Genomic DNA, 56,076 nt, shown 5'->3' with positions numbered 1-56,076 from the left:
TGATGTGGTGGTGGACGGGCAGACGTTGCTTCGCGACGTGCCTGTGTCGTACCTGTTGTTCCTCGAGAAGCAGCTGACCGACCTGCACACCTTCGTGAAGAAGCTGCCCCTGCTGGATGCGGCCGAGGACTGGAACTTCGACGAGTCCGCCGACTACTGGCGCACTGAGCAGGTTCGGACCATCCGCACCAAGAAGGTGCCGCGCAACCACGTCAAGGCCGAGGCCACGGAGAAGCACCCGGCGCAGGTCGAGGTGTACTACGAGGACATTCCGGTGGGTTACTGGACCACGGTGAAGTTCTCCGGTGCGCTGCCTGCCCGTCGAGTCAACGAGCTCGTCGACCGGGTGGAGAAGCTTCAGCACGCGGTGAAGTTCGCCCGCGAGGAAGCCAACAACATGGAGATCACCGACGAGCGCGTTGGTGCGGTGGTCTTCGACTACCTGTTCCGATAGCGTCCACAGACTCCCCCGCTGGAGCGCGGGGGTGCGCTCCCATTGGGAGCGTGAAAGCTGAAACTGAAACGTCAGCCTGAACCACCCGGTCACCAGTGCAGGTTCGAATCCTGTCCCCGGCATCATCACGCCGGGGTAGCCCAATCGGTAGAGGCAGCCGGGATCAAGCTCAGACTCTCGCTCCAGAATCAGCATTTCCGCCGAACGCCAGATCACCCGAGAACGGACAAGACTCGCCGAGGTGCAGGTTCGAATCCTGCTGGCCGCTCTGCTCGTGCGGCCGTAGCTCAACGGAAGAGCGCGGCGACCTAAGGACTGATCCGTCTCTTAAACGTCGCTGGTGTGCGCAAATGGGCGGCAAAACGGGGCCCTGGACTGGACATGTCCGGGGCCCCACCCGCGTTCAGGTGCCGCGCAGGGCGTTCAGGACGTGCGGCCAGGCAGCTGCTCCCAGGGCCGCGTCGTCGGCGTCGGTGCCGCCGTAGCAGAGGTACGTCGACGGGCTTGCGGGTTCTTCTCCCGGGAGGCGGGGGCGGTGGCCTGCGGCGGGCCGTTCGACCAGCACGGTGGGGAGTCCGGTGGCGAGCCTGCGGTCTCGCAGTGTTCTCGCGGCGGGAAGTGACGGCCAGGTTTGGTCGTCTCCGCCGGCGACGAGGACCAGTTCGGCCTTGGTGTTCTCGGCTGGGATGGCCGCGGCCTCGTAGTGGTCGGGGTAGAGCTCTCGGCTGTGTTCGTACCAGCCTCGAAGGGATACGAGGCCGTCCTCACGTGGTTTCGGCTCCCAGATCTTGTCGCGTGGTACGAACGGGAGCGGCTCGCCTCGCCAGGTCCACGACGAGCGCCACGGGTGGCTTTGGCCGTCCGTTCCCGCGCCGAGGTTCGCCCAGGTCACGGAAGGTGGCGACAGGGCCACCACGGCGGCGATGCGCTGGTCCAGGACGGACAGCCACAGTGCGGCTTCGGCGCCCTTGGACAGGCCCAGCGCGGAGAGTCTCTCGCCGCCTTCGGCCTGGAGGAGGTCGAGGCCCGCGCTGAACGTTTCCAGCGGGACCTCGCAGATTCCTGGCGGCTGGCCCTCTCCGCCGTACCAGCGAAGTCCCAACGCCGTCAGGCCGGCGCGGGCCAGGAGCCTGCACCGGTCGAGCGTGCCGGGGCCGTAGGAGCCGTGCAGGACCAGCACTCCCGCACGGCTTCCGGTTGCCGGGCGCACGAGCACGCCCTGCACGACACCGGTGATCTCCTGCTCGACGATGTCCAAGAACTCAGTGGGCGATGACTTCGCCGGACTTCGTGGTCCGGCTCGGCAGCATGGCCGCCACGACGATCGTGGCCGCGGCCAGGACGGTGGCGATCACGAACGCCAGCTTCATGCCGCTCAGCTGTGCCAACGCCGCGCTGGTGCCGTCTGCGACCAGTTGGCTGGAGCGGGCGGACATCACGGTCACGACCAGGGCGGTGCCCAGGGCTGCCGCCACCTGCTGGAGGGTGCCGAGGATCGAGCTGCCGTGCGGGTACATCTTCGGCGGGAGGGCGCCCATGCCGAGGGTGAAGATCGGGGTGAACGTCGCTGCCAGGCTGATCATCAGGAGTGCGTGCAGGGCGAGTACCTGCCAGTACGGCATGGTCATCGAGACCTGGGTGAAGCCGGCGAGGGAGAGCACGATGCCGATCGAGCCCGGCAGGACCAGCGGGCGGCTGCCGAGGCGGTCGTACAGGCGGCCGACGGTCGGGCCCAGCAGGCCCATGGCCAGGCCGCCCGGCATGAGGAGCAGGCCGGTCTGCAGCGGGGTGAGGCCTCGCAGGTTCTGCAGGTAGAGCGGGAGCAGGATCATCGAGCCCATCATCGCCAGGAACGCGATGCACATCAGGGCCAGCGCCAGTGCGAAGGTGCGGTGCGTGAGGGTGCGCAGGTCCATGAGGGGCGCGCCGGTTCGCTGCAGTTTGAGCTGGCGGAGCACGAAGAACGCGATGAGGGCGGCGCCCGCGATGACGATGCCGATGCTCGGGCCCAGGTTGGATTCGCCCTCGCCGAAGAGGCTCAGGCCGTAGACGAGGCCGCCGAAGCCGAGGGTCGCCATGGCCGCGCTGGCCCAGTCGAGGGTGCTGACCTGGGGCTCACCGATGTTGTCGAGGTGACGCAGGCCGAAGTAGGTCACGGCGCCGGCGATCGGGAGGACGGCGACGAACAGCAGGCGCCAGGAGCCCAGTTGCAGGATCACGCCGGAGATGGCCGGGCCGAGGGCCGGGGCCACTGAGATCGCGAGCGTCACGTTGCCCATCACGCGGCCTCGGTCCTGTTCTGGCACGACGGTCATCAGCGTGGTCATCAGCAGCGGCATCATCACGGCCGTGCCCGCGGCCTGCACGATGCGGCCCAGCAGCAGGATCGTGAACGACGGCGCGGCGGCGGAGATGGCGGTGCCGGCCAGGAAGACGCCCATCGCGATCGCGTAGCCCTGGCGGGTGGTGACGCGCTGCAGGAACCAGCCGGTGACCGGGATCACGGCGGCCATGGTGAGCATGAACGCGGTGGAGACCCACTGCGCGGCCTGTTCGGTGACGTTCATCGACTCCATCAGGCGCGGAATCGCGTTGATCATGAGCGTTTCGTTCAGGATCACGACGAACGTGGCCAGCACCAGCAGGCGCACCACCAGGGGTGTCTTGCCCGCTTGTGCGGTCGGCCGGTCTTGGATCGCAGCAGGCATGTCAGGCCCTCACTAGGTTGCTGGCATCAGGTTCTTCGCGACACCGGAGGAGACCCGCAACGCTGTAGGAACTCATCGGTACACCCGAGTCTTCCTCATCGCCGCCCCGGTCTCACCCGGTTTCTCGTTCGTCTACTCATGCGTCGAACGGCCAGACCGCGAATCGACATGCCGGTCCGTAGGTTTTTCTGGATGGGGTCGAGGCTGGGTGAGTTGATCGACGAGTACGACGTTCCTGGTGCTCAGGTGGCCGTGCTGGCGCGTGGGGAGATACGGGACGAGGCCGCGGGTGTGCTGAGCGCGCGCACTCGGGTCGAAGTGACGAACGACTCCGTGTTCAAGGTCGGTTCGATCACCAAGATCTGGACGGCCACGCTCGTGCAGCAGCTCGTGGACGACGGGTTGCTGGATCTCGACAGTCCTGTTCGCCGCTACGTGCCGGGGTTCACCGCTTCGCTCACGGCTCGTCACCTCCTCACGCACACAGGCGGGATCGACGCCAACCACTTCTTCGACACCGGACGCAACGACGACGCGATCGAGAGGTTCGTCGACGCCATCGCCGAAGAGGAGCATCCCGTTCCGCCCGGTACTGCTTTTTCGTACTCCAACAGCGGGTTCGTGGTGCTGGGCAGGCTGGTGGAGGTGTTGCGCGGCCGGCTGTTCCACGACGTGTTGCGCGAGCGGCTGGTGACGCCGCTGGGGTTGCGAACCGTTGTCACCGACGCGGACGAGGCGATCCTGCACCGGGCCGCGGTCGGGCACCGTGAGGACGGGTCGCCGGTCACCGAGTGGGCGGTCGCCTACGGCACGGCGCCGAGCGGGTCGCACTTCGCGATGAGTGCGCGTGAGCTGCTGGAGTTCGCGCGGCTGCACCTCGACGACCCGAAGCTCGCGGTGTTGCGGGAGACCCAGGTCGAGTCCGTGCCGGACCTCGGGATCGGGGTCGTCGGCTGGGGGCTCGGGTGGATGCTCCACCGGGACGGCATGGTCGGACACACCGGGGTTTCGAAGGGACAGAAGGCTTTTCTTCGACTGGCGCCAGACAAAGGGGTCGCGGTGGCCGTGCTGACCAACAGCGTGCGAAGCGAACCGTTGGCGCACAGGATCTTCTCCGAGCTCCTGCACGACGAGGCGCCTCGGACCACGGTCTGAGGGCGGGGTCGGACCGCGGGCCGATCACAGGCGGTCGCGGCGCTGGCAGCGTCAACGACCATGAGGTTTCCGAACGGGTGGGTTGGTGGCACGACTCTCGTACTGGGGCCGGTGCTGTTGCTGGTGGGCACGCTGTTGCGGTCGCCGTTCAACTTCTTCTTCCCCGACCAGTTGCGGGCGGTGGCCGAGCATCCGGAGTTGATGCGGGCGGCGTACACGGCATTTCTGGCGGGGAACGTCGTGATGTGGGCGGCGGTCGCCTGCCTGGTGCAGCGGATCGGCACCAAGAACCCCAGGTGGGCTGCTTGGGGCGGGATGTTGGTGACGGTCGGGTTGTTCGAGCGGACCTTTCACGCCGGGGTGGATCAGGCGGCGTTCAGCGCCACCGGGCAGCTGGGCGTCGAGGGCGCGACGGACCTGGTGGCGAAGGGATACGGAGAGCTGCACCTGTTCAGCTTCCTGTCCTTCACGATCATGTTCGGCTGGTTCGTGCTGGCCTACGGCGCGTACCGGTCCGGAACGCTCGGCAGGACCAGGTCGGTGGCGCTGGCGACCATGGGGTTGTTGCCGCTCGGGGTTCTGAAGGGCACCGAGGTGCTGTCGATCGTCGGAACGGCCGGGCTGTGCATTGCGTTGGCGCCGCTGGGGATTCTGGTGCTGCGCGAGCAGCCGCGGCCGACGCGGAAGAACGTGCTGACGGCGGTGCCGGTGGCGCTCGGGCTAGGGGCGCTCGCGGTCCTGAGCACGCTCGGATGAGGCGAACGGCACCGCGAACCAGAGACCGGTGAAGACGACGAACGCCAGCACCCCGACCACGATCGCGGGCCAGCCGCCCAGGATCACCTCGGCGAGCAGCAGGACGGTGCCGGTCATCGCCAGGGCCAGAAAGGCCAGGCCCACCAGGGCGGACGTGTTGCCGTAGCGGACGACGTCCTCGCGGCGGCCCTGGCGGAACAGGACGCGGTGCCACGCGGCGGGAGCGGTGAGGAAGGCGACGGCCACCGCCGCGCACAGCACTGTGACGAGGTGGGTGACGCGGATGTAGCCACCCACGTTGGTGTACTTGTCGGTGAAGGCGATGGAGAGCAGGAAACCGAACAGGATCTGCACGCCGGCCTGGGCCACGCGGAGCTCCTGGAGCAGCTCGTTCACGTTGCGGGCGAGTCTGCGCTGGTGAGATTCCTCGGCTTCGCTCACCCCAGCCGCATACCCGCCTCCGAGCAGTTGAAACGTCGGAAAATGGCGGAGCCGGCAACAGATTCGCCCACGAGTCCACTGTGGACTGTCAGTTCACCGAACGGCAGGTGCGGTCCTTGTTGCTGCACAACGAACACACGCACACCGAGCCCGGCGAAACAGGCACCGCCGGGCCACGACTGGCGTGCGTGAACGTCGGCTTCTAGATCCGGTTGATCACGGAGAAGTCGGTGACGAACGCGACCGGGTCGCCCGCGGTGTTGCGGCCGACCCAGGTCGGGTAGACGCCGTCGCCCCAGCCGGTCGAGAACGCGACGACGTTCAGGCCGGTGCGGGCGTCGGTCACGTTGGCGGGGCCGCGGCCGCCACCCACCGCGCCGAGCGCGTCGATCAGGGCGCAGTTGCCCAACGCGTCGTCGCCCGCCAGGCGGTCCAGCGCCGAGGCGGCGGCGATGTCGAAGAACGCGCCGGTGCTCGACTTCACCTCGTAGCCGAACTCGGGCATCACCGGCAGCATCGGCACGTGCTCGCCCGGCACGACCGCCGGCCGCCACGAGTAGGCCGGCTCGTCCTTCACGGTCACCCTGGCGGCCGCGACGCGGTAGCCCTGCCGCAGGTCGGGCTGACCGTCTTCGTCGATGTACGAGACCAGCGAGACCGACACCGGGTACGTGCCCGGCTCGACCTCGTCGGTGAACGACTCGGCGTCCTCCGGCCACACGACGAACGGATCCGCCGCCACGAGTCTGCCCGTCGGCAGGGCCAGCTCACCCACCTGCTGAACGGCGATGACCTGCTGTTCGCCGCCGCCGGTCGGCATGCCGACCGGTCCGTCGACGAAGAACCGTTCGAACCCGGACCTGATCAGTGCAACCGCCCCCATGAGCTAGGCCACCTCCAGGGGCATGTTGACAGAAGGGTCTGACACCCGATCGGGGCACCGGGGGTGTTCGCGTTCAGTGAAGTCTGCGATACCGCAAGGAATCCGCTGCCACGCTGGTCAGCATGGGGACGATCGAAGTGGTGCTCGGCGACATCACGCAACAAAGAGTTGACGTCATCGTCACGGCGGCCAACGAGTCGTTGCTCGGCGGGGGTGGTGTCGACGGCGCGATCCACCGCGCGGCCGGGCCGAGGCTCGCGGAGGCGGGGTCCAGGCTGGCTCCGTGCGAACCGGGCAAGGCCGTCGCCACGCCCGCCTTCGACCTCACGCCGGTCAAGCACGTGATCCACACGGTGGGGCCGGTCTGGGAGGACGGCGAACAGGGTGAGGACCTGGTGCTCACGAGCTGCTATCTCAGCTCGCTCCTGCTCGCGGAGGAGCTCGAGGCCGAGAGCATCGCCTTCCCCGCGATCGCGACCGGCGTCTACGGGTTCCCCGTCGACCGGGCGGCGGAGATCGCCGCACTGACGATCCGCTCGCTGGCGATCATCGACACGATCCGGTTCGTGGCGTTCGACCAGGAGACCTTCGACGCGCTCACCAGGCACATGGCCAAGCCGGTCGAGGAGTGATGCCCGACCGGCGAACGTGACGAACGTCGCCACCAGGTCGCCGTCCTGGACGCCTTCACGGTCACTCTCGGTGAAGATCACGGCAGGTCAGTGCCGTAACCTGAAGGGCGTGTCCGTTCCCTCCGCACTGAAGATCGGCCCGTTCGCCGTCGACCCGCCCGTTGTGCTGGCCCCCATGGCCGGCATCACCAACGTGGCGTTCCGGCAGCTGTGCCGTCAGTACGGGGCCGGGCTCTACGTCTGCGAGATGATCACCGCCCGCGCCCTTGTGGAACGCGACGCGATGACCATGCACATGATCACGTTCGACGAGGGGGAGAGCCCCCGGTCGATGCAGCTCTACGGCGTGGATCCGCGCAACGTCGGCGAGGCCACGAAGATGATCGTGGACGAGAACCTCGCCGACCACATGGACATGAACTTCGGCTGTCCGGTGCCCAAGGTGACGCGCAAGGGCGGTGGCGCGGCGCTGCCGTACAAGCGCGAGCTGTTCCGGCAGATCGTGCGGGCCGCGGTGCGCAACGCCGGGGACATGCCGGTGACCGTGAAGTTCCGCATCGGCATCGACGACGACCACCTGACGTACCTCGACGCGGGACGTATCGCGCAGGACGAGGGCGCACAGGCCGTGGCACTGCACGCGCGCACGGCGTCGCAGCGGTACTCCGGCAAGGCCGACTGGACGGCCATCGCGCGGCTCAAGGAGGCCGTGACCAGCATTCCGGTGCTGGGCAACGGCGACATCTTCAGCGCTCAGGACGCACTCGACATGGTCGCTGAGACGGGGTGCGACGGCGTGGTCGTCGGGCGTGGCTGCCTTGGCAGGCCGTGGCTGTTCCGGGACCTGCAGGCGGCCTTCCGGGGCGAACCGATCCCCGATGGTCCGAGCCTCGGCGAGGTCGCGGACGTGCTGCGCAGGCACGCCGAGTTGCTCGCGGCGCACGACGGCGAGCACAAGGGGCTGCGCGACCTGCGCAAGCACATGGCCTGGTACTGGCACGGCTTCCCGGTCGGCGGCGACACGCGGCGGGCGTTCGCGATGGTGTCGAGCCTGCAGGAGCTGGACGACCTCATCGGCACGCTCGACCGGACGGTGCCGTTCCCCGAGAACGCCGAGGGGCCGCGCGGCAGGCAGGGCTCGTCGGCGAAGGTCGTGCTGCCCGAGGGCTGGCTGGACGACCCGGAGGACGCCACGGTGCCCTCCGGTGCGGACGTGATGCACTCCGGTGGCTGAACGCGTCGCGGTCCTCCTGGCCTCGCTCGCGCTGGTCGCGGGCTGCGGCGGTCCGGTCGCGGGCTCCGCGAAGCCGGTCCGGCTGTCCGACGGCGACCGCGCCAAGTTCAAGGAGTACTACTCCCAGGTCAACAAGGCCGGTGACGAGAGCGCGTCCAAACAGGCACAGCTCCTGAAGGACACGCAGCACCCGGACTTCAAGCAGAAGACGTGCGACCTGCGCGGCGCGACGATCAAGGTCGAGCCCACCTGGACCACGCTGCGGATGGACGCCGACTGGGCGCCACCGGGCGAGAAGGCTCATCCGCGTGGGGACGTGTACGTCGTCGCCGTCACGATCACGCTGCGACAGGAGGATCAGGCCATCGGCAGCCAGATCGGGTCACTGCACGTCGTGCTCCTGGACGACGAGGTGTACGGGTTCGCGCCCTGTCTTGGTGGCTGAACGGGTTGTTGATCTTCCAAGCTCACTGGATCGGAGCAGCTGACGGTCAACCGGACGGGGGAAATCCCGCCCCCACGTGTCCTTCTTGCTCAAGCGCCGCCTACTTGGGGACGACACCTGCCAAGTAAGGAGGTGACCGCGATGACCGCGCTGCGACCCGAAACCGCAGAGACCCAGCAGGCCGACGCACCAGTCGACAGGCAGGGTCCTGGCCTTGTGGGGCTGCACGAGTCCATCGCGACGTTGCTCGCCTCCCGCGGCCAGTGGCGCCAGGCGTACCTGCACCTGCGTTCCGCGCTCGAACTCGTCCACGCGGACCAGGTCGAGGAGCCGCACGTTCCGGAACAGCTGCGCCGCGAGGTCGAACTGCTGCGCCGGGAGCACGCCGAGGCACGCGAGCAGAGCCTGCGCGACAGCCTCACCGACTCCTACAACCGCCGTTACCTCGACCAACGGCTGATGGACCTGCTGACCGAGCACGGAGCGTGTCGGCACGGGCTCGCCATCGCGTTGATCGACCTCGACTGGTTCAAGCAGGTCAACGACACCTTCGGCCATCTCCTCGGTGACCGGGTGCTGCAACGAGTGGTCGAGATGCTGCAGCAGGGCCTGCCGGAGGGCGCCTTCTGCGCCCGCTACGGCGGCGAGGAGTTCGTGCTCGTGCTGCCCCGCGTCGACGCCTCCAGCGCCCTGGAGATCGTCGAGAAGGCCCGGGAACGTGTCGAGCGTCACCCGTGGCAGGAGATCGCGCCAGGGCTGCGCGTGACCGTCAGCGCGGGCCTCGCGTACGAGCCGCCCGCGGACGAGGCGCCGGAACGTCCGGCCGTCAGCGCCGAGCAGCAGTTGCTCCGCGCCGACAGCCTCCTCTACACAGCTAAGCAGTCGGGACGCAACGCGGTGGCGTACCGTGCCGATGGACGGGTTCGCCTCGCAGGTGCTGCCGCTGGCAGGCGTGCGATCACTGAGACACGTGTTCTCGGTTACTACTGAGTGACCTGGCTCACCCGTTCAGGGCAAGCGGATTGCTCGTAATCGCGCACAGATCGCAGCTCTATCACCCGGAGTGGTCGTCAGAAGTCGCCTACATCCGTAGTATCGCGGGCGCAACTGACACGCCGGTGATGCAACCCTTGTGTCCCGGTCGACGTCACTTCGTAATGACGAACCGCTTTTGCTTCTGACCCAGAAGGGAGATTGGGTGCCCGACGACCCCCGACGTGGCGGCCCCTCTTCCCGTGGTGATCAGGATCCCCAGCACGACCAGCCGACCGGCCGTAGACGTCGCTCGATGGAAGGCTCTGGGGGCCTGAGCGTCTCGGAGCTCATCGAGCAGCACAGCAGGACGAACATCCCCCGGCCCGTCCCGCCAGGCTCCTCGACAGAAGAACCCACGACTGGCAGGCGTGCCCTGCCGGACCCACCCGCGCCCACCGGCAGGCGTGCTCTGCCTGATCCCCCGGCGCACCAGCCACCACCGCCTCAGCAGCCTCCACAGGCACCGCGGCAGCAGCCACCCGCAGCTCACCGGCCTGGTGAGCAGACGGGTACGCGCCCGCGGCCTGAGCAGGCCGCCCCGCAGAACTTCACCGGCGACCCGACCGGCAGGCGGCGCAGGGCGGACGTTCCGCCCGAGCCGAACGGCGTTCAGCAGCCCCCGGCGCGCCCGCGTCCCGCTCCTGGTGAGCAGACCGGTCCACGGCCGAGGCCTGCCCAGAACCCGGAACAGAGCGGTGCCTACCGGGTCGAGCAGACCGGCCAGCGACCGAGGCCCGACGCGACGGGCATGCAGCGCCGCCCGGTCCCCGGCGAGCCGCCGAGCGGTCAGATCCGGCGTCCCGTGCCAGGTGAGATGCCGCCCAACGGTGCTCCGCAGCGCAGGCTCGCCCCCGGCGACGCTCCGTCGTCCAACGGCATCCCGCGCCCACCGGTGCCCGACGCCACCTCGAACGGCATGCCCAGGCCGCCGGCTCCCGGCGACCCCAGGCGCATGCCTCCCGGTGACGCGCCATCCTCGAACGGCATTCCCCGGCGTCCCGCGCCTGGCGTGCCCGAGGCGAACGGCATGCCCGCAGGCACGGTCCGCCGGCCAGGACCCGAGGTCGGCGGAGCACCGCCGCGCAGGCCCGGCCCCGGCGACCCCCCGTCGTCCAACGGCATCCCGCGCCCGCCGGTCCCCGGTGAGATCTCGCAGCCCAACGGCCTCAAGCGCCCGCAGGTACCCGGCGAGCCCAACGGCCTGCAACGGCCCCCCGTGCCAGGCGGGACGCCGGACGGCCCCGCGCCGCGCCGCCTCCTGGCGGGCGAAGCACCGTCGTCCACCGGCATTCCGCGTCCTCCCGTCCCCGGCGAGGGACCGGAGAACACCGGCCGTCGCCCCATGCCCCCGAACGGGGACGTGACCGGCAGGCAGCCGATGCCGCCGCGCGCGGAGTCGAGCGGTCCCCGGCCGATGCCCCCGAGGGCGGAGTCCAGTGGTCCGCGGCCGATTCCCGGTGGCCTCGCCAACCGGCTCGGTGCCGATCCCGTGGACGAGCCCAAGGCCGACGCGCCCGGTCCCGAAGCCACCCAGATCGCCTCGGCGGCGGGTGTGGCCAAGGTCGAGAAGCGCGAAGACATGGACCCGTTGAGCCTCACCACCGAGATGGAGGCCATCGGCGACGACGTGAAGAAGCGTCGCGAGGTCGACCACACTCTCGCGCGGTTCTCCGCGGTGCACGACGAACTGCTCGAGCAGGAGCGCCAGCGCAAGGAACGGCGCGCCAAGCTCATGCCGTGGGTCAAGGACGGCGACGAGGACGACCTCGTCGACGAGGCGACCGAGTTCGCCGAGCCGGTCGTCCTCGGTCAGGAAGCCGGCGAGAAGCGGATCCCTGGTCGCACGCCCCAGCAGCGCAAGCTGATGCGCGCCGGCCGGATCGGCGCGATCGCCGCCGCGGCCGTCGTGTTCGCGTCGACGGGCATCGGCTGGGCCGCGATGCAGTGGGCCGACTCCAGGTTCACGAAGATCGACGCGCTGGGCGGCAACTCGCAGGCCGTGCAACAGGCCGAGAAGCAGCTCGGCGACGAGAACTTCCTGCTGGTCGGCTCGGACACCAGGGCGGGCGCGAAGGCGGGTGACAACGTCGGCACCCAGGCGCAGGAGGGTGGCGCGCGGTCGGACGTGATCATGCTCGCGCACATCCCCGCGGACCGGAAGCGCATGGTCGTCGTGTCGCTGCCGCGTGACGTGCGCGTCGACCGTCCCGCGTGCCGCACCTACAACCCGGACAACGGGCAGTACGCGGGCCCGCTGGCGCCGGAGAAAGAGGTCCTGGCGAACTCCGTCTACAACGACGGTGGGCCCGAGTGCGTCGCCAACCTGATGACCCAGCTGACCGGCCTCAAGATCAACCACTTCGTCAGCATCGACTTCGTCGGCTTCCGCGAGATGTCGACCGCGATCGGCGGCGTGGAGATCTGCTCGCCGATCGCGATCAAGGACGACGAGCTCGGTGTCATCCTCGAGAAGCCGGGCAAGTACACGCTCAAGGGCGACCAGGCGCTGCAGTACGTGCGCGCTCGCAAGGTCCAGGCCCAGGGCGACGGCGGTACGGACTTCGACCGGATCAAGCGGCAGCAGGGTTTCCTGTCGGCGATGTTGCGTCAGGCGCTGTCGAACGAGGTCCTGCTGAGCCCGACCAAGCTCAACAACTTCATCAACGCGCTCACCAAGTCCACCGCCGGTGACAACGTCGGTGTGGCGCAGTTGCTGGAGCTCGCGAACTCCCTGCAGAGCCTCGACGCCGGTCGCGTCTCGTTCGTGACGATGCCGCACTGGACCGACGAGGGCCCGACGAAGTCGAACGACGACAACATCGAGCGACTCAAGGACGACGACGTCAAGGCGCTGTTCCAGACGATCATCGACGGAACGCCGCTGCCGCAGGAGAAGCCCGTCGAGGGCAAGCCCGGCGAGACCAACGCTCCCGCGCAGCAGCCCGGCACGGTGATCGACCCCAAGGACGTCACCATCCAGGTGCTCAACGGGGACCCGACCAACGACGGCGCGGTCGGCAGGACGGCGAACGCGTTGGAGCAGCAGGGATTCAAGATCGCGCAGCGGGGCAACGCACCGGAGAACGCCCCCAAGACGATCATCAAGTTCGCGAAGGGCAACGAGAACAAGGCCGCGACGCTCAAGGCCGCCGTGCCCGGCGCGGACCTGGTCGAGGCACCGGAGATGGGCGGGGCGATCCAGCTGACGATCGGCGCGGGCTTCGACGAGAAGATCCAGTCGCCCAAGGCGGGTACCCAGCAGGGCACTCCGCAGGGTCAGGCAGCTGGTCAGCCTGGCGACGGTCTGTCCATTGTGAACGCGGCACAGGACCCCTGCGCGGCGAAGTGATTCGCCTGGGGTTCACCTGCGGTTCATGCTGGCATGTCGCTGCCGCGATGGTCGGGACGTAGGCTGAGCGCCATGCGCGAGGCCTACCACGACCAGCTTGAACAGCTCGCCGACCAGCTGGCCGACATGACCGGCATGGTCGCCGAGGCGATGCAGAACGCGACCACGGCACTGCTGCAGGCCGACCTCGGCCTGGCCGAGCAGGTCATCAGCGGCGACCAGAAGGTCGACGACGTCCGCTCCAGCATCGAGGAGCAGTCGTACGCACTGCTCGCACTGCAGGCGCCGGTCGCGACCGACCTGCGCACGGTGCTCGCGGTGATCCACGCCGCCGAAAGCGTTGAGCGCATGGGCGACCTGGCACTGCACGTGGCCAAGGCCGCGCGTCGCCGGCACCCGGCGTCGGCGCTGCCCGAGGACGTGCAGCCGTACTTCTCCGAGATGGGCCGGATCGCGGTCAAGCTCGCGAACGAGGCCGCGTCGATCATCCGCGAGAAGGACGTCGACCGTGCGCGCAGCCTCGAGGACGAGGACGACGCGATGGACGACATCCACCGCCACCTGTTCTCCGTGATCATGGACAAGGAGTGGCAGCACGGCGTCCCCGCCGCGGTGGACGTGACGCTGCTCGGTCGCTTCTACGAGCGCTACGGCGACCACGCCGTGTCGGTCGCCAAGCGCACGGTCTTCGTCGTCACCGGCCGGATGCCCGGCTACGGCGACGACGAGAACCTCTAGATCTTCCAGATCCTTCAGGAATCAGCGAAACTGCCCATCGCGCTCTGCCACCAGCTCCGGATCGGCGTAGGCCTCGGAGAACTCGGCGAGCACGGTGGGCAGTTCTTCGTCCCACACCGCCCGCGCCTCGTCGCGCGGCAGATCCCGGGCGTCCACGGTGAAGTAGGCCCACGCCCGCACGATCTCGGGCAGCAGAGCCAGATCCGCGTCGCTCACGTGCAGCTTGGCGGCCACGTTCAGGATCAGCACGGCGGTCAGCGACGCAGGCCCGTAGACAACGGGATCGCGGTTCTGTTCCACAGCGGCGGAAACGACGATCCGTGCGAACGCCCGCGCGGCCTCGACGTCCGCGATCCCGTGCTCTGAAGCCAGGAACGCGTCGACGACCTCGTCCGTCCTTTCCGGACTGACGGCGGGGATCTCGTACTCCTTGGGCACCAGGACGCTCACGCGGGCGTCGGCGAGGGCGATGAGCTGCACCGGGTGCCGCACGTCCTCCTCGCCCATCAGGCCCTCCTCGGCCTCCTCGTCCGGGCCGTCCTCCCAGAACTGCTCGACGTCCGGCCACACGCGGTCGTAGACGTCGGAAGCGCTCAGGGGAGTGATCTCGTCGCGGAACGCCTCGGGCGTGGAGGCGATCATGTCCTCCAGCAGCGCCACGGTGCCCTCGGCCGGCGTCGCGAACAGCTCGATCGCGGTGGCCCCGAGCACCGGCTGCCGCATGAACAGGACGGTCTCGCCGAGACCCGCGCGTTCCTGGGTGATCGCGATGACCTCCACGTCCCCCAACAGGTTCGTGACGAGGAAGGCGTCGCGGAAGTCGGGCACGGTGCCGGCGACGTACCAGGACGGCTCGGCGACACCTCGTGCCGCGACGGTCTCCGCGGCGGCGAACGCGGCGGACCTGCTCTCCTCCGAGCCCACACCGGCCAGGGCGCGCAACGCGGTGAGCGCCGCGGGGTCGTCCATCTTCTGCAGCGCCTCGACCAGCGGGTCGGTGCCGGAGTCGGCGAGCCAGAGCGTCGCGTAGAGCTCGCTCGCCCAGGCGTCCGCGAGCAACCACGACTCCGAACGCAGCGCGGCCGCCGACTCGAGCAACGCCCCGTACGGGGACTGCTGCTCGGGCCTGCGGCCGGGTGCCTTGCCTTGCTTCTTCTTGCGGGGCTTGCTTTGCGGGCTCACGCCAGCAAGATAGCCGAACCCGCGTTCTTAGCCGAACCGGCCGGAGATGTAGTCCTCGGTCGCCTTCTGGCTGGGGTTGGAGAAGATCTTCTCCGTGTCGTCCACCTCGATCAGCTGTCCTGGCTGACCGACACCCAGCAGGTTGAAGAACGCGGTCTGGTCGGACACGCGCGCGGCCTGCTGCATGTTGTGAGTCACGATGACGATCGTGTACTCCTTCTTCAGCTCCGTGATCAGGTCCTCGATCGCCAGCGTGGAGATCGGGTCCAGGGCCGAGCAGGGCTCGTCCATGAGCAGCACGTCGGGCTGCACCGCGATGGCACGCGCGATGCACAGACGCTGCTGCTGACCACCGGAGAGGCCGCCGCCGGGCTTGTCGAGGCGGTCCTTGACCTCGTTCCAGAGGTTGGCGCCGCGCAGCGAGCGCTCCGCGACCTCGTCGAGCTTCTTCTTGTCCTTGACGCCCGAGAGCCGCAGGCCGGCCACCACGTTGTCGCGAATGGACATCGTGGGGAACGGGTTCGGCCGCTGGAACACCATGCCGATGGTGCGGCGCACCTCGACCGGGTCCACAGTGGACGCGTAGATGTCCTCGCCGTCGAGCAGCACCTTGCCCTCGCAACGGGCGCCGGGGGCGACCTCGTGCATGCGGTTCAGAGACCGCAGCACGGTCGACTTGCCGCAGCCGGAGGGGCCGATGAACGCGGTCACGTTCTTCGGCGGCACCGCGAGCGAGACGTTCTCCACGGCGTGGAACTTGCCGTAGAAGAGGTTCAGGTCCTTGATGTCGAGTCGCTTGGCCATGTCCGCCCGCTCACTTCGTCTTCGGCGCCAGCGCCCGCGAGATCACGGTCGCCAGGAGGTTGAACAGGGTGATGAGGACGACGAGCGTGATCGCCGCTCCCCAGATCCGGTCGAAGCCCGCAGCCGTCGGGTTGTTGCGCTCGTTCACCATCATCAACGGCAGCGAGGCCATGGGCCCGTCGAAGATGTTGTAGTTGATGAACGGCGCGTACGCCGCGAGCACCAGCACCGGAGCCGTCTCGCCCATGACGCGGGCGAGGGCCAGCATGATGCCGGTCAGGATGCCGGACAGCGCGGTCGGGATGACGATCTTGACGATCGTCTTCCACTTCGGGATGCCCAGCGCGTAGGAGGCCTCGCGCAGCTCGTCCGGGACGATCTTGAGCATTTCCTCCGTGGTGCGCACGATGACCGGCACCATCAGCAGCACCAGCGCGAGCGACACGGCGAGTGCGCTGCGGCCGAGGCCGAAGGTCGTGATCCAGACCGTGTAGACGAACAGTGCCGCGACGATCGAGGGCACACCGGTGAGGATGTCCACCATGAACGTCGTGGCCTTCGAGAGCTTCGAGCGGCCGCCGTACTCGACGAGGTAGATCGCGATCATGATGCCGATCGGCACGGAGATGACCGCGCAGATCAGGCCCTGGACCAGCGTGCCGTAGATCGCGTGGTACGCGCCGCCGCCCTGCTGCCGGGCCAGCAGGCCCGACATGGACTTCTGCCACCAGTTGCCGTCGAGGATGACCGGGAAGCCGCGCTGGATCACGGTGTAGAGCACCCAGACCAGCGGGATGATCGCGATCAGGAACGCGCCCCACACGAGTGCGGTGGCGAGGCCGTTCTTGATCCGGCGGGACACGCTGACCGACTGGAACGTCGGCGGCGTCGCGAGGCGCTGGGGATCCGCGAGATTCGTGCTCACTCGTACTCCTTGTGGCCGGCGACGATCGAGCGCGCGATGGCGTTCACGACGAAGGTCAGCACGAATAGCACCAGACCGGCGGCGATGTAGGCACCGGCCGAGCGCGCGTCGTTGAACTCGGGCGCGGCCAGCGCGATCTTCGAGGCGAACGTCGAGCCACCGTCGAACAACGACCAGCCGAACGAGCTGGTGGCGGTGCTCAGGATGATCGCGACGGCGATGGTCTCACCGAGAGCGCGGCCGAGGCCGAGCATCGAGGCACTGACGTAACCGGCCTTGCCGAACGGCAGGACGGTCGTGCGCACGACCTCCCACTTGGTCGCGCCGAGCGCGATGGCGCCCTCGACGTGCATCGTGGGCGTGCGGTCGAAGACCTCGCGGCTGACGGCCGTGATGATCGGCAGGATCATCACCGCGACGACGATGCCCGCGGTGAAGATGGTGCCGCCGAGCTGCACGTTCACATTGCCCTTGGCGAAGATCGGGATCCAGCCGAGGTTCTCGATCACCCACTCCGAGAACGGGAAGAGCACGGGGCCGAGCACGAACAGGCCCCAGAGGCCGAACACGATCGAGGGAACAGCGGCGAGCAGGTCGATGACGTACGCGAACGGCCGGGCGAGGTTGCGCGGCGCGTACTGGGTGAGGAACAACGCGATGCCCAGCGCGATCGGCATGGCGATCAGCAGGGCCACGAGTGCGACCACGACCGTGACGAGCGTCAGGTCGAGGATGCCGAACCGCAGGTTCGTCGGGTCGGTGGTGTTCCACTCGCGGCTGGTCAGGAAGTTGACGTTGTCCAGCCCGAGCGACGGGATCGCCTGCAGGATCAGGAACAGGCCGATCGCGCCGATGAGGACGACGATGAAGACACCGGACCCCGTCGCCAGGCCGCGGAAGATGCGGTCACCAGGCCGGACGTGAGGTGCCTTGGTCGTTACTGGAGCTTCCGGTGTCGGGGGAATCGGAGCCTCCGAGGCGGTGGGAGCAGCCGCGACGCCCCGCTCCGCACCGGTGTCACCGGAACGGGCGGGGCGCTTGGCCACGACGGGATCGTTCATCGCGTCTGTGTGTCAGCCGAAGTTTCGCATCAACCTCAGGCGATCGCCTTCACGGCGGTCAGGAGCTTGTCCTGGAACGCCTTCGGCAGCGGCACGTAGCCGGCGTCGGCGAGCTGCGCCTGACCGGTGGTGGCGGCGACCGTGAGGAACGCCTTGACGGCCTTCGCGGTGTCGGCGTCGTAGCCCTTCGAGCACACGATCTCGTAGGTCGCGAGCAGCAGCGGGTACGCGCCGGCGGCCTTGGAGCCGTAGATCGAGTCGAGGTCGAGGATCAGGTTGTTGCCCTCGCCCTTGACCTTGGCCTCGTCGATGGCCTTGCCGGCCGACTCGGCGGTCAGCTCGACAGCGCCCGCGCCGGAGTCGATCTTGGCGACCGAGAGCTTGTTGTCCTGCGCGAACGACCACTCGACGTAGGTGATGGCACCGTCGATGGAGCCGACGGCCTGCGCGACACCGGCGGACTTCTCCTTGCCCTCGCCGACACCACCCTTGAACTGCTTGCCGTCACCCTTGGTCCAGCCGCCGGCGACCTTCAGGTACTTCTGGAAGTTGTCGGTCGTGCCCGACTCGTCCGAGCGGTAGATGACCGAGATGTCCTTGTCCGGCAGGGTCGCGGAGCCGTTGAGCGCCTTGATGGCCGGGTCGTTCCACTTCTTGACCGCACCGGAGAAGATCGCGGCGGTGGTCTTGGGGTCCAGCACGAGGCTGTCCACACCGGACACCTTGTAGCCGACGGCGACGGGGCCGAAGACCAGCGGCAGGTTCCAGGCCGGGTTGGTCTGGCAGCGCTTGGCGGCCGCCTCGGTCTCGGCGCCTTCCTTGAGCGCGGAGTCCGAGCCACCGAAGTCGACCTGGCCGGCGTTGAAGTTCTTCACGCCCGCGCCGGAGCCCGAGGGGTTGTACGCGAGGTCCACACCGGGGCAGGCGGCCTGGTAGGCCTGCACGAACGCGTCGACCGCGTTCTTCTGCGCGGAGGAGCCCTCAGCGTTGAGCTTGGTCTTGCCACCGCACTCGACCGGGACGGAGGCAGCGTTCGACGCGGTGTTGTTGCCACCCGCCGGAGCGTTGTTGTCACTGCCACACGCACCGAGCAGCAGCGCGCTGGCCGCGACGAGGCCGAGAACGGCACCGTGCCGCTGGATCTTCACCTGGGTCCTCCACCTTGCGGAAGCATTAGCGGTTCGCGACGAACCCGCCGCTTGCTACGGAAGGTAGGTAGCCAGAATGGACAGACCACCTAGTCAGGGTGAACGGGAGGTGAACACCGAACGGGAAGTGACGGGTCACACGGCCAAAAGAGTGACCGCGTGACCAGCGCGTATGCGTTTTGTGACGGTACGTTGACTACCGGGCGTACTGGACGTCCGCGTCCCAAAGGGTGAAGCCGAGCTTCGTGTACACCCTGACCGCCGCCGTGTTGTCCGACTCGACGTAGAGCATGACTTCCTTGACGCCCTGTTCGCGCAGGTGACGCAGGCCGGCCAGGGTCAGCACCTTGCCCAGGCCACCGCCCTGGCGGTCCGGGTCGACGCCCACGACGTAGACCTCGCCCAGCTCTGGCGTGTGCACCTTGGTCCAGTGGAAGCCCGCGAGCTCGTCGTCGGCGTCGAACGCGAGCAGGAAGCCCTCGGGGTCGAACCAGGCCTCTTCTTCCTTCGCACGAACGTCCTCGATCGACATCGCGCCCTGCTCGGGGTGCCAGTCGAACGCGCGGTGGTTCACGTAGACGACCGCGGCCTCGTCCTTGCCGGGCACGAACGGCCGGATGGTGATGCCCTCGGGCACCGACGGTTCCGGCAGGTCGTTCTCGACGCGCAGCCGCATCCGCAGCAGCTCGCGCACCTTGCGGAAGCCGAGCTTCTCCGCGAGCTTCTCGGCGTCCGGATGACCGCCGTGCGCCCAGATCCGCAACGACTCCTGCGGGAGCGCTTTCACCAGCGCCTCGCCCACGCCCTGATGGCGGTACGTCGGGTGCACGGCGAGCTCGGCGACCTTGTTGCCGCCGGAGTCACCGATCAGGTCGACGTGCGCGTACCCGGCCAGTTCGCCGTTCAGGTGCGCCAAGAGGTGCCTGCTGCCTGTCGCGCCGGGGCGCATCCGCAGTCGCACGGCCTCGCCGACCGGGGCCACGCCATCGGTGCCCTGGGCAGCCTCCAGCAACCCGGTCACCTCGGCGGCCTGGTCGGCCGTCAGCTCCTCGAACCAGCTCAGTTGCGCCACACAGGCGAACCTACCGCGCGATCAAACGCTCATCCAGGACGCGGGCGGAGTCGTCGATCTCCACCTCGGCGAGGTCGGACGGGCGGCGGGACGATCCGGGACGCGGCGGGCGGACGAACTTGTAGCCCACGTTGCGGACCGTGCCGATCAGCGCCTCGTGCTCGGGGCCGAGCTTGGCGCGCAGCCGTCGCACGTGGACGTCGACCGTGCGGGTGCCGCCGAAGAAGTCGTAGCCCCAGACCTCCTGCAGCAGCTGAGCGCGGGTGAAGACCCGGCCCGCGTGCTGCGCGAGGTACTTGAGCAGCTCGAACTCCTTGTAGGTGAGGTCGAGCGGGCGGCCCTTGAGGCGCGCCGTGTAGGTGGCCTCGTCGATCACGAGGTCGCCGAGCTGGATCGCGCCGTCGCCACCGGGCTGCGTCGTACCGCGGCGCGAGCGGACCAGCCGCAGGCGTGCGTCGACCTCGGCGGGACCGGAGTTCGGCAGCAGGATCTCGTCGACCGACCAGTCCGAGTTGACCGCGACCAGACCGCCCTCGGTGACCACGGCCACCACGGGCACGTCCACACCGGACGAGTCCAGCAGGCGGCACAGCGAACGCGCGCCGACCAGGTCGGTGCGGGCGTCGATCAGCACGATGTCGTGCGGTCCGGCCTCGAGAAGCGCGGAGACCTCTGGGCGCAAGGGACGTACGGCGTGGGGAAGCAGAGCCAGCGCCGGAAGCACTGCCTCCGGGTCCGGGTCTGTCGTCAGCAGAAGCACGTCGATGCTCATCGCGGCGCCCTCCAAATCGGCCGTGGTCGGTCACCTGGACCAGACCAGCGGCGTACGGTGACCGGGCCCCGTTGCCTGCGGATGACGGAGACAATACCGGTGCACCCCGAGAAAGTCCCAGGTCAAGAAGCCGTGCTCACACTTGTTTCCACAAGCGTCACGCCTGTTACATCCATGTCACACGACGGAGTGCGTCTGCACGGCGTCCACTACAAGAGTGAAAGCGACCTCGCTTTCGTTGTGGGACACGGGTTCACGAACAACGTGCGCCGGCCGTACGTCTCCCGTGTGCTTGCCCGAATGGCCAGGAAAGCCGGTGTCGTCGCGTTCGACTTCCGCGGCCACGGACGTTCGGAAGGCCGTTCCACGGTCGGCGCCGACGAGATCCACGACATCGAGACGGCCGTTCTGAAGGCCCGCGAGCTCGGTTACTCGAAGGTCGCCACGGTCGGGTTCTCGATGGGCGCCTCGATCGTGCTGCGGCACGCGGTGCTTGGGGAGACCAGGCCGGACGCCGTCGTCTCCGTCAGCGGACCCGCCCGGTGGTGGTCGCGCGAGACCGCTCCCATGCGCCGAGTGCACTGGTTGCTGGAGCAGCCGCACGGAAAGCTCGCGGCACGGGCGCTCGGGGTTCGGCTCGGCGGCAGCTGGGTACAAGCGCCGGAGAGTCCGCTGGAGGTGGTCGGACGGATCACGCCCACCCCACTGCTGATCGTGCACGGTGACCTGGACCACTATTTCTCCGTGGACCACGCCAGGTCGCTGCACCGCGCGTCCTCAGGACATGCCGAGTTGTGGATCGAACCCGGCATGCGGCACGCCGAATCGGCCGCGACTCCAGACCTGGTAGACCGGATGGCGGCATGGATCGTCGCCAAGATCGAGGACGAGGAATGACTGCAGGGTATTCCGGCCAGAACCCGGCGCGCGCCAAGCCGAAGAGGAAGTCGCGGCGCGGGAAGTTCCTCATCATCGCGGTGATCGTGCTGGGCGTGCTGCTCGTCGCGGCCGACTTCGCGCTCGCGGCGGCCGGTGAGTACCAGATCGCCCAGCGGATGCGGGAGAAGCTCCAGCTCAACGAGGACCCGTCGGTGCGCATCAACGGGTTCCCGTTCATCCTGCAGGCGATCCGCGGTGACTACACGCACGTCCGGATCGATGCGTACGGCGTGCCGATCAAGGACGAGCAGCAGGGCGTCGACCTGCGCGACCTCGACGTCGGCGCCGACCTGCGGCACACCCGCGTCGAACTGGCCGACCTGCTCGCGGGCAACGTCTCCAAGGCGACCATCGACACCGTCGAGGGCAGCGTCCGGATCAAGGCGCCGGACCTGAACCGGCTCGCGAACCAGGTGACGCCGTTCGACAAGCTCTCGATCGAGCCGGACAACCGCGCCGCCACCCAGACGCCGGTCGACCCCAAGGCGCCCAAGACGACCGCCGCGATCAAGCTCTCCGGCCAGACCAACGTCGCCGGCAAGGTCATCACGCTCACCGCGTACGGCCAGATCGCGCTGGTCAGCGGTGCCATTCAGATCAACATCGATGACATCGAGCTGGACGACGCCTCGCTCAAGCAGATCATCCCGCAGCTGCGCCAGGCGCTCGCGATCAAGATCGACCCCGGCACGCTGCCGTTCAACGCCACGCCGACCGCCGTCGAGGTGGAGAGCGGTTCGTTCAAGCTCAGCGGCCAGATCGCGGATGTACCGTTGGTCCAACGATGACTGGTGTGTGGGCGCTGCTGGGCGCGCTGGCCGTGGCCGGCGCGATCGGTGTGCTGCTCAAGGTCCGTGAGGGCCGCATCTCTCGCAGTGAAGCTTCAGTCGACCTGCCCGCCCCCGTGCGCGACCTGCTCGCGCCGGGGGTGACGCTGGTCCAGCTCTCCACCACGTTCTGCGCGCCGTGCCGGCACGCGAAGGTGATCCTGCGCGACCTGGCCGACCGCACGGACGGCCTCACGCACGCCGAACTCGACGTCACGAACCTCCCGGACGTCACCACCAAGCTCGGCGTCATGCGCACCCCGACGACGCTCGCCCTCACGGCCGACGGCACCGAGGTTCTGCGAGTCGGCGGAGTGCCGAAACGCGACTCGTTGATCGAGGCCCTGCGCCCGCATTTGCCCTAATCCGGTCGGGTGAACCTGCGTTGTTCCACCAGATGGACATACCTCCCGCACCGAGGGATTGAGGGCTACCCTCGCTGGCATGACCTTGCTGCTCACGAAGCGACGCGCGGTTGACCTGTGCCGCACGCGCAGCAGCCTGTGTCGCACGACGAGCTGAACCGGGCTGCTTGACGCCCATCAGCTACCTCTGCCGGACTGAATGCCCTCGTCCGTTTGCCCGGAGGTCGTCGTGCCCAAAGACCGCCCTGTTGACCCGCGCGGACCGCGCTTCTCCGCCTGGATGACGACCGTCATCCTCGCGATCGTGTTGCTCACCGGCTGGTGGCGTCTCCTCGCCGCGCAGACGGTGCTCTTCGCGATGTGCGCGTTCATCTCACTGAAGTTGAACCCGTGGGGACACGTCTACCGCTACGCGATCCAGCCTCGCCTGACCCCGACCACCGAACGCGAGGAAGCCGCCCCGCTGCGGTTCGCGCAAGGTGTCGGCTTCGTCTTCGCCCTGATCGGCACCCTCGGTTACGCCACGGGCCTCACCACGCTCGGCATGGTCGCAACCGGCTTCGCACTGGTGGCAGCACTGCTCAACGCGGCGCTGGGCCTGTGCCTCGGGTGCGAGATGTACCTGGTGCTGCGCCGGTACGTACCAGCCTTCGCTCGTCCGCAATAACGACACGCACACGCACTAAAACACAGGAGCAACTTCCCATGAGCCGTGAGAACGTGCTGGTCTCGGCCGCCTGGTCCGAGGAAAACCTCCAGGCGCCCGGCGTCGTGTTCGCGGAGGTCGACGAGGACACCACCGCGTACGACGGCGGACACATCCCCGGAGCCGTCAAGATCGACTGGAAGACCGACCTCCAGGACCCGGTCCGCCGCGACTTCGTCGACCGCGAGGGCTTCGAGAAGCTGCTCTCGGCCAAGGGCATCTCCAACGACGACACCGTCGTCCTCTACGGCGGCAACAACAACTGGTTCGCGGCCTACGCGTACTGGTACTTCAAGCTCTACGGCCACACCAACGTCAAGCTCCTCGACGGCGGCCGCAAGAAGTGGGAACTCGACGGCCGCCCCCTGGACAAGGAGGAGGTCACCCGCTCCGAGACGTCGTACAAGGCGCAGGAGCAGGACCTCTCGATCCGCGCCTTCCGCGACGAGGTCGTCGACTCGATCGGCAACAAGAACCTCGTCGACGTGCGCTCCCCCGACGAGTTCTCCGGCAAGCTCCTCGCCCCGGCCCACCTCCCGCAGGAGCAGGCCCAGCGCGGCGGCCACATCCCGTCCGCGGTGAACGTCCCGTGGTCCAAGGCGGCCAACGAGGACGGCACCTTCAAGTCCGACGACGAGCTCCGCGAGCTCTACGCCGAGGCGGGCTTCGACGGCAGCCGCAAGACCATCGCCTACTGCCGCATCGGCGAGCGCTCCTCGCACACCTGGTTCGCCCTGCGCGAACTGCTCGGCCACGAAGACGTCAAGAACTACGACGGTTCTTGGACGGAGTACGGCTCGCTGATCGGCGTGCCGATCGAGCTCGGTTCCGGCAAGGAGGCCTGATCTCATGACCAACGGCTGCGGCGCCCCTGCTCAGGGCGGCACGATCGACGCTTCAACGACGGAAACCGTCCTAGAAGGCAAGGTCCTCTCCGAGGGCACCCCGGTAGGCGGCGCCTTCGTCCGCCTGCTCGACTCGACCGGCGAGTTCACCGCCGAGGTGGTCACCTCCCCGGAGGGCGACTTCCGCTTCTTCGCGGCACCGGGCAGCTGGACCGTCCGCGCACTGCACCGCACCGGCAACGGCCAGGCGGCCGTGTCGGCCTCCGGTCCGGGCGTGCACGCGGTGGAGATCGCGGTCGCCTAGTACAGGCAAGACCTGATTGGTACGACGAGGGCCCCGGCGGTTTCACACCGCCGGGGCCTTCCACGTCTTGGCGCACGCTCACGGTCTTGGCGCACGCTCACGCAGGGGTCCCCTTGGATTTGGAGTCCCCCGCGACCCAACCTAGCGACGGGGTCTGACACTCCCGCGAAGCCGAAGCCGAAGCCGAAGCCGAAGCCGGGGCCGGTGGCGGGGCGGGGCCGAAGCCAGGGCTGGGGCCGGAGGCAGAGGGAAAGCGGAGGTGGAGGGAAGGCAGGCGGGGCGAAGGCGGCGGGGCAGGGAAGGTGCGGGCGGACAGCCCGAGCGCGCGGTCATGGCAAACGCCCGATCGCCCGCGAAGCCGGAGGCGAGCTGTCTGAGCGCGCGGTAATGGCAAGCACCTGATCGCATGCGATGCCGGAGGCGAGCCGTTCTTACCGTGCGGTCTGGGTGGGGTGGCTTCGTCACGAGTCGTGCCACAGCTCTTGCTGCATCAGGGAAGGGGTGTCAAACGGACACGCTTTTCGTCCGTTTGACACCCCTTCCCTGATGTGGCCCGCTCTTGGCTCGACTCGTGACGAAGCCACCCCACCAACGCAACCACCTACGCAACGCAACTCCGCCCAAAGCAACAGGCGTGCCATCAACCTGCCGGTGGCGTAGACCCCGGCTTTTGATCAGATTGGCGGGGTCTGGGGCGGAGCCCCAGGAATCAGCCGCCACACCAGCACGCAAGGTGACCACCTACGGACAACGAACCGCCAGCCGCCAACGGCACAGGGGGACGACCCACGCAACCCACGCGCACGCCGAAGGCGGGGCAGAGCCCGCACCCCCGGTGTCCTCCACCACCACAACCCTGCACGTCCCAACCAGGGAGATATCCTCTCCACCGTGGAACACATCTTCACCGGACTCCTGGTGCTAGTGACGATCGCCGTAATGTGGTTCGGCGGCTACGTCGTCTACCGCCTCTACTCCGACAAGCGATGACCAGCGGCGACGAGGCCATCCGCCTGGCCGAGGAACGAGCGGCGGCCACGAAGCAGCGCAACCTCCCCCAGTTCACCGACATGCCGATCCCGGCAGACACGGCGAACCTGCGAGAAGGCGCTGACCTGAACGACGCTCTTCTGGGCGTCCTCCCGCTCGTAGGCGTCTGGCGAGGCGAAGGCGAGATCGTCTACCCGACGATCGACGGCCCGTTCCGCTTCGGCCAGCAGATCACCTTCGCCCACGACGGCCGTCCGTTCCTCGTCTACGAGGCGCGGTCGTGGCTGCTCAACGAGGCGGGCGAGGTCATCCGGCCGGCGGCCAGGGAGCAGGGTTTCTGGCGCCCGCAGGAAGACGACACGATCGAGCTCCTGCTGACGCACAACACGGGCATCGTGGAGCTGTACTACGGCAAGGTGCGCACGCAGACGTCCTGGGAGTTCGAGACGGACGCGATCATCCGCTCCGCCACGGCCAAGGAGGTCAAGGGCGCGCAGCGGCTGTACGGCGTGGTGAACGGCGACCTCGCGTACGTCGAGGAGCGCGCCATGATGGGCCAGGAGATGCAGCCGCACGCGTCGGCGCACCTCAAGCGCATCGTCGGCTGACTGGATTGTTGAACGATCCGACGCGAGGATCGTCGGATCGTTCAACAATCCGGCCACCACACGGCTGGATTGCCGGATTGTTGAACGATTCGCGTGTCGGATTGTTCAACAATCCCACGATTCCCCGTAACATGGGTGCATGCTTCTGCGGCGCTGCGGAACCGACGCGCTCCTGGTCGAGGTCGACTCACTGAGCGAGGTCGCGGCCGTCCGCGCCGCCCTCGAGCGACTCGACGGCATCGAGGAACTCGTCCCAGCCGCTCGAACGGTGCTGGTCAAGGGCGCGCTGCACCAGGTCAGGGACGCACTGAAGACCATCGACCTGACCAAGGCCCCCGCGACGCACCCGCGCGAGATCACCATCCCCGTCAGCTACGACGGACCGGACCTCGACCTCGTCGCCGAGACGGTCGGCATCACCCCGGCCGAGGTGGTCAAGCTCCACACCGAGGCCACCTACGAGGTCGCGTTCTGCGGCTTCGCACCGGGCTTCGCCTACCTCACCGGCCTTCCGCAGAACCTCCAGCAGCCCAGGCTCGACTCCCCGCGCACGAAGGTCCCGCAGGGCTCGGTCGGCATCGCGGGCGAGTTCACCGCCGCCTATCCGAGGCCGACACCGGGCGGCTGGCGACTGATCGGCCGCACCGAGATCACGCTGTTCGACGCCAAGGCCGAGACCCCCGCACTGATGCAGCCGGGCGACCAGGTCAGGTTCGTGGTCGCATGAGCCGCAGCGTCACGATCATCAGAACCGGCCCGCAGGCGCTGATCCAGGACCTCGGAAGACCCGGGAACGCGCACCTGGGCGTGCCTCCGTCGGGCGCACTGGACCAGGACTCCCTGAAGCTCGCCAACCGCCTCGTCGGCAACCCCGAGGACGCGGCCGGGCTGGAACTCCTGCTCGGCGGCCTCGCGCTCAAGGCGAACACGAGCTGCACGATCGCCGTCACCGGGCCGTCCACCGAACTCGAGGTCGACGGCAGGCTCGCCGACTCCCACCAGCCGATCCACCTCAAACCCGGCCAAACGCTGGAGATCGGCACCCCGCAAACCGGTCTGCGCAGCTATCTCGCCCTCTCCGGCGGCATCCAGGTGCCGGAGGAACTCGGCAGCCGGTCGACCGACCTGCTCTCCGGAATCGGTCCAGATCCGTTGCGGGACAACGACGTCCTGCATCTTGGGACGCCGAACACACCCAACGGCGCCGATGTCGTGCCACCCGTCCAGGCGCTGCAAACGTTGGTCATCCCGATCCGGCTCGGGCCGCGCGACGACTGGTTCGACCAGGCGGAAACCCAGTTGCGGCAAGGGTCCTGGACGGTGTCTGACCGCAGCAACCGGGTCGGCGCGCGACTGCAGGGCACGGCACTGAATCGTCGTGACGGGGAGATTCCCAGCGAGGGAATGATCACCGGCGCGGTTCAGGTGCCGCCGGACGGGCAGCCCGTGGTCTTCCTCAACGATCATCCGACGACGGGCGGCTACCCCGTCATCGGCGTGGTGGACAACGATTACCTGCGTTTTCTCGGGCAGACGCGGCCGGGCACGAAGGTCAGGTTCCGTCCGATCGACTGAGGATCACGCCGTTGACGGAAGTGGTCCAGACCAAATACCGTAACTCCCAGCCGCCGCGGAATCTCTACCAAACTGGAGTTCCGCATGCGCCGGATCCCTGCCCTCCTAGCAGTTCTGATAGCTGCACTAGCCCTGGCGGTCCCTGCGAACGCCGCCACGGGCGTCACCGCGACCTTCTCCCGCACCGGTACGACCGGCAAGTTCGTGGTCGCCAACGCGAGCACGGCCGCGCTCAACGGATGGTCGGTCAAGTTCGACCTGCCCGCCGGTGTCACGGCGAGCAGCCCCCAGAACGCGACGATCACCCAGAACGGCACGAGAGTGACGCTCACTCCGGCCTTCTACATCAACAACCTGCCCGCCGGACGCAACACCGAGCCGTACAGCCCGACGTTCACGCTGAGCGCCGCAGCCGACCCGACCGCCTGCACGATCAACAACATGGCGTGCGACGGCAGCGGCACCGCACCACCGGCGCCGACCGGGCTGACGGCCGAGTACTCGGTGGCCGGTGGCGCGGCGAAGTTCGTGGTCCGCAACCACTCCGCCGCCGCGGTCTCCGACTGGTCGATCTCCTTCACGCTCCCCAACGGCGTGACGGCGAGCAACGGCCAGAACGGCACCGTCGCCCAGAACGGCAACCAGGTCACGATCACCCCTGCGCACTACAACAAGACCATCAACGCAGGCGCGAGCACAGAGCCGTACAGCCCGGCGTTCTCGATCAGCCAGAACGTCGACCCGGTGACGTGCCGGATCAACAACGCGAACTGCGACGGCAGCGCCGACACTCCGCCAAGCACGCCAACAGGTCTCGCCGCACCGACGAAGACCACGCGCACGGTGACGCTGCAGTGGAACGCCGCCACGCCGGGTTCGCTGCCGATCGCCGGCTACGACGTCTACAACGGCTCCGCGCCGGCCGGCAGCTCCACCACGACGTCCACGATCATCACCGGCCTGACCCCGAACACCGCGTACTCCTTCACGGTGCGGGCCAAGGACACCAAGGGAACGCAAAGCGCCCCGAGCGCCGCGCTGAGCGTCACCACCAACAACCCCGCCAATGACACCACGCCCCCGACCGCGCCGGGCAACCTGCGTTCGACGGCGAAGGACGCGGGCAGTGTCACGCTGGCTTGGAACGCCTCCACGGACAACAGCGGGGTCGCGAACTACGACGTCTACGTGGGCTCGGCCGTGAAGCAGACGGTCTCCGGCACCACAGCGGTCGTCAGCGGCCTCTCGCCGTCCACGGACTACACCTTCACCGTCAAAGCACGGGACCTCTACGACAACGTGTCCGCGGCGAGCAACGCGCTGAACGAGCGCACTGGTGACATCGTCGGCGGTTACGCCCGTGTCGGGTACTTCGTGCAGTGGGGCATCTACGGACGCCAGTACTTCGTGAAGGACATGGACGCCGCGAAGATGACGCACGTCAACTACGCGTTCGGCAACATCGACCCGGTCAACCTGACGTGTCTGCACGGCGTCACGAAGGGCACGAGCCCGAACCCGCAGGACCCGAACCAGGGTGACGGCGCCGGCGACGCGGAAGCCGACTACAGCAGGCCGATGAGCGCGTCGCAGTCCGTCGACGGTGTCGCGGACAGTGGCTGGGAACCGTTGCGCGGCAACTACAACCAGCTCAAGAAGCTCAAGGCGAAGCACCCGAACCTCAAGGTGCTGATCTCGCTCGGCGGTTGGACGTACTCCAAGTACTTCTCCGACGTGGCGGCGACGGACGCGGCGCGCAAGAAGTTCGTGTCGTCGTGCATCGACGTCTACCTCAAGGGCAACCTGCCCGTGTACAACGGCGCCGGCGGTACCGGCACCGCGGCGGGCATCTTCGACGGCTTCGACCTCGACTGGGAGTGGCCGGGCGCGGAAGGCCACGCGGGCAACCACTTCGGCCCGCAGGACAAGGTCAACAACACCCTGCTGATCGAGGAGTTCCGCCGGCAGATGGACGCGTACAGCACCACCACGGGCAAGCGCTACCAGCTCACTGCGTTCACCCCGGCCGACCCCGGCAAGATCGCGGCGGGCTGGGAGCTCGGGCGGGTCGCGCAGTCGATGGACATCTTCAACGTCCAGGGCTACGACTTCCACGGCTCCGGCAGCGACAACTCGTGGGAGCCGAACCGGACCGGCCACCAGGGCAACCTCTACCCGGACCCGGACGACCCCTACACGACCAAGTTCAGCGTAGAGAGCACCGTCCAGGCCTACCTCGACGCAGGGGTGCCGTCCCGCAAGATCACGCTCGGGCTCGCGTTCTACGGCCGCGGCTGGCAGAACGTGGCCAACGGCGGCAAGAACGGCGAGTGGCAGACCGCGGGTGGTGCGGCGCCGGGGCAGTTCCCGGAGGAGTCGGGCACGCGCGGGTACGCCAACCTGATCGCGTCCGTGCCGAACTGCACCGTCTTCCACGACGAGGTGTCCGTGGCGACGTCCTGCTACACCGGCAACCAGTGGTGGACCTTCGACGACGCCTGGTCGATCCAGAAGAAGACCGCGTGGCTCAAGTCGAAGAACCTGCTGGGCGCGATGTTCTGGGAGATGTCCGGTGACCGCGGCCCGTTGATGGCCGCGGTCGACGCCGGACTCAGGTAACTCAGTACTCGGACTCGTACAGGCCCTGCAGTTCGGTCAGCAGGGCCGCCGAGTCGGGCAGCTGCTTGCCGTCCAGCACGTTCACCCGCGTGATCTTGCGGACGCTGGACGCGAGGAACACGCCCTCGGCGTCGTAGAGCTCGCCGGTCTGGATCGGCTCCACGAGCACGGTCCAGCCGGCGCGCTCGGCGGCGCGGAACAGCGCGTACTGCGTGGTGCCAGGCAGGATGCCGAGCTTCGACGGCGGCGTGACCAGGGTCCTGCCGCGCACCAGGATCAGCGTCGAGGTCGGGCCTTCGAGCACCGAGCCGTCCGACGTGGTGAAGACGACCTCGGCGGCACCGCGGCGCTCGGCCTCGCGCAGCGCGGCCATGTTGATCGCGTACGACAGCGACTTCGCGCCCAGCAGCAGCCACGGCGCGCGGTCGGCGAGGTCCGCGTCGATGCCGCGGTCCAAGGTCACCGCGGACAGGCCCTCGGCGCGCTGCTTGAGCACCTTCGCGCCGATCTCCATGCCGAGCGCGAAACCGGTGGGCGCGCCGTCACCGCCCTCGACGCCGCGGGTGTAGACGAGCTTGAGGGCGAACTCCTTGCCACCGGCCCAGTTGCCGATGACGAGGTCGACCGCGCGCTCGAACTCCGCTCGCGGAGGGGGCTGCATGTCGAGCATGGCCGCGGACCGGTCGAGCCGGTCCAGGTGCGGCGTGAGTTCGCGGGGTTTCCCGTCGACCACGAGGATCGTTTCGAACACACCGTCACCGCGCATGAGTCCGAGGTCCTCGACGCGGATCTGCGGCGAGTCGGGGTCAGCGAGGGTTCCGTCGAGCAGTGCCAGCACGCGCATGGAACGAGCCTACTAACATCAGTGATGTGGAGACCGCAAGAGGGCTGCGCAAAACCCTGCACGACCGCGGCATGAGGATGACGCCGCAGCGTCAGCTCGTGCTGGACGCGGTCAGGTCGCTCGAACACGCGACGCCGGAGCAGATCTGTCAGCGCGTCCAGGAGACGGCGCCGACGGTCAACATCACGACGATCTACCGCACGCTCGACCTGCTCGACCGGCTCGGGCTGGTGCGGCACACGCACCTGGGTCACGGCGCCCCGAGCTACTCGGTCGACGACCACCAGCACGTTCACCTGGTGTGCCACGTCTGCGGCTCGATCCAGGAAATCCCGTGTGAGCTTCTCGACCCGCTGGTCGGAACATTGCGGGAGCGCGACGGGTTCGAACTTGATGCAAGCCATCTCGCGCTGTCCGGCACGTGCCGAGACTGTTTGAAGCAGGAGCAGGAGACCGAGTGACCCTCCCCGGAGCCGTCCCGCCGCCCGACGATTCCACCGATGCCGGCGTGGCCTGGCACTACGGAGACCCGTTCGCCGAGCAACGCTCCGCGGCCCGTTCCGTCGTGGTCGTGGACCGCTCCAACCGCGGTGTGATCGCGATCCCCGGCGAGGACCGGCTCACGTGGCTGCACCAGCTGACGAGCCAGCACTTCGAGCAGCTGGGCGAGGGCGCGGCCACCGAGGCGCTGATCCTCGACGCCCAGGGCCGCCTGGAGCACCACATGGTCGTCGCGAACGTCGGCGGCACGGTGTTCCTCGACGTCGAGAAGGTCGACGACCTGCTGGCGTACCTGAAGAAGATGGTCTTCTGGTCCAAGGTGGAGCCGCGCGACGCCACCGAGGAGTTCGCGTTGCTGACGCTCGTCGGCCCGGACACGCACGCACTCCTGGAGAAGCTGGGCATCCCGGTGCCGGCGGACGTGGACGCTCTCGGCGAGGGTTTCGTGCGCAGGACGTCGTGGCCCGGCCAGAACGCGGTCGAACTGCTGGTCCCGCGGGCAGAGCGCGCGGACTGGTGGCAGCGCATCACGGACGCGGGCGCGCGCCCGGCCGGCAGCTACGCGTTCGAGGCGCTGCGGGTCGAGTCGCTGCGGGCCCGCCAGGGCGTCGACACCGACGAGCGCACGATCCCGCACGAGGTCGGCCTGATCGACCCTGCCGTGCACCTGAGCAAGGGGTGCTACCGCGGCCAGGAGACGGTCGCGAAGGTCCACAACGTGGGACGCCCGCCCAGGCGAATGCTCCTACTCCACCTGGATGGTTCTGCCGACGCCCAGCCGGAGACCGGTGACCCGGTGACGCTGGACGGGCGCGTGGTCGGCCGGGTGGGCACCGTGACCCTGCACCACGAGCTCGGCGCGATCGCGTTGGCGCTGGTCAAGCGGTCTGTGCCGGTCGAGGCCGAGCTCATCGCCGGCGCCCCCGAACGGGAGGTTCCGGCACGAATCGACCCCGACTCGGTGCCCGCGGACACGCCCGGTCTGGGCCGGGAAGCTGTTCGCAACCTGCGGGGATGACCCCCTAGAGTCGCGCCTATGTCCCTGGGCACGCTGATCACTGTCGCTCCCACCGGAGCGGAGCACGCGAAAGCCGACGTCCCGCAGCTTCCGGTGACCCTGGAAGAGCTGGTCTCGACGGCGCAGACGTGTGAACAGGTCGGCGCGGCGATGATCCACGTCCACATCCGTGGCGAGGACGCGAAGCCGTCGCTGGACCTCGGTCGTCTGAAGACCACCGTCGAGGCGTTGCGCTCTGAAACGAGCCTCGTCGTGCAGCTCTCCACCGGCGGGTCGGTGCACGACCCCGAGTCGGACCGGCTGCGCGTGCTGGAGGCGATGCCGGACTCGGCGTCCTGCACGATGGGCACCGTCAACTTCGGTGACGACGTGTTCATGAACCGCTGGGAGTTCATCGTCTCCCTGCACAAGGGCATGCAGGAACGCTCGATCGTGCCGGAGTACGAGATCTTCGACATCGGGCAGCTCGCGTCGTTGAAGCGCCTGCTGGACCAGCACGGCCTGCCCGCGGGCGGTCACGTGCACGTCGACTTCGTCATGGGGGTGCCCGGTGGCATGCCCGGTGACGCGGCGACGCTGGTCGCGGCCGTCAACGCTCTGCCGGACGGGGCGACGTTCTCCGCCACCGGCATCGGCCGGACCACCCTGCCCGTGATGTTCACCGCTTTGGGTGCGGGTGGCCACCTCCGAGTGGGTATGGAGGACACCATCAGCTACTCGCGGGGGGTGCCGGTGCGGGACAACGCACAGCTCGTGGCACGTGCCGCAGGTCTCTCCAAGATCGCCCAGCGACCCGCTTTGTCACCTGATGAGGCGCGAAAGCTGCTGGGCGTGCACATTTGAGACAAGTTTGGTGCATGGGATGTGTTGGCGGGTAGGGAGGATCTACCGCAGGATGGACACGTGATCGAGGTGCGTCCTGGCGGGCGCCGCCGAATCGACCGGGTGCTCGCCCCCGACTACACGGAGGGCGTCGAGCAGCGCCCGCTCGTCGAGGTGCGCGAACTTCGCGACGAGGCCGCGCAGGAAGAGACAGATCTGTCCTACCTGCGGCGGTTGTTGCACGCGCGCATCGACATCGTGCGTGCGGAGCAAGAGCGCCGCAGCTCCGGTGGCTCGGCCGTGGTCGAGCAACTGGCCACGATCCTCTCCACGAACGCCGTGGGGCCCGCGACCGGTCTGGGTCGCTATCAGACCCATGAGCCGTCACGTGCTGATGCGCATCAACGGCACGTCGAGGCGCTCATCTCCGACGTGGACCTCTCCGACGTGAGTTCGCTGGCCGACGATCGCCTCGGCGACGTGCTGGAGACGCTCATCTCGGAAGAGGCGTCCGTGTCGGTGCGTCGGCGCGAGGTGCAGGTGGTCGTGGACCGGCTCAACGCCGAGATCGCCGCGCGCTACCAGCGCGGGAGTGCCTCGGTGGACGAGCTGCTGGCCGCCGAGCGCGGACACCACCGTCCCAAGAGGTAAGACGAGCTTTCCACTTTCTGAGCAGTCGACCTAGCGTGCCCTCATGGGGTATCGCTGGGTCGTGCTGTCTGTCGGGGCGTTGGCTCAGGGCACGAACGCGGCCGTGTTCCTCGGCCTGCCCGCGATCAGCCCGCAGCTCCAGCAGCACTTCTCACTGACGTTGCCCCAGGTCGGGCTACTTCTCGGGGCGGTCAACCTGGGCACGATGATCGCTCTCGTGCCGTGGGGAGTCGTCGCGGACCGACGCGGCGAACGCCTCGTGATGACCATCGGTGGCGTGGGTGCCGCCGCGTGCCTGCTCTCCGTGGCGTTGGGCAACGCGTGGATCGCCGGTCTCGCGCTGCTCGGCGCCGGGCTGTTCGGGGCCAGCGTCAACGCGGCCAGCGGCCGGGCGGTGATGTCCTGGTTCAGCCGGGAGTCACGCGGCCTCGCGATGGGCGTCCGGCAGACCGCGACCCCGCTCGGCGCGGCCCTCACTGCGGCCGTCCTGCCAGGGATCGCGATCTCGGCCGGCATCCCCACGGCGTTCGTCGCGCTCGCCGGCGTGACGGCCTTCGTGGCGCTGGCGGTGGCTCTGCTGGTCAGGGAACCGCCCGGCGCGATCCGGGCGAGCACCGAGCACGGGCTGGTGCTCAAGGATCCGAAGCTGCTGCGGCTGTCGCTCGCCAGCGGACTGCTGGTGGTGCCCCAGTTCACCGCCACGGCGCTGCTGGTGCCTCTGCTGCACGGACACCGTGGCATGAGCGTGACGGCGGCCGCGGCCGTCTTCGCCGTCGCCCAGTTGCTCGGCGGGGCCGGACGGCTGGTCGTCGGCGTGTGGTCGGACCGGGCACGCAGCCGGATCGGGCCACTGAAGATCATCTCCGTGGTCACGGCGGGCGGGTTCGTGCTGGTCGCGGCGCTGGACCAGGCGCCGTTGCCGCTGCTGATCGCCGTCCTCGTCCCGACCAGCCTGTTCGCGCTGTGCTGGAACGGGCTGGCGGTCACCGAGGCAGGCGAGCTCGCTCCGGAAGGCCGCAGCGCCACCGCGATCGGCATGCAGAACTCGGCGAACTACCTGAGCGCGGCCGTGACCCCGTTCGTCGCGAGCTTCGTCGCGGTGCACGTGGCCTGGCCTGCGGCGATGCTGCTGGCGGCTCTGGCAGCCGTGGTCGCGCGGGTACTAATTCAGCCGTGGCGTTCTCTGCGGGCCAGCTCGCCCCAGAACTCACGCAGCGTCTCGTAGCGCAGCGCGACCTCCTCGGCGTCGTCCGCTTCGAGGGCGTCCACGATGGCGTTCACGTCGGCCGCGGAGGTGTCCTCCAGCAGGTCCTTGTCCTCCAGCAGCTGCACCAGGCCGCCGTAGTCGAGCTCGACGGCCGAGTGCGGGTGGAAGTGCTCCAGCCAGCGGCCGGTGTCGGAGAGGATCTTGGCGGGCCCGTCCTCACCCAGTGAGCCCTTCACGACCTTGAGCGCCCGCGCGACCCGTCGCCTGGCGTCGGCCATCGCCACGCGCCACGACACCTGCCGTTCCGGATCGTCCTGGGCGCTGGCCAGCACCACGCGGCGCTGGGCGGGGTCGACGAGGGCGAACCACGGCAGCGGGACCGTCCAGGTCGTGGAGATCACGTGGACCGCGCCCGCGGAGAGTTCGGCCATCACGGAGGACGCGCGCGCCCGGACCGTCTCCGGCGAGAGGTTGAGGGCCGCGTCCTGCAGGATCGGCGGCGCGGTGGCCAGGAAGCCCACGAGAGCGGCGGCGGACCTTGCCCGGAGATCAAGGGGACAGACGAGCGGCCCCGGGCCGACACGGGCCGCTTCGGAGGTCGGAACCTCGGCCGGACTGATCGTCATCACGTCGAAGGACTCGCCCGGGAGGAGCTTTTGTCCCAACTGTGATCGCAACCACAGCTCCCGTTCCCGGTCACCTACCTCCGACCGGGGGACAGGGCCCTCTTCCAGGGCTTTTTCGACCTTGGAAGCTAGCGGTGCGTCCAATACCGATAACGGTTCGTACACCCGTAGGTAGGCGACGAACGGTCTGGGCACGTGTGCATCCTTCCACGCGAGGGGGGCCACAAGATTTGGCGGTACGTGTCACGCCTACCGCGTCGCGAGGAACCCCATCGGCACGGTACGGTAGTTACCAGGAATCAGTTGTCGAGACGAGTGGGGCCGCCGTTCCCCCGGCCGCCCCCGTCCCTGTGCGAGGGGGTCGAGCCATGGGGCGCGGCCGAGCTAAGGCCAAGCAGACGAAGGTCGCCAGGGAGCTCAAATACAGCTCTCATGAGACCGACTTCGCTGCGTTGCAGCGCGAGCTGTCAACTGACGAAGGGTTGCCGAACGGGAGTAGTGGTGGCGATGAGCCACACGATGACCCGTACGACGACTACGACGATTACCGTCGCTGAATTCAGCCTTCGGAGTTCAAGGGTTGGGCAACCGGTCACCCCGGTGCCCAGCCCTTGAACTCTGAGGGCTCTTTCAGAACGCCCTGGCGTACTGCTTCGGCGCGTGGATCTCCACACCCAGCTGCTGTGCCGCGTGCAGCGGCCAGTACGGGTCGCGGAGCAGTGCACGCGCGAGAAGGACCAGGTCGGCGGAACCGTCCGTCAGAATCTGTTCGGCCTGCTTCGCTTCGGTGATCAGGCCGACCGCACCCGTGGGCACGTCTGCCTTGCGTCGCACCGCTTCGGCGAGCGGCACCTGGTAGCCGGGCCCGATCGGGATGTCCGCCTGCGCGGTGTTGCCGCCGCTGGACACGTCGATCAGGTCCGCACCCGCGGCCTTGAGCGCCTGTGCCAGCACAACGCTGTCGTCGACGGTCCAGCCGTTGTCGACCCAGTCGGAGCCGCTGATCCTCACGATCACCGGCACCTCCGGGCCGACCGCCGCACGCACCGCAGCCGTGACCTCGACGGCCGGGGCGATGCGTTCCTCGATGCTGCCCTCGTTCGTCAGCGGCGAGTAGAACTCGTGCAGCAGGTAGCCGTGGGCCGCGTGGATCTCCAGGACCTCGAAACCGGCCTCGATCGCCCTGAGCGCGCCGTCGACGAACGCCTTCACGATCCCAGTGTGGTTCTCGAGCTTCTCGGGCGTGTTACCGCCGGGGAACGGCTCTGTCGTGGGCGCCACCGGCACCCAGTCACCGATCGCCTTGCGGCCGGCGTGCGCGAGCTGGATGCCGGGCACCGAGCCGTGCTCCTTGATGAACGCGGTGATCCGCTTCCAGGCCTCGACCTGCTCGTCGTTCCAGATGCCGACGTCCTGCGGCGAGATCCGGCCGCGCGGCTCGACGGCGGTGGCCTCGGCGATGACCAGCCCGGCGCCGCCGACGGCGCGGGAGCCCAGGTGGACGAGATGCCACTCGGTCGGCACGCCGTCTTCCTTCGTCACCGAGTACTGGCACATCGGGCTGACCGCGATGCGGTTGGGCAGGGTGACCGAGCGCAGGGTCAGCGGGGAGAACAGCAAGCTCACGGGAAGCTCCCTCAGAACGTTTCATAGGCTACAAATCGTTCAAGGGGTGAGGGCCGGCGTGTTGTTCCCGGATGTGAGGCATCTCAGTCACTGAACAGCGACGCAGAGACACGGGCGGGAGTGAAGTCGGGCGGCCACAGCGTCCCCCGGTTGACCCTGGCCCCGGTCAGGACGGCCTTGTCCAGGTTGACGGCGCGCATGTCCGCGCCGCGCAGGTCCGCGTCCGTGAGATCGGCGGCGCGGAGGTCGGCGCCTTCGAGGCAGGCGACCCGCAGCGACGCCTCGCGCAGGGAGGCTCCTCGCAGGTCCGCGTCACGAAGGTCCGTGGCGTCGAGGACAGCTCCGTCCAGGCACGCTCCGAGCAACCGGGTGCCGGCGAGGTTCGACCGGCGGAACACCGCTCCCGCGAGCACCTGCTTGCCCAGGTCGGCGCCGCGCAGATCGACGTGGGACAGGTCGACCTGCGCACCGGGCGGCCGGAAGAGGATCGCCAGAGCCGTCTCGACGTCCGGGCTCCTGACGACGGGGCCCGACGGCTCCGCGGCCGTCCAGGGAGATCGCTCGCGCAGGAAGTCCCCGAGGGTGTCGTCCACGAGTTGCCGGCTCTTCGGCGAGTCCTTCGCGATCTGTTCCAGCGTGCCGAGGCCGCCGAGCCTGACCTCGGCCTGGTCACTGCCGAGATGCTCGACGGCGAGCCGGTACCGGTCGACGACCTGGCCGTCCCTGACCTGATACCAGCCCAGCGCACCACCCGCGACGATCAGCACCCCGCCGAGGAGCAGCAGCGACGCCGATCGTGGAGCGGTCTGCGGCAGCACCAGGACGACGCCGAGTGCGACCAGGGCGAACGCGCCGAGCCTGAACATCCGCTTGCTCACGGAGGGTCATCCTCGTGATCGCATCCGTCCAGCGGTATCCGCTGTTGGAGTTCAGCTCAGATAACGGACCTGTTTGGACTTGCCCTCCAGCACTTCTTCGCGGGCCAGGGCGATCTCGGACCGGTGTGAGACCTCCGGCACGCCGACCTCCCACCAGGCCCCGGCCTCGGTCCACGACGACGGGTGCGTGCGGATCACGACCACGGCCGGCCGCTTCTCGGAGACGGCCACCTCGCGGGCCTTGCGGTAAGCGCCTTCCAGATCGACCAGCGAGTCGGCGGGGAAGACCGCGCAGCCCATCGCCGCGGCGTGGGCGGCGAAGTCGGTGCGCGGGGGTTCGGAGTGGCCGGTCGTGCAGTCGGCGTAGAGGTTGTTGAAGCCCGCGCCGCCCTGGCCCGTCTGCAGGCGGTGGATCACGGCGTAGCCGTCGTTGTCGCAGACGACGGCCACGAAGCCGTGGCCCGCGAAGGCCGCCGAGAAGAGTTCGGAGTTCAGCATCAGGTACGAGCCGTCGCCTAGCAGTGTCGTGACGACGCCCTGGGTGTGCGCGATCGCGGCTCCCCAGGCGCCGGCCAGTTCGTAGCCCATGCAGGAGAAGCCGTACTCGACGTCCATTGTGGACTCGCCGGTGGCGCGCCAGCCGCCGATCAGTTCGCCGGGGAGGCCGCCGGACGCCGTCATGACGTAGTCGGTGGGCTCGCTGACGTCGTTCACGACGCCGACGACCTGGGCGTACGTCGGGAGAGCGGTGGACGGTGTGCGCAGCGAGGTGATGTGGGCGTCCCACTTCGTGCGTTCGGTCTGGGCGCGGCCTGACCAGTCCGCAGGAGCCTGCCAGGAACCCAGGACGTCGGTGAGTTCACGCAGGCCCTCGTCGGCGTCGGCGACCAGGGCGAACGAGCCGTGCTTCACGGCGTCGAAGCGGGCCGCGTTCAGGGAGAGCAGGTGGGCGTCCGGGGAGAAGACGGTCCAGGACGCGGTGGTGAAGTCCTGCAGGCGGGTGCCCACGGCGATGACCAGGTCTGCCTCGCCTGCCAGGACGTTGGCCGAGGTCGAGCCGGTGATGCCCAGCGGGCCAGCGTGCAGCGGGTGCTCGTGCGGGATCAGCGTCCTCCCGGCCGTGGTCTCCACGACCGGGATGTTGTGCTGTTCGGCGAACCGCAGGGCTCGGCCTGCCGCACCGGAGTAGCGGACGCCGCCGCCCAGGACCAGCAGCGGACGGGAGGATTCGCGGATTGCCGACGCGGCCTCAGCCAGCGCGAGCAGGTCGGGGCGTTGGCGCAGCGGGCGATGCACGACGGGGGCGAACAGCGCGTCGGGGAAGTCGTAGGACTCGGCCTGGACGTCCTGCGGTAGCGCCAGAGTCACCGGGCCGCAGTCGGCAGGGTCGGTCAGGACGCGCGCCACCTGGGGCAACGTGGAGAGCAGCTGTTCCGGGCGGGTGATCCGGTCGAAGTAGCGACTGACCGCGCGGAACGCGTCGTTGACCGTGGCCGTCGGGTCGTGGAAGTGCTCGACCTGCTGGAGAACGGGATCCGGTGCACGGCCGGTGAAGGTGTCGCCCGGCAGGAGCAGGAGTGGCAGGCGGTTGGCGTGGGCGACGCCCGCAGCGGTGATCATGTTCAGGGCGCCGGGGCCGATCGACGACGTGGCGACTCCCACCTGACGGCGGTGGGTGGCCTTGCCGATGCCGACGGCGGCGAGGGCCATGCCCTGCTCGTTGTGCCCGCGCCACACCGGGATCCGGTCGCGGACCTCCTCCAGGGCGTTGCCGAGACCGAGGACGTTGCCGTGGCCGAAGATCGCGAACACGCCGGGGAACAGCGGTGCCTGCGTGCCGTCGAAGAGTTCGGTGCGCTGGGCCAGCATCCAGCGGACCAGTGCCTGCGCTGTCGTGAGCTTCACTTGACCCGCCCTTCGGCAGTCGTGACGGGACAACGAGGATCGAGTTCCTGCGTCGCCCAGCTGTCCCGGATCCAGGTGTGCGCCGGGTCGTCGCAGAACGCCATCGACCGCTCGTCGCCGGGACCGGCCAGGACGTTCAGGTAGTACATGGGATATCCCGGCGCTGCCACGCACGGACCGTGATAGCCGCGCGGGATCAGGAAGACGTCGCCGTCCCGCACGGTCACGTCCTCGTCGATCGTGCCGTCGTCGGTGTACGTGCGGTGGAAACCGAAGCCGGTGCGGGACGGGGTGACCTGGTCCCGGTCGGCGATGCGGAAGTAGTAGATCTCCTCGTTGTTCACCTCGCACGGCTCGGACTCGTCGTGCTTGTGCGGCGGGTACGAGGACCAGTTGCCGTCCGGGGTGATCAGCTCGCACGCGTTGAGCTTGTCCGCGTGGTCCCACACACCCGGCACGCCGAAGTTCGTGACCTGGCGGGTCGCGTTGCCGGAGCCGCGCACCTCGACGGGAACGCCGTCGGCCGGTCCGTACTTCGGCGTCAGGCGGTTCTCGCAGCGCGCCATCGGGAGCGCGACCTCGCATCCGTCCACAGAGGACAGCTTGACCGAGGCGTCGCGCGGCACGTACGCGAAGTCCGTGACGCGGGTGAAGACCGACTCACGGCCCTGCAGCTCGTACCGCTCGTCGTCGACCTCGACCGTCAGCGACCCGGCGAGCGGCAGCACGAACGCCTCGAACTCGCCGGTCTCGATCGTGCGCACCCAGCCGGCCTCGATCCGCAGCACGCGCAGACCGGTGTACGTCCAGCTCGCGTCCTCCGGCGTCAGGTGGATGACGTCGTCGGAGGTCGACAGAGTCCCGTGTGGACGGTGCAGGGTCATTCCGTGACTCCCTTCGCGGTACGGAGGATTTCGGCTGCGGCGGCGACGGCGGAAGCGACATCGCCGTCCGGCGGGTAGAGCAACGCCCGGCCGACGACCAGGCCGCGCACGGTCGGGTGGCCCAGCGATCGGCCCCACGACGCGAGATCGTCCTGAGGGTTCGCGGACGGCACACCGCCGAGCACCAGCGCGGGCAACGCGGTGGTGTCCAGCACGATCTCCGGCTCTTCCGGCGCGGGCAGCTTCAGCCAGGTGTAGGCGGAGGTCGAGCCCAGCCCGGCAGCCACGGCCGACGCGCGGGACAGCGCCGCGGAATCCTTCTGCAGCACCAGTTTGTCGTTGTGGTCACGTTTGTACGGCAGCGGTTCGACCATCGCCATCAGGCCGTGCTCGGCGAGTTCCGTGACGGCCCGCGCGCAGCCTTCCAGCGTCGGGATCGTGCCGGGATCCGAGTCGACCAGCCGCAGCAGCATCTTGCCGCCGTCGAGCCCGAACGTCGCGATGGACGACGCGTCGTAGGCGGTGAACCTGTCGTCGATCTCCCAGTCCGCACCGGCGAGGCCGCCGCGGTTCATCGAGCCGATGACCACTCGGTCGTTCAGGCCGTCCAGCAGAAGGAGATCCTCGATCACGTCCGGCGTGCCGAGCACCCCGTCGACGTCGGGGTTCGCCAGCGCCGTCAGCAACCGGGCCAGCAGCGAGCGCCGATCGGCCATCGCCATCGGGTCGCCGCCGACGCCCAGCGCACCACGCGCCGGGTGGTCCGCCGCGACCAGGAACAGCGTGGACTTGCCGTTCAGCAACGAGTTGCGCCGCTTGCGCGCCTGGTAGGCCCGCCTGATCGAGCCGGGATCCTCGGCCCGCCGCCACAACAGTTCGCGCCACTGGCCGTCGGTGATCACAGCAGTTCCTCGATCTCTTCCTGGTCGGGCATGGCGTCGGCGCAGGCCAGCCGGGAGGCGACGATCGCGCCGGCCGCGTTGGCGTAGCGGGCGATCTTCACCGGGTCCCAGCCCGACAGCAGGCCGTGCACGACCGAACCGCCGAACGCGTCACCGGCGCCGAGCCCGCAGACGACCTCGACCGGGTTCGGCTCGACCGTCCAGCGACCTTCCGGCGTGGCCACGAGAACGCCCTCGGCGCCCTTCTTGACCAGCGCCAACGAGATTCCGCGTGCCAGCAGCCGATCGGCGGCCTCGTCGGGGTCGGACGTGCCGACCGCGATCTCGCACTCGGTCCGGTTGCCCACGGCGACCGTGACGTGGTCGAGCATCCAGCTGATCTCGGCACGCGCGGTCTCGACGTCGGGCCAGAACATCGGCCGGTAGTCCAGGTCCAGCACCGTGTGCCCGTGCCGGGCGCGGTTCGCCAGCATCATCCGCTGCGAAGCACGTGCGGGTTCGGCGGAAACGCCCGTGCCGGTGACCCACAACAACGGGACTTCGCGCGTGAGCGTCCACGGCACGTCGTCCTCGCCCAGCGTCATGTCCGGCGCGGTCGGCAAGCGGTAGAACAGCAACGGCGGGTCGGCGGGCGGGTTGAGCTCGCAGAACACCACCGGTGTCAGCAGGTCCGGCGAGGTGCCGACGTACTTCGACGACACCCCGAAGCCTTCCAGCGCCTCACGAACGTAGGTGCCGAAGCCGTCCGGTCCGACCTTGGTGAGCACACCGGCACGACGGCCGAGCCGCGCGGCGGCGACCGCGACGTTGGTCGCGGTCCCGCCGAGCGACTTGGCGAACGTGCTGACCTGGGCCAGCGGCACCCCGGACTGCTCCGGGTACAGATCCACCCCGACCCGGCCCACGGTCAGCACTTCGAGAGACGTCACGCCTCGGCACCCCGCAGCTCGTGCTCCAGCGCTTCCAGCTCGGCACCGCCGGCCATCTGGCGCGTCAGCTCGTTGATGTCGATCTCGTTCTTCTCGTAGCTGCCCAGCGCACGGCCGCGCTTGAGCAGCAGGAACCGGGTGGCGACCGGGTAGGCGTGGTGCGGGTTGTGGGTGATCAGCACGACGCCGAGGCCACGATCACGTGCCTGGGCCACGTACTTCAGCACCACTCCGGCCTGCTTCACGCCCAACGCGGCCGTCGGTTCGTCCAGGATCAGCACCTTGGCGCCGAAGTGCACGGCGCGGGCGATGGCGACGCACTGCCGTTCGCCGCCCGACAACGTGCCGACCGGCTGTTCCACGTCGCGAAGGTCGATGCCCATGTCGGACAACGCCTTCTTGGTGATCTCCTTGCCCTTCTTGCGGTCCAGGAAACCGAACTTCGTGGTCGGCTCCGACCCCAGGAAGAAGTTGCGCCACACCGACATCAGCGGCACCACGGCGAGGTCCTGGTACACGGTCGCGATGCCGTGGTCCAGGGCCTCGCGGGGCGACGAGAAGCGGATCTCCTCGCCCTCGACCTTGAACGAGCCCTGGTCGTGCTGATGGACACCGGCCAGGATCTTGATCAGGGTCGACTTGCCGGCGCCGTTGTCGCCGAGCACGCAGGTGACCTCACCCGCGTTGACCACAGTGGACACATCGCTGAGCGCGATGACGCTGCCGTAGGTCTTGCCGATGTTCTCGGTCTCGATGAGGGACGTCATCGCCTGACCCTTTCCGCTCGGCGGCGCAGCATGTTGTTCACCAGCACCGCGGCCAGCAGCATCACGCCGAGGAACAGCTGGAACCAGTCGCTGTTCCACCCTGCGTAGACGATGCCCTGCCGGGCCATGCCGAAGATCAGCGCGCCGATCGCCGCACCCACCGCGGAACCGAAGCCACCGGTGAGCAGGCACCCGCCGATCACCGCCGCGATGATGTACTGGAACTCGAGGCCGATGCCCTGGTTCGCCTGCACGCTCGCGTACCGCAGGATGTTGATCGAGCCCACGAGCCACGCGGCGAACGCCGTCGTCATGAACAGCAGGATCTTCGACCGCACGACCGGCACACCGACCGCGCGTGAGCTCACCGCGGCACCGCCGATCGCGAAGATCCAGTTGCCGAACTTGGTGCGCATCAACACCGTTGACGCGATCACGGTGAACAGGACCCACCAGATGATGGACACGTAGAAGCTCTGTCCGCCGATCTGGAACGTCGAGGCGAACAGGAACCCCGCCGACTCGTAGCCGGCGGCCTCCCGCATGCCCGACACCTGCACGCTGCCCGTCACCAGGCGCGTGATGCCGAGGTTGAGGCCCTGCAACGCCAGGAAACTGCCCAGCGTCACGATGAAGCTCGGCAGGCCCGTGCGCATCACGAGCCAGCCGTTCAGCGCGCCCACCGCCAGTGCGAAGGCGAGCGACACCAACAACGCCAGCCAGACGTTGAGTCCCAGCTGGGTGGCGAGGAGAGCCGTGACGAGCGCGGTGGACGCGGTCATGACACCGGCGGACAGGTCGAACTCGCCACCGATCATGAGCATCGCCACCGCGACCGCCATGATGCCGAGCATGGAGGCGTCGTCCAGCCAGGTGGCCGCACCACCCACGCTCAGGAACTGCTCGGTGACCACGGAGAAGAACAGGAACACGAGCAGTGCGCCGAGCATGGCGCCGATCTCCGGGCGTTTGATCAGCTGATCCATCGCCCTGGGTTTGCTCAGCCGTTCGTCTGCAGCCGGTGGAGCTGTGGCCGTCACGGTCATCTCCCCGCCTCTCCCTTACCTCTTGCCGTTCTTGGCGTACTCCGCGACCTTGTCCACATTGGACTTGTCGACGAAGCCGGGACCGGTGAGGACGGGCTTGCCGCCACCGAGGGTGTTGGCGTTGTCCTTGAAGAGCTTCAGCATCACGATCGGCAGGTAGCCCTGCTGGTACTGCTGCTGGTCGACGGCGAACAGCACCTCGCCCGCCTTGATGGAGCTGACCACGTCGGCGTTCAGGTCGAACGTCGCGACCTGCGCCTTCGAGCCCGCGCCCTTGATCGCGGAGGCCGCGTTCACGGCGACCTGCGGGTTGAGCGCCAGCACACCGTCGACGGCGGTGTCGGACTGCAGCTTGGCCTTGATGCGGGCCTCGATGTCGGTCGGGTTGGAGATGTCGACCTGGAGGTTCTCCACCGCGCCGCCGAAGCCGGTGCGGGCACCGTCGCAGCGCTGGTTGAGGCCCGAGTTGCCGGCCTCGTGGATCACGCAGAGCAGCTTGGTCTTGCCCGCGGCCTTGAGCTTCTTGCCGGCTTCCTCACCGGCGATCGACTCCTCCTGGCCGACGTGCGCCATGGCACCGAACTCCGCGCTCTTCGCGCTGCCGGAGTTGATCGTGATGACCGGGATGCCGGCCTTCACCGCGTTCTCGATGGAGGTCTTGAGCGCGTCCGGGTTCGCCATCGACACCACGATGCCGCCGACCTTCTGCGACACGGCGTTGTCGATCAGCTTGGCCTGGGCGCCGGGGTCGCCGTCGGAGTTGTAGGTGACGCCGACGCCGAGCTGCTTGCCCGCGTCCTCGGCACCGACCTTCACGACGCTCCAGAACGCGTCACCCGCGGTGCCGTGCGTGATGACGGCGACCTTGAGGTCCCCGGTGGCCGGTGCGCTGTTGTTCTGCGTGTTTGAGGTGTTGGTTCCCGTGGGACCGCTGCAGGCGGCGAGTAGAGCAACACCGGCGAGAGCAACGCCCGCGCGGATGACCAGACGAGACTTCATCGTCTCCAGTCCCTTCAGAGGATCTTGCTGAGGTGCGCGAGACTGCGCCCGGTGTCCTTCAGTGGCTTGTCCACTGGACTTCCGTCCTTGAGCTGGGTGTCCTGCTCCAGGACGAACCAGCCGGTGTAGCCCGCCTCTTGAACGAGCTTCACCAGCGCTTCCACGTCCACGTCGCCGTCCCCGAGCGGCACGTAGATGCCCTGTTCCACGGCATCTGTGTAACTGAGTTCGCCGCTGCGCACCTTCGCCGCGATCTCGTCACGCACGTCCTTGAGGTGCACGTGACCGATCCGGTCCGGGTAGCGGCGCGCCAGTTCGACCGGGTCCGTGCCACCGATGAGGAGGTGGCCGGTGTCCAGGCAGAGCTGGAGATCGGAGTCCGCGAGGAACCTGTCGACCTCCGCCTCCCGCTCGACGTGGGTGCCCACGTGCGGATGCAGCACGGTTTCGAGGCCGTGCCCGGCGGCGATCTCACGGATCTTCGCGCAGGTGGCGACGAGGGTGTTCCACTCGTCGTCGGTGAGCTTCGGGGTCTCGTCGTAGCCGTCCAGCCCGGTCGCGGCGGCGAGCACCAGAACCTCGGCGCCACCGGCCTTCAGGATCGCGGCCACCCGGCCGGCTTCGTCCAGAGTGGACTGGACGTCGGTGTGCAGGGTGACCGCGAGGAAGCCGCCGACCAGCGTGAGGTCGTGGCTGCTCAGGAGGGTTTTCAACGCTTCGGGGTCGGCCGGCAGGTAGTCGGGCGGGCCGAGTTCGGTGGCGGTGAGCCCGAGCGAGTGCATCTGGCTCAGCACGGTGTCGGACGGGAGCACGTTGCCCCATCCGGGCACCTCGCACACGCCCCAGGAGATCGGTGCCCCAGCGATCTTCGCCATGCCTAGTTCCCCTCGATCCTCACCGGTGCGCCGCTGCGACGCGACTGCTCACAAGCTTCGGCCAGGCGCAGGCTGATCAAACTCTCTCGCGCCGGCGACGGGTTCGCGACCTCGCCCTTGATGACCTGCGTGAACAGGTTCATCTCGTTGACGTACGCGCGGTGGAAGCGCTCCGGGAAACCGGGGTAGGCGTCCGGTCCGGCCACGTGACCGCCGGGCTCCAGCGAGTTCAGCGGTGTGCGCGCGTCGACGCCCGCGACCAGGGAGTCCTTGCTGCCCAGCACCTCGATGCGGTGGTCGTAGCCGACCGGGTCGTGCCGTCCACCGGCCAGCGTGGCGTGCGCGCCGCCCTCGAACTTCAGCATCACGACGGCGTTGTCCACGTCGTCGGCGTCCGCGAACGCCTGGTGCACCAGGACCGAGCCGCTCGCGTAGACCTCCACGACGGGCTGGCCGACCAGCCACGGCACGCAGTCCAGGTCGTGGATCAGCAGGTCGCGGAAGATGCCACCGGAGGCGGGCAGGTAGGAGAAGTCCGGCGGGTTCGCGTCGTTGCCGACGGCCCTGACCAGGTAGATGTCGCCGACCTCGCCCGCGCGGATGCGGCGGTGGAGCTCGTAGACGGCCGGGTCGAACCGGCGCTGGAAGCCGACGAGCACCTCGACGCCGGACTTCTCGACGTCCGCGATCAGCGCGGCCATCTCGGCGACGTCGCTCGCGATCGGCTTCTCGCACAGCGTGGGGACGCCCTGCGCGATGGCCGCGCGGAGCATCTCGGGGTGGGTGTTCGTCGGGGTGGCGAGCAGGACGCCGTCGACGTTGCCCAGGAGGGTGTCGAGGTCGTCCACCGCCTTGGTCCCGGCGAGTTCGGCCGACGCCTGCGCTGCCCTGCCGGGCACCGGGTCGAAGAGAAGTACCTCGTCGACTCGATCCAGTGCGGCGAGGTTGGTCGCATGCATGGTGCCGATCCTGCCGACACCCGCTACTCCGATCCGCATCGCAGGTTTCCCCTGTTCATCGCCGAGATGTGTTAGAGCGCTCTATTGGTTGGAGCGCTCTAACCCTGTAACTTCGGCCACAGGGTGTCAAGAGGGGAGGTGGTTGCGAAGTGGTCAGGCCGACGATGGAAGACGTCGCTCTGCGGGCGGGGGTGTCCCGGGCACTGGTGTCGCTGGTGATGCGCGGTTCACCCAAGGTGAGCGAGTTGCGACGCAGCGCTGTGCTGAAGGCCGCGGAGGAACTGGGGTACTCCCCGCACGCCATGGCGCGATCGCTGGCCTCGCGCACGTCGACGGTGCTCGGCGTGATGGTGTCCGACCTGCACAACGCGTTCTTCGCGGAGGTCGTGGACGGCATCGACGAGGTGGCGCGCGAGCAGGGGTTCGACATCATCATCAACACCGGCGGCCGCTCGCCCGCCCGTGAGCGCCGTGCCCTGGAATCGCTGCTGTCGTTTCGCCCTGCCGGGTTGATTCTGCTGTCGCCTGTCGTACCGGCGACCGCGATCGGCAAGGCCGCCGAACAACTTCCCGTGGTGCTGGTCGCCCGGTCGTCTCGTGTGTCCACTGTGGATACCGTGAACGACGACGGCGAGCAGGGCGCACGACTGGCCGTTGACCACCTTGTTTCTTTGGGACACAAGCGCATTGCGCATTTGGACGGCGGCGAAGGAACCCAGGCCGGACCTCGTCGGCGCGGATACGTCGCCGCGATGGAAGCCCACGGGCTCGTGCCGCAGGTCGTGTCGTCCGAATACACCGATGCGGCTGGAGCGCGCGCGATCCGTTCGTTGATCGACGACGATGCTTTGCCCACGGCCATCCTGTCCTGCAACGACTTCAACGCCGTCGGCGCCATCTCAGCCTTGGAAGACGCCGGATTGCGCGTTCCTGACGATGTTTCCGTTGTGGGATACGACAACACTTCACTGGCAGCGTTGCGCCACGTCTCGCTGACCACGATCGACCAGCCCCGTGCCGAGTTCGGCCGGTTGGCCGCTGACGCGCTTCTGCAGCGCGTTCGTGAAGAGCGCATCGAACCCGTGCGCCATCTCCTCAATCCCTCGCTCGTAGTCCGCAGCACGACAGCTCCCCCAGGAGGACCGCGTTGAGCACCATCCCCCACTGGATCGACGGCGCCCGCACCACGGGGGTGTCGTCTCGCAAGTCCGATATCTTCAACCCCGCGACAGGCTCCGTCGCCGCGCAGGTCGTGCTGGCCGAGCAGGCTGACGTCGACCTCGCCGTCTCTTCTTCCTTGAAGGCCGCGCTGTCCTGGTCCGAGTCTTCTCTGTCGACGCGGTCGCGCATCCTCTTCGAGTACCGCCACCTGTTGCACACGCACCGCGACGAGCTCGCCGCGATCATCACGTCCGAGCACGGCAAGGTGCTGTCCGACGCGGCCGGCGAGGTGCAGCGCGGCCTTGAGGTCGTCGAGTTCGCTTGCGGCATACCGCAACTGCTGAAGGGCGAGCACTCCGAGCAGGTCTCGCGCGGGGTCGACGCGTACTCGTTCCGGCAGCCGTTGGGCGTCGTCGCGGGCATCACGCCTTTCAACTTCCCCGTGATGGTGCCGATGTGGATGTTCCCCATCGCCATCGCCTGCGGGAACACCTTCGTGCTGAAGCCTTCCGAACGCGACCCCTCGGCTTCTTTGAGGCTGGCCGAACTGTTCAAGGAGGCCGGCCTGCCCGACGGCGTGCTGAACGTCCTGCAGGGCGACGCCTTCGCGGTCAACGCGCTGCTGGACCACCCGGACGTCGCCGCGGCGTCGTTCGTCGGCTCGACCCCGATCGCGCGGCACGTCTACTCGCGCGGCACCGCGGCCGGCAAGCGCGTGCAGGCCCTGGGCGGCGCCAAGAACCACATGGTCGTGCTGCCCGACGCCGACCTCGACGTGGCCGCCGACGCCGCCGTTTCCGCAGGCTACGGCTCTGCCGGCGAGCGTTGCATGGCGATCTCGGTCGTCGTGGCCGTGGGCGAGACCGGCGACGAACTGGTGTCGAAGATCGCCTCGCGGACCCGCGACCTGCACCCGTCGGTGCTGCCGGGCACCGACCCCGACGCCCAGATGGGCCCACTGGTCACCGGCGTGCACCGGGACCGCGTCCGGTCCTATGTGGACGCGGGCGAGGCGGCCGGTGCCTCGCTGGTCGTGGACGGCCGCGGCTATGCACCCGAAGGACACTCGGATGGCTTCTGGCTCGCGCCGACGTTGTTCGACCACGTCACCCGCGACATGACCATCTACACCGACGAGATCTTCGGGCCGGTGCTGACCGTCGTGCGCGCCGACACGTTCGAGGACGCCCTGGAACTGGTGAACGCCAATCCTTATGGCAACGGCACCGCGATCTACACCGGTGACGGCCTCGCCGCCCGCGAGTACCAGCGACGCGTGCACGTCGGCATGGTCGGCATCAACGTGCCGATCCCCGTGCCGATGGCCTACTACTCGTTCGGCGGATGGAAGGACTCGCTCTTCGGCGACACGCACGTGCACGGCGCTGAGGGCGTGAAGTTCTACACGCGCGCCAAGGCGGTCACGGCCCGGTGGCCGCAGCAGCACGGCGTGAACCTGGGCTTCCCGACTCACGGCTGAGCTGGAGAAACGAGAAAGCCCCCGCCGGGAGAGCGGGGGCTTTCTCGTGCGATCAGGCGTCGACCTTCTCGCGTTCCGGTTCCGCCGCGGCGGGCGGCTTCGGCAGGAACCGCTTGAGCAGCGGGAAGAACAGGATCACCACGATGATCGCGTAGACCACGATCGCCATCGGGCTGTTCACCAGACCGGTCAGCGAGCCGTCGGAGAGCTGCAGCGAGCGGCGCATCTGCTGTTCCGCGGCCGGGCCGAGGATCACGCCGATGATCGCGGGCAGCACCGGCAGGCCGTAGCGGCGCATGCCGAAGCCCAGCAGGCCGATCACGAACATCAGCAGCAGGTCGAAGATGTCCGCGTTGACCGCGTAGGCGCCTACCGAGGCGAAGAACAGGATGCCCGCGTAGAGGTACGGCCTGGGGATGCGCAGCAGCTTCGCCCACAGCGGTGCCAGCGGCAGGTTCAGGACCAGCAGCAGGGTCAGGCCGATGAACAGCGACGCGATCAGTGCCCACACCAGGCCGGACTCGCGTTGGAACAGCAGTGGGCCCGGCTGGATGCCGTACTGCTGGAACGCCGCGAGCATGACGGCCGCGACCGCCGTGGTCGGGAGGCCGAGCGCGAGCATCGTGACCAGGGTGCCCGCGGCGGAGGCGGAGGCCGTGGACTCCGGGCCCGCCACGCCCTCGATGGCGCCCTTGCCGAACTCGTCCTTGTGCTTGGAGAGCCGCTTCTCCGTCACGTACGACAGGAACGTCGGGATCTCCGCGCCGCCGGCCGGGATCGCGCCGAACGGGAACCCGATGAGCGGGCCGCGCAGCCACGGCTTCCAGGTGCGCTTGAGGTCGGCGCGGGACAGCCACGGGCGGCCGACCGGGATCGGTTCGAACGGCTTGCGGCGCAGGTGGGCCGCTACCCACAGGGCCTCGCCGACCGCGAAGAGCGCCACCGCGACGATGACGATGTCGATGCCGTCGGCCAGGTGCAGCGAGCCGAACGTCAGGCGCTGCTGGCCGGTCATCTCGTCGAGGCCGACCAACCCCAAGGTCAGGCCGATGAGCAACGAGGCGACGCCGCGGATCCGGGAGGCGCCGAGCACCGAGGTCACGGCGATGAACGCCAGCACCATGATCGCGAACAGGTCGGGTGCGCCGATGTCGACGGCGTGCTTGGCGACGAACGGGGCCAGCAGGACGATCAGGATCGTGCCGATGATGCCGCCGGTGAAGTGGCCGATGGCGGCGGCGGCAAGCGCTTGCGCTCCACGTCCCTTGCGGGCCATGGGATTGCCTTCGAACGCGGCCACGACCGCGGCGCTCTCACCCGGTGTGTTCAGCAGGATCGACGTGGTCGAACCGCCGAACATGCCGCCGTAGTAGATGCCCGCGAACATGATGAACGCGCCGGTCGGCTCCATGCCGTAGGTGACGGGCAGCAGCAGGGCCACCGCCATGGCCGGGCCGATGCCCGGCAGGACGCCGATCGCGGTGCCCAGGAGGACGCCGATCGCGGCGAGCAGCAGGTGTGTCGGCGTCAGCGCGGTCGCGAAGCCGTCGAGCAGTTGTTCCACCTAGAACACCTCCATCAACGGGCCACCGGGGAGCGGGACACCGAGCAGGTTGTTGAACACCACGAAGGTGAAGATCGAGAGACCGGCCGCGATCAACGGGTCGCGCACCAGATTGCGGCTGCCGAGCGCGTAGGCCGCGCCCCAGAACAGGATCGCGCCGGAGATCGGGAACCCGACCACGCCGATCAGCGCGGCGTTCGCGAGGAAAGCACCGCACAGCAGGAGAACCGTGCGCCAGTCGGCGGGTGCGGACAGGTCGACGTCCTCGCCGGCCTCTGCCTCGCCCTTGCCGCCGCGCAGCACGTCACGGGCCAGCAGGGCGGCCACGATCAGCAACAGCGAGCCGACCAGGATCGGCACCGCCTTCGGGCCGACGGGGCCGCGCTGGGCGAAGTCCGTGGGGATGCGCAGCGCGTCGGTGAGCACCAGCACGCCGAGCACGACCAGCAGTGCGCAGATGCCCAGCTCGGAGTGTTCGCGGAGCCAGTTCTTCCGCTCCGGCGTCGTCACGGTCGTCATGCCAGCCCCAAGTCCTTGAGCACCGTTGCCACCCGCTTGTTCTCGTTCTCCAGGAAGGTCCTGAACTCGTCTCCCGGCGCGAAGGCGTCCGTCCAGCCGTTGCGCTGCAACGCTTCCTGCCACTGCGGCGTCTTCTGGAGGTTCTGGAACACCTCGACCAGCTTCGCCTTGTCGGTCGCCGAGATGTCAGGAGGAGCGACGATGCCGCGCCAGTTCGTGAACTCGACGTCCACACCGGACTGTTGCAACGTCGGCGCGTCGATGCCCTGGATACGGTCCTTGCTCGTCACCGCGAGGACGCGCAACGTGCCGGCCTGGATCTGGTCGCGGTACTCGCCGACGCCGGAGACGCCGAACGCGACCTTGCCGCCGAGCACCGAAGCGAGCAGCTCGCCGCCGCCGTCGAACGGGATGTAGTTGACGGTCTTGGGCTGCAGGCCCACGGCCTTCGCGATCAGCATCGGCGCCAGGTGGTCGGGGCCGCCGGGAGCCGAACCGCCGCCGACCGTCACCGTGCCGGGGTTGGCCTTCCAGGCGTCGACGAGTTGTTGCATCGACGTGTACGGCGAGTCCTTCGCGACCACGACGATGTCCGGTTCCTCGATCAGCTTCGCGATCGGGGTGGTGTCGAGCAGCGAGTTCGGCGACTTGTTCGTGTACACCGCGCCCACGACGCCCAGACCCATCGACATGATCAGCTTGCCGTTGCCGCGCTCACCGACCGTGCGCCCGAGTCCGACCGTGCCGCCCGCGCCGGGGAGGTTGAACACCTCGGCGTTGCGCAGCAGGTCAGCGTCCTCCATGGCCTTTGCCGCCGTGCGAGCCGTGATGTCGTAACCGCCGCCAGGAGCGTTCGGCACCAGCACCCGCAGCGCTCGTACCTGGCTCGTCTCGCCGCTGTCCGCACCCGGCGTCAGCAGCGGCGGCACGAGCAGGACGGCGAGCAACGCCGTCGCCACCGCCACCCACACCTTCACCGACACTGTGATCCCCGCCTCTCATCCGCGTGGTTGGACATGTTGCTCTCGTGTAAACCTTGATGTCGCTCTTGCGCTTCTAAGGTTTCTTTCGGTCTTTCTGGTCACGGGAGGTTTCATGCGCCGACGCCGTTCCCTGGCCAGTCAACTTCTCGCATGGCAACTCGTAGTCGTCACGTTGCTACTGTGCGCGGTGGGCGCGCTGACTGTCGTCCAGACGGGCAGCAACTTTCGCTCCAACGAGGAACGCCGGATGCTGTCGGTCGCCGAGACCGTCGCCGCGAACTCGCTGGTCCAGGAGGAGATGGGCAACTGGCGCCTGCTGTCCGCGCCCGCCGAGACCGCCCGCAGCCTGTCCGGCGCCTCCTACGTGCTGATCCTCAACGAGAACCGGCTCGTGATCGCCTCACCGGACCCGGCGCAGATCGGGTCCACTCTGGACACCCGCGCCACGGCCCTGGAGGGCCGGTCGTGGACGGGCACCATCGGCGACTCGATCGAGGCGCACGTGCCGGTGTTCGACCCGACCAGCCGCCAAGTCAACGGCATGGTGATCGCGGGCGCCGAGGAACCGGGAATCTTCGCGGGCGCGCTGGAGCAGCCCCTCGACGTGCTGCGCTACCTGGCGATCGCGCTGCTCATCGGCGTCACCGGCTCGTTGCTGCTGGCTCGCAGGGTGAAGAACCAGACGCTCGGGCTGGAGCCGCACGAGATCACCGCGCTGGTCGAGAACCGCGAGGCGTTGCTGCACGGCATCCGCGAGGGCGTCGTCGGTCTCGACGGGCAGAACCGGATCACGCTGGTCAACGACCACGCGAGCGACCTGCTGGCGTTGCCGGAGGACGCGGTCGGCCGCTCGGTCGAGGAACTGGAGCTCAACGACCGGCTGCGCGACGTGCTGACCGGCCGCGCGACCGGTGTCGACCAACTCGTGCTGCGGCAGGGCGTGGTGCTGACGCTGAACCGCATGCCGATCGACGGCGCGGGCGCCGTCGTGACGTTGCGAGACCGCACGGAACTCCTTGCGCTGCAACACGAACTCGACGCCTCGCAGCACGCGACGGACACACTGCGGGCGCAGGCGCACGAGTTCGCGAACCGGCTGCACACCATCGCCGGGCTGATCTCGTTGAAGGAGTACGACGAGGTCACCAACTACATTCACCAGATCAGCTCGGCGCAGGACCAGTGGCGGACCGAGGTCGGCGAGTCGATCGGCGACCCCGCCGTGGCCGCGCTGCTGATCGCCAAGGCGTCGCTCGCGGCCGAACGGGGCACGGCGCTGCGGCTGGGTCCGGACAGCGTGCTGGGCAGGGTCGACGAGGCCCTGTCGGCGGATCTGGTGATGGTGCTGGGAAATCTCGTCGACAACGCGTTGGACGCGCTGAGTTCGCTGAACACGAACGGCGCGGGGAAGTGGATCGAGGTGGGTGTGATGCAACTGGACGACGAGGTCCAGGTCGTGGTGCGCGACTCCGGTCCCGGGGTGGCGCCGGAGCTCGCGGAAGAGGTGTTCCGGCACGGGTTCACGACCAAGGCGGCATCGCACGGCGAACGGGGCATCGGACTCGCGCTGATCAGGCGGGCGTGCCTGCGGCGCGGCGGTTCGGTGAGCGTGTCAGGTTCAGTGTTCACGGCAAGGCTGCCCTGGTGATCCGGGTGCTGGTCGTCGACGACGACTTCATGGTGGCCAAGGTGCACAGCGGCTACGTCGCGCGCACCGACGGGTTCGAGGTCGTCGGCGTCGCGCACACCGGCGGGGACGCGGTGCGGCTGGCCGCCTCGCTGAAGCCGGACCTCGTGCTGCTCGACATCTACCTGCCCGACCAGAGCGGGCTGGACGTGCTGAAGTCGTTGCGCGCCAACGAGGACGTCGACGTCATCGTGATCACGGCGGCGACCGACGTCGAGACCGTGCGCAGTGCGATGCGCGGTGGCGTGCTGCACTACCTGATCAAGCCGTTCGACTACGCGGCCCTGCGCGACCAGCTCGCGCACTTCGCGTCGTTGCGGGACAAGCTGCACCGGCTCGACTCGGCCGGGCAAGCGGACGTGGACCAGGTCTTCGGTGCGCGCCCCACCTCGAAACCGTTGCTACCCAAGGGTTTGACACCGGAGACCGCGCGGCTCGTGGACACCGCGCTGCGGTCGCACCCGGAAGGGCTGTCGGCGTCGGAATGTGCTTCCTCGACGGGCGTCGCGAGGGTCAGCGCGCGCCGGTACCTGGAGCACTTCGTGTCGACGGGACGGGCCGAGGTCCGGTTGCGGTACGGCGGAACCGGCCGGCCCGAACGGATCTACGCGCTAGTCCCAGGAGCCTGAACGGCCGCGGCCGCGCTTGGTGTCCGCACGGCGCTTCTTCGA

At 68.5% G+C, this 56,076-nt stretch carries 59 protein-coding genes (2 of these 59 cut by a window edge); 31 read left to right on the top strand and 28 right to left on the bottom strand.

The window, feature by feature from the left end; all coding sequences use genetic code 11:
• A protein-coding gene (locus OG205_RS34535; RefSeq protein ID WP_319976700.1) for a DUF7873 family protein crosses the window boundary here: on the top strand, positions 1 to 454 show its 3' portion. It extends 278 nt beyond the left edge of the window; only the last 454 of its 732 coding nucleotides appear in the window; its start codon lies beyond the left edge, outside the window; the stop codon is at positions 452 to 454.
• Between the two features lie 403 nt (positions 455 to 857).
• Here OG205_RS34535 and OG205_RS34530 read toward each other — a convergent pair whose 3' ends face one another.
• Both OG205_RS34530 and OG205_RS34525 read right to left on the bottom strand, forming a co-directional pair.
• Complete coding sequence (locus OG205_RS34530; protein WP_330272105.1) at positions 858 to 1,712, bottom strand: acyl-CoA thioester hydrolase/BAAT C-terminal domain-containing protein; 855 nt, start codon at positions 1,710 to 1,712, stop codon at positions 858 to 860.
• A gap of 4 nt (positions 1,713 to 1,716) precedes the next feature.
• The gene (locus OG205_RS34525) at positions 1,717 to 3,162 is read right to left on the bottom strand and encodes an MDR family MFS transporter (protein WP_330272104.1); all 1,446 of its coding nucleotides are present in this window, start codon (positions 3,160 to 3,162) and stop codon (positions 1,717 to 1,719) included.
• Between the two features lie 192 nt (positions 3,163 to 3,354).
• Between OG205_RS34525 and OG205_RS34520 the strand changes: the two genes are divergently transcribed.
• Positions 3,355 to 4,317, top strand: a complete 963-nt coding sequence (locus OG205_RS34520; protein WP_330272103.1) for a serine hydrolase domain-containing protein — start codon at positions 3,355 to 3,357, stop codon at positions 4,315 to 4,317.
• A 60-nt stretch (positions 4,318 to 4,377) separates the two neighbouring features.
• On the top strand, positions 4,378 to 5,073 hold the full coding sequence (locus OG205_RS34515) for a hypothetical protein (RefSeq protein WP_330272102.1): 696 nt from the start codon (positions 4,378 to 4,380) through the stop codon (positions 5,071 to 5,073).
• Here the strand turns inward: OG205_RS34515 and OG205_RS34510 are convergent.
• Complete coding sequence (locus OG205_RS34510) at positions 5,038 to 5,514, bottom strand: DUF6328 family protein (RefSeq protein WP_330272101.1); 477 nt, start codon at positions 5,512 to 5,514, stop codon at positions 5,038 to 5,040. The two genes, OG205_RS34515 and OG205_RS34510, sit on opposite strands and share 36 nt — an antisense overlap.
• Positions 5,515 to 5,594: 80 nt before the next feature.
• Here OG205_RS34510 and OG205_RS34505 point away from each other — a divergent pair, with 80 nt between their 5' ends.
• Positions 5,595 to 5,720, top strand: coding sequence for a hypothetical protein (locus OG205_RS34505; RefSeq protein ID WP_330272100.1), 126 nt, complete (start codon positions 5,595 to 5,597; stop codon positions 5,718 to 5,720).
• Here the strand turns inward: OG205_RS34505 and OG205_RS34500 are convergent.
• Complete coding sequence (locus OG205_RS34500; RefSeq protein ID WP_330272099.1) at positions 5,717 to 6,397, bottom strand: DUF4241 domain-containing protein; 681 nt, start codon at positions 6,395 to 6,397, stop codon at positions 5,717 to 5,719. The two genes, OG205_RS34505 and OG205_RS34500, sit on opposite strands and share 4 nt — an antisense overlap.
• A 122-nt stretch (positions 6,398 to 6,519) precedes the next feature.
• Here OG205_RS34500 and OG205_RS34495 point away from each other — a divergent pair, with 122 nt between their 5' ends.
• The 6 genes from OG205_RS34495 (at position 6,520) to phoU (ending at position 13,830) form a co-directional block, all read left to right on the top strand.
• Complete coding sequence (locus OG205_RS34495; protein WP_330272098.1) at positions 6,520 to 7,029, top strand: macro domain-containing protein; 510 nt, start codon at positions 6,520 to 6,522, stop codon at positions 7,027 to 7,029.
• Positions 7,030 to 7,138: 109 nt separating this feature from the next.
• Complete coding sequence (dusB, locus tag OG205_RS34490; protein WP_330272097.1) at positions 7,139 to 8,263, top strand: tRNA dihydrouridine synthase DusB; 1,125 nt, start codon at positions 7,139 to 7,141, stop codon at positions 8,261 to 8,263.
• Positions 8,256 to 8,708: a hypothetical protein gene (locus OG205_RS34485; RefSeq protein ID WP_330272096.1), complete on the top strand. Its 453-nt coding sequence runs from the start codon at positions 8,256 to 8,258 to the stop codon at positions 8,706 to 8,708. Before dusB ends, OG205_RS34485 begins: the two co-directional genes overlap by 8 nt.
• Positions 8,709 to 8,849: 141 nt before the next feature.
• Complete coding sequence (locus OG205_RS34480) at positions 8,850 to 9,698, top strand: GGDEF domain-containing protein (protein ID WP_330272095.1); 849 nt, start codon at positions 8,850 to 8,852, stop codon at positions 9,696 to 9,698.
• Positions 9,699 to 9,996: 298 nt separating this feature from the next.
• On the top strand, positions 9,997 to 13,092 hold the full coding sequence (locus OG205_RS34475; protein ID WP_330272094.1) for an LCP family glycopolymer transferase: 3,096 nt from the start codon (positions 9,997 to 9,999) through the stop codon (positions 13,090 to 13,092).
• Between the two features lie 72 nt (positions 13,093 to 13,164).
• Positions 13,165 to 13,830 (top strand): phosphate signaling complex protein PhoU, encoded by a 666-nt coding sequence (gene phoU, locus OG205_RS34470; protein ID WP_330272093.1) that lies wholly within the window; start codon positions 13,165 to 13,167, stop codon positions 13,828 to 13,830.
• Between the two features lie 21 nt (positions 13,831 to 13,851).
• Here phoU and OG205_RS34465 read toward each other — a convergent pair whose 3' ends face one another.
• The 7 genes from OG205_RS34465 to OG205_RS34435 all read right to left on the bottom strand — a co-directional run bounded on the left by OG205_RS34465 (position 13,852) and on the right by OG205_RS34435 (position 20,794).
• Positions 13,852 to 15,012: a hypothetical protein gene (locus OG205_RS34465; protein ID WP_330272092.1), complete on the bottom strand. Its 1,161-nt coding sequence runs from the start codon at positions 15,010 to 15,012 to the stop codon at positions 13,852 to 13,854.
• A gap of 27 nt (positions 15,013 to 15,039) precedes the next feature.
• Positions 15,040 to 15,816 carry a phosphate ABC transporter ATP-binding protein PstB gene (gene pstB, locus OG205_RS34460; RefSeq protein WP_319976685.1) on the bottom strand — a complete coding sequence of 259 codons (777 nt, stop codon included), beginning with the start codon at positions 15,814 to 15,816 and terminating at the stop codon, positions 15,040 to 15,042.
• Between the two features lie 10 nt (positions 15,817 to 15,826).
• On the bottom strand, positions 15,827 to 16,741 hold the full coding sequence (gene pstA, locus OG205_RS34455) for a phosphate ABC transporter permease PstA (protein WP_330272091.1): 915 nt from the start codon (positions 16,739 to 16,741) through the stop codon (positions 15,827 to 15,829).
• The gene (gene pstC, locus OG205_RS34450; protein WP_330272090.1) at positions 16,738 to 17,802 is read right to left on the bottom strand and encodes a phosphate ABC transporter permease subunit PstC; all 1,065 of its coding nucleotides are present in this window, start codon (positions 17,800 to 17,802) and stop codon (positions 16,738 to 16,740) included. The genes pstA and pstC overlap by 4 nt, the downstream gene beginning before the upstream one ends.
• Positions 17,803 to 17,837: 35 nt before the next feature.
• A complete protein-coding gene (pstS, locus tag OG205_RS34445) occupies positions 17,838 to 18,950 on the bottom strand; it encodes a phosphate ABC transporter substrate-binding protein PstS (RefSeq protein WP_330272089.1) in 1,113 nt (370 codons plus the stop codon).
• Between the two features lie 196 nt (positions 18,951 to 19,146).
• Positions 19,147 to 20,022 (bottom strand): mycothiol synthase, encoded by an 876-nt coding sequence (gene mshD / locus OG205_RS34440; RefSeq protein WP_442916620.1) that lies wholly within the window; start codon positions 20,020 to 20,022, stop codon positions 19,147 to 19,149.
• 10 nt (positions 20,023 to 20,032) lie between these two features.
• Positions 20,033 to 20,794, bottom strand: coding sequence for a response regulator transcription factor (locus tag OG205_RS34435; RefSeq protein ID WP_319976680.1), 762 nt, complete (start codon positions 20,792 to 20,794; stop codon positions 20,033 to 20,035).
• 174 nt (positions 20,795 to 20,968) lie between these two features.
• On the opposite strand from OG205_RS34435, the gene OG205_RS34430 reads away from it, so the two are divergent.
• From OG205_RS34430 to OG205_RS34385, 11 genes are all read left to right on the top strand, one after another.
• Positions 20,969 to 21,691: an alpha/beta hydrolase gene (locus OG205_RS34430; protein WP_330272088.1), complete on the top strand. Its 723-nt coding sequence runs from the start codon at positions 20,969 to 20,971 to the stop codon at positions 21,689 to 21,691.
• Positions 21,688 to 22,521 carry an LmeA family phospholipid-binding protein gene (locus OG205_RS34425; RefSeq protein WP_330272087.1) on the top strand — a complete coding sequence of 278 codons (834 nt, stop codon included), beginning with the start codon at positions 21,688 to 21,690 and terminating at the stop codon, positions 22,519 to 22,521. Before OG205_RS34430 ends, OG205_RS34425 begins: the two co-directional genes overlap by 4 nt.
• Positions 22,518 to 22,925 carry a thioredoxin domain-containing protein gene (locus tag OG205_RS34420; RefSeq protein ID WP_330272086.1) on the top strand — a complete coding sequence of 136 codons (408 nt, stop codon included), beginning with the start codon at positions 22,518 to 22,520 and terminating at the stop codon, positions 22,923 to 22,925. Before OG205_RS34425 ends, OG205_RS34420 begins: the two co-directional genes overlap by 4 nt.
• A gap of 79 nt (positions 22,926 to 23,004) precedes the next feature.
• Entirely contained in the window at positions 23,005 to 23,082 is a 78-nt protein-coding gene (locus OG205_RS46835) for a putative leader peptide (protein ID WP_360045477.1), read from the top strand.
• A 72-nt stretch (positions 23,083 to 23,154) separates the two neighbouring features.
• Positions 23,155 to 23,592 carry a DUF4395 domain-containing protein gene (locus OG205_RS34415; protein ID WP_330272085.1) on the top strand — a complete coding sequence of 146 codons (438 nt, stop codon included), beginning with the start codon at positions 23,155 to 23,157 and terminating at the stop codon, positions 23,590 to 23,592.
• A gap of 38 nt (positions 23,593 to 23,630) precedes the next feature.
• On the top strand, positions 23,631 to 24,476 hold the full coding sequence (locus OG205_RS34410; protein WP_330272084.1) for a sulfurtransferase: 846 nt from the start codon (positions 23,631 to 23,633) through the stop codon (positions 24,474 to 24,476).
• Between the two features lie 4 nt (positions 24,477 to 24,480).
• Entirely contained in the window at positions 24,481 to 24,780 is a 300-nt protein-coding gene (locus OG205_RS34405) for a DUF1416 domain-containing protein (RefSeq protein WP_093595883.1), read from the top strand.
• Positions 24,781 to 25,766: 986 nt separating this feature from the next.
• Positions 25,767 to 26,378, top strand: coding sequence for an FABP family protein (locus OG205_RS34400; RefSeq protein WP_330272083.1), 612 nt, complete (start codon positions 25,767 to 25,769; stop codon positions 26,376 to 26,378).
• Between the two features lie 139 nt (positions 26,379 to 26,517).
• Positions 26,518 to 27,105, top strand: coding sequence for a 5-oxoprolinase subunit PxpB (pxpB, locus tag OG205_RS34395; RefSeq protein ID WP_330272082.1), 588 nt, complete (start codon positions 26,518 to 26,520; stop codon positions 27,103 to 27,105).
• Positions 27,102 to 27,953 carry a biotin-dependent carboxyltransferase family protein gene (locus OG205_RS34390; RefSeq protein ID WP_330272081.1) on the top strand — a complete coding sequence of 284 codons (852 nt, stop codon included), beginning with the start codon at positions 27,102 to 27,104 and terminating at the stop codon, positions 27,951 to 27,953. The genes pxpB and OG205_RS34390 overlap by 4 nt, the downstream gene beginning before the upstream one ends.
• Before the next feature lie 84 nt (positions 27,954 to 28,037).
• Entirely contained in the window at positions 28,038 to 30,572 is a 2,535-nt protein-coding gene (locus OG205_RS34385) for a glycosyl hydrolase family 18 protein (RefSeq protein WP_330272080.1), read from the top strand.
• 1 nt (position 30,573) lies between these two features.
• Here OG205_RS34385 and OG205_RS34380 read toward each other — a convergent pair whose 3' ends face one another.
• A complete protein-coding gene (locus tag OG205_RS34380; RefSeq protein WP_330272079.1) occupies positions 30,574 to 31,416 on the bottom strand; it encodes an aminodeoxychorismate lyase in 843 nt (280 codons plus the stop codon).
• Between the two features lie 71 nt (positions 31,417 to 31,487).
• On the opposite strand from OG205_RS34380, the gene OG205_RS34375 reads away from it, so the two are divergent.
• From OG205_RS34375 to OG205_RS34355, 5 genes are read left to right on the top strand one after another with little or no spacing between them, the layout of a single operon-like run.
• Positions 31,488 to 31,877: a Fur family transcriptional regulator gene (locus tag OG205_RS34375; RefSeq protein WP_189157542.1), complete on the top strand. Its 390-nt coding sequence runs from the start codon at positions 31,488 to 31,490 to the stop codon at positions 31,875 to 31,877.
• On the top strand, positions 31,874 to 32,935 hold the full coding sequence (gene ygfZ, locus OG205_RS34370) for a CAF17-like 4Fe-4S cluster assembly/insertion protein YgfZ (protein WP_330272078.1): 1,062 nt from the start codon (positions 31,874 to 31,876) through the stop codon (positions 32,933 to 32,935). The genes OG205_RS34375 and ygfZ overlap by 4 nt, the downstream gene beginning before the upstream one ends.
• Positions 32,936 to 32,953: 18 nt before the next feature.
• Complete coding sequence (locus OG205_RS34365; RefSeq protein WP_330272077.1) at positions 32,954 to 33,778, top strand: 3-keto-5-aminohexanoate cleavage protein; 825 nt, start codon at positions 32,954 to 32,956, stop codon at positions 33,776 to 33,778.
• A gap of 60 nt (positions 33,779 to 33,838) precedes the next feature.
• Complete coding sequence (locus OG205_RS34360) at positions 33,839 to 34,408, top strand: RsiG family protein (RefSeq protein ID WP_093595856.1); 570 nt, start codon at positions 33,839 to 33,841, stop codon at positions 34,406 to 34,408.
• A 43-nt stretch (positions 34,409 to 34,451) separates the two neighbouring features.
• Positions 34,452 to 35,633 (top strand): MFS transporter, encoded by a 1,182-nt coding sequence (locus OG205_RS34355; RefSeq protein ID WP_330272076.1) that lies wholly within the window; start codon positions 34,452 to 34,454, stop codon positions 35,631 to 35,633.
• On the opposite strand, the gene OG205_RS34350 is transcribed toward OG205_RS34355, so the two are convergent.
• On the bottom strand, positions 35,576 to 36,436 hold the full coding sequence (locus OG205_RS34350) for a hypothetical protein (protein ID WP_330272075.1): 861 nt from the start codon (positions 36,434 to 36,436) through the stop codon (positions 35,576 to 35,578). The two genes, OG205_RS34355 and OG205_RS34350, sit on opposite strands and share 58 nt — an antisense overlap.
• A 173-nt stretch (positions 36,437 to 36,609) precedes the next feature.
• Between OG205_RS34350 and OG205_RS34345 the strand changes: the two genes are divergently transcribed.
• Positions 36,610 to 36,798, top strand: coding sequence for a DUF3073 domain-containing protein (locus OG205_RS34345; protein WP_330272074.1), 189 nt, complete (start codon positions 36,610 to 36,612; stop codon positions 36,796 to 36,798).
• Between the two features lie 73 nt (positions 36,799 to 36,871).
• Here OG205_RS34345 and OG205_RS34340 read toward each other — a convergent pair whose 3' ends face one another.
• The 11 genes from OG205_RS34340 to OG205_RS34290 all read right to left on the bottom strand — a co-directional run bounded on the left by OG205_RS34340 (position 36,872) and on the right by OG205_RS34290 (position 48,050).
• The gene (locus OG205_RS34340) at positions 36,872 to 37,867 is read right to left on the bottom strand and encodes an NADH:flavin oxidoreductase/NADH oxidase (RefSeq protein WP_330272073.1); all 996 of its coding nucleotides are present in this window, start codon (positions 37,865 to 37,867) and stop codon (positions 36,872 to 36,874) included.
• An 83-nt stretch (positions 37,868 to 37,950) separates the two neighbouring features.
• A complete protein-coding gene (locus OG205_RS34335; protein ID WP_330272072.1) occupies positions 37,951 to 38,745 on the bottom strand; it encodes a pentapeptide repeat-containing protein in 795 nt (264 codons plus the stop codon).
• Positions 38,746 to 38,796: 51 nt separating this feature from the next.
• Positions 38,797 to 40,650 (bottom strand): 3D-(3,5/4)-trihydroxycyclohexane-1,2-dione acylhydrolase (decyclizing), encoded by a 1,854-nt coding sequence (gene iolD, locus OG205_RS34330; protein ID WP_330272071.1) that lies wholly within the window; start codon positions 40,648 to 40,650, stop codon positions 38,797 to 38,799.
• The gene (gene iolB, locus OG205_RS34325) at positions 40,647 to 41,534 is read right to left on the bottom strand and encodes a 5-deoxy-glucuronate isomerase (RefSeq protein WP_330272070.1); all 888 of its coding nucleotides are present in this window, start codon (positions 41,532 to 41,534) and stop codon (positions 40,647 to 40,649) included. The genes iolD and iolB overlap by 4 nt, the downstream gene beginning before the upstream one ends.
• The gene (locus OG205_RS34320; RefSeq protein WP_319976660.1) at positions 41,531 to 42,436 is read right to left on the bottom strand and encodes a Cgl0159 family (beta/alpha)8-fold protein; all 906 of its coding nucleotides are present in this window, start codon (positions 42,434 to 42,436) and stop codon (positions 41,531 to 41,533) included. Before OG205_RS34320 ends, iolB begins: the two co-directional genes overlap by 4 nt.
• Entirely contained in the window at positions 42,433 to 43,365 is a 933-nt protein-coding gene (gene iolC, locus OG205_RS34315; RefSeq protein ID WP_330272069.1) for a 5-dehydro-2-deoxygluconokinase, read from the bottom strand. Before iolC ends, OG205_RS34320 begins: the two co-directional genes overlap by 4 nt.
• Positions 43,362 to 44,132: an ATP-binding cassette domain-containing protein gene (locus OG205_RS34310; protein ID WP_330272068.1), complete on the bottom strand. Its 771-nt coding sequence runs from the start codon at positions 44,130 to 44,132 to the stop codon at positions 43,362 to 43,364. The genes iolC and OG205_RS34310 overlap by 4 nt, the downstream gene beginning before the upstream one ends.
• Positions 44,129 to 45,118 carry an ABC transporter permease gene (locus OG205_RS34305; RefSeq protein WP_406601805.1) on the bottom strand — a complete coding sequence of 330 codons (990 nt, stop codon included), beginning with the start codon at positions 45,116 to 45,118 and terminating at the stop codon, positions 44,129 to 44,131. The genes OG205_RS34310 and OG205_RS34305 overlap by 4 nt, the downstream gene beginning before the upstream one ends.
• A 75-nt stretch (positions 45,119 to 45,193) precedes the next feature.
• Positions 45,194 to 46,177, bottom strand: a complete 984-nt coding sequence (locus OG205_RS34300; RefSeq protein ID WP_330272067.1) for a sugar ABC transporter substrate-binding protein — start codon at positions 46,175 to 46,177, stop codon at positions 45,194 to 45,196.
• Between the two features lie 14 nt (positions 46,178 to 46,191).
• Positions 46,192 to 47,052: a TIM barrel protein gene (locus OG205_RS34295; protein ID WP_330272066.1), complete on the bottom strand. Its 861-nt coding sequence runs from the start codon at positions 47,050 to 47,052 to the stop codon at positions 46,192 to 46,194.
• 2 nt (positions 47,053 to 47,054) lie between these two features.
• The gene (locus tag OG205_RS34290; RefSeq protein ID WP_330272065.1) at positions 47,055 to 48,050 is read right to left on the bottom strand and encodes a Gfo/Idh/MocA family protein; all 996 of its coding nucleotides are present in this window, start codon (positions 48,048 to 48,050) and stop codon (positions 47,055 to 47,057) included.
• A gap of 110 nt (positions 48,051 to 48,160) precedes the next feature.
• On the opposite strand from OG205_RS34290, the gene OG205_RS34285 reads away from it, so the two are divergent.
• The gene (locus OG205_RS34285) at positions 48,161 to 49,162 is read left to right on the top strand and encodes a LacI family DNA-binding transcriptional regulator (RefSeq protein ID WP_330272064.1); all 1,002 of its coding nucleotides are present in this window, start codon (positions 48,161 to 48,163) and stop codon (positions 49,160 to 49,162) included.
• Positions 49,159 to 50,652: a CoA-acylating methylmalonate-semialdehyde dehydrogenase gene (locus tag OG205_RS34280; protein ID WP_330272063.1), complete on the top strand. Its 1,494-nt coding sequence runs from the start codon at positions 49,159 to 49,161 to the stop codon at positions 50,650 to 50,652. Before OG205_RS34285 ends, OG205_RS34280 begins: the two co-directional genes overlap by 4 nt.
• Positions 50,653 to 50,704: 52 nt before the next feature.
• Here OG205_RS34280 and OG205_RS34275 read toward each other — a convergent pair whose 3' ends face one another.
• From OG205_RS34275 to OG205_RS34265, 3 genes are read right to left on the bottom strand one after another with little or no spacing between them, the layout of a single operon-like run.
• Positions 50,705 to 52,216, bottom strand: coding sequence for a tripartite tricarboxylate transporter permease (locus OG205_RS34275; RefSeq protein ID WP_330272062.1), 1,512 nt, complete (start codon positions 52,214 to 52,216; stop codon positions 50,705 to 50,707).
• Positions 52,217 to 52,735, bottom strand: a complete 519-nt coding sequence (locus tag OG205_RS34270; RefSeq protein WP_330272061.1) for a tripartite tricarboxylate transporter TctB family protein — start codon at positions 52,733 to 52,735, stop codon at positions 52,217 to 52,219. It abuts the gene before it with no gap.
• On the bottom strand, positions 52,732 to 53,700 hold the full coding sequence (locus OG205_RS34265; RefSeq protein ID WP_330278289.1) for a Bug family tripartite tricarboxylate transporter substrate binding protein: 969 nt from the start codon (positions 53,698 to 53,700) through the stop codon (positions 52,732 to 52,734). The genes OG205_RS34270 and OG205_RS34265 overlap by 4 nt, the downstream gene beginning before the upstream one ends.
• 130 nt (positions 53,701 to 53,830) lie before the next feature.
• Between OG205_RS34265 and OG205_RS34260 the strand changes: the two genes are divergently transcribed.
• Both OG205_RS34260 and OG205_RS34255 read left to right on the top strand, forming a co-directional pair.
• Positions 53,831 to 55,366: a sensor histidine kinase gene (locus OG205_RS34260; protein ID WP_330272060.1), complete on the top strand. Its 1,536-nt coding sequence runs from the start codon at positions 53,831 to 53,833 to the stop codon at positions 55,364 to 55,366.
• On the top strand, positions 55,363 to 56,034 hold the full coding sequence (locus OG205_RS34255; protein WP_330272059.1) for a response regulator: 672 nt from the start codon (positions 55,363 to 55,365) through the stop codon (positions 56,032 to 56,034). The genes OG205_RS34260 and OG205_RS34255 overlap by 4 nt, the downstream gene beginning before the upstream one ends.
• On the opposite strand, the gene arfB is transcribed toward OG205_RS34255, so the two are convergent.
• Positions 56,017 to 56,076, bottom strand: partial view of an alternative ribosome rescue aminoacyl-tRNA hydrolase ArfB gene (gene arfB, locus OG205_RS34250; RefSeq protein ID WP_319976647.1) — the 3' end only. Its footprint extends 369 nt past the window's final position; the window shows 60 of its 429 coding nt (coding positions 370-429); the start codon falls outside the window, past its right edge — the gene reads right to left on this strand; the stop codon is at positions 56,017 to 56,019. The two genes, OG205_RS34255 and arfB, sit on opposite strands and share 18 nt — an antisense overlap.

Source organism: Lentzea sp. NBC_00516, from assembly GCF_036346835.1.
GTDB lineage: Bacteria > Actinomycetota > Actinomycetes > Mycobacteriales > Pseudonocardiaceae > Lentzea > Lentzea sokolovensis.
This window is presented reverse-complemented; position numbering and strand designations above follow the sequence as displayed.

Bases quoted from the DNA above. Each gene is read 5' to 3' on its own strand.
- OG205_RS34525 (WP_330272104.1), bottom strand. From the start codon at position 3,162: ATGCCTGCTGCGATCCAAGACCGGCCGACCGCACAAGCGGGCAAGACA.
- OG205_RS34520 (WP_330272103.1), top strand. From the start codon at position 3,355: ATGGGGTCGAGGCTGGGTGAGTTGATCGACGAGTACGACGTTCCTGGT.
- OG205_RS34515 (WP_330272102.1), top strand. From the start codon at position 4,378: ATGAGGTTTCCGAACGGGTGGGTTGGTGGCACGACTCTCGTACTGGGG.
- OG205_RS34500 (WP_330272099.1), bottom strand. From the start codon at position 6,397: ATGGGGGCGGTTGCACTGATCAGGTCCGGGTTCGAACGGTTCTTCGTC.
- OG205_RS34495 (WP_330272098.1), top strand. From the start codon at position 6,520: ATGGGGACGATCGAAGTGGTGCTCGGCGACATCACGCAACAAAGAGTT.
- OG205_RS34480 (WP_330272095.1), top strand. From the start codon at position 8,850: ATGACCGCGCTGCGACCCGAAACCGCAGAGACCCAGCAGGCCGACGCA.
- OG205_RS34475 (WP_330272094.1), top strand. From the start codon at position 9,997: ATGGAAGGCTCTGGGGGCCTGAGCGTCTCGGAGCTCATCGAGCAGCAC.
- phoU (WP_330272093.1), top strand. From the start codon at position 13,165: ATGCGCGAGGCCTACCACGACCAGCTTGAACAGCTCGCCGACCAGCTG.
- pstB (WP_319976685.1), bottom strand. From the start codon at position 15,816: ATGGCCAAGCGACTCGACATCAAGGACCTGAACCTCTTCTACGGCAAG.
- pstC (WP_330272090.1), bottom strand. From the start codon at position 17,802: ATGAACGATCCCGTCGTGGCCAAGCGCCCCGCCCGTTCCGGTGACACC.
- OG205_RS34435 (WP_319976680.1), bottom strand. From the start codon at position 20,794: ATGAGCATCGACGTGCTTCTGCTGACGACAGACCCGGACCCGGAGGCA.
- OG205_RS34430 (WP_330272088.1), top strand. From the start codon at position 20,969: ATGTCACACGACGGAGTGCGTCTGCACGGCGTCCACTACAAGAGTGAA.
- OG205_RS34425 (WP_330272087.1), top strand. From the start codon at position 21,688: ATGACTGCAGGGTATTCCGGCCAGAACCCGGCGCGCGCCAAGCCGAAG.
- OG205_RS34420 (WP_330272086.1), top strand. From the start codon at position 22,518: ATGACTGGTGTGTGGGCGCTGCTGGGCGCGCTGGCCGTGGCCGGCGCG.
- OG205_RS46835 (WP_360045477.1), top strand. From the start codon at position 23,005: ATGACCTTGCTGCTCACGAAGCGACGCGCGGTTGACCTGTGCCGCACG.
- OG205_RS34410 (WP_330272084.1), top strand. From the start codon at position 23,631: ATGAGCCGTGAGAACGTGCTGGTCTCGGCCGCCTGGTCCGAGGAAAAC.
- OG205_RS34405 (WP_093595883.1), top strand. From the start codon at position 24,481: ATGACCAACGGCTGCGGCGCCCCTGCTCAGGGCGGCACGATCGACGCT.
- OG205_RS34400 (WP_330272083.1), top strand. From the start codon at position 25,767: ATGACCAGCGGCGACGAGGCCATCCGCCTGGCCGAGGAACGAGCGGCG.
- pxpB (WP_330272082.1), top strand. From the start codon at position 26,518: ATGCTTCTGCGGCGCTGCGGAACCGACGCGCTCCTGGTCGAGGTCGAC.
- OG205_RS34390 (WP_330272081.1), top strand. From the start codon at position 27,102: ATGAGCCGCAGCGTCACGATCATCAGAACCGGCCCGCAGGCGCTGATC.
- OG205_RS34385 (WP_330272080.1), top strand. From the start codon at position 28,038: ATGCGCCGGATCCCTGCCCTCCTAGCAGTTCTGATAGCTGCACTAGCC.
- OG205_RS34380 (WP_330272079.1), bottom strand. From the start codon at position 31,416: ATGCGCGTGCTGGCACTGCTCGACGGAACCCTCGCTGACCCCGACTCG.
- OG205_RS34375 (WP_189157542.1), top strand. From the start codon at position 31,488: ATGAGGATGACGCCGCAGCGTCAGCTCGTGCTGGACGCGGTCAGGTCG.
- OG205_RS34365 (WP_330272077.1), top strand. From the start codon at position 32,954: ATGTCCCTGGGCACGCTGATCACTGTCGCTCCCACCGGAGCGGAGCAC.
- OG205_RS34355 (WP_330272076.1), top strand. From the start codon at position 34,452: ATGGGGTATCGCTGGGTCGTGCTGTCTGTCGGGGCGTTGGCTCAGGGC.
- OG205_RS34345 (WP_330272074.1), top strand. From the start codon at position 36,610: ATGGGGCGCGGCCGAGCTAAGGCCAAGCAGACGAAGGTCGCCAGGGAG.
- iolB (WP_330272070.1), bottom strand. From the start codon at position 41,534: ATGACCCTGCACCGTCCACACGGGACTCTGTCGACCTCCGACGACGTC.
- OG205_RS34310 (WP_330272068.1), bottom strand. From the start codon at position 44,132: ATGACGTCCCTCATCGAGACCGAGAACATCGGCAAGACCTACGGCAGC.
- OG205_RS34305 (WP_406601805.1), bottom strand. From the start codon at position 45,118: ATGGATCAGCTGATCAAACGCCCGGAGATCGGCGCCATGCTCGGCGCA.
- OG205_RS34300 (WP_330272067.1), bottom strand. From the start codon at position 46,177: ATGAAGTCTCGTCTGGTCATCCGCGCGGGCGTTGCTCTCGCCGGTGTT.
- OG205_RS34295 (WP_330272066.1), bottom strand. From the start codon at position 47,052: ATGGCGAAGATCGCTGGGGCACCGATCTCCTGGGGCGTGTGCGAGGTG.
- OG205_RS34290 (WP_330272065.1), bottom strand. From the start codon at position 48,050: ATGCGGATCGGAGTAGCGGGTGTCGGCAGGATCGGCACCATGCATGCG.
- OG205_RS34270 (WP_330272061.1), bottom strand. From the start codon at position 52,735: ATGACGACCGTGACGACGCCGGAGCGGAAGAACTGGCTCCGCGAACAC.
- OG205_RS34260 (WP_330272060.1), top strand. From the start codon at position 53,831: ATGCGCCGACGCCGTTCCCTGGCCAGTCAACTTCTCGCATGGCAACTC.